We start from the raw sequence: 44,592 nt of genomic DNA, 5'->3' as shown, positions 1-44,592 counted from the left end.
AAGGTAGCTTTTTATGCCAATTAGAAAGTTGTTCCATTTTAATGCTTTAATGAACTTAAACTTTCTAATGTGGTTAATAAGAACCTCGGCAATCTCATTGAATAATGATGAGTGGAGGTTCTTTTTTCATGCCGCTCAAGCTCTTTCGAAAATAGTGCCATATAAGCGGTCGCGGCGATTGTTAAATGCAGTTACAAAGTGTATAATAAAAGATCAGAACATATGTTTCTAATTCGGGAGGAATTATGAAAGGCTCTACTCATCTTGCTATCGGCGCGGCCATTGGCGTGTTTGCCGGACTGTACCATTCGATGGATTTTAAAGAAGGGGCTATGTGTGTGGCGGCGGCCGCCTTCTCCTCCTTAAGTGCCGACCTGGACGGCAACAGTATTCTGAGCGGCAAATTGGATAAAATGTCCAAGCTGCTCCGAGAAAGCATTCTGGGCCTGGGGATTTTATCCGTAGGGGCTGTTCTTTACTTCTATTTTTACCGCCATCTCTTCTATATGGAGTGGACTATGGTGGCCACCGCCCTGTTTCTTCTCGGCCTGATTACGCGTCAAGGAGTTATCCGCAATTTTCTGCTGAGTCTTATCGGGATCGGTCTGATTTATTGGGGATGGCAGAATGAAATGATCTGGTTGGCCGGACTCGGCCTGTTCATTGCCTGGGCCCCTTGGTTAAAGCACAGAGGGATGACCCATACCTTATGGGCTGTATTTCTATGGTGGGCAATCGGGTTGGGATTGGAGCGTCAAGTCGGTATTGAGGGGATCGCCGCTTTGTCCGCCATCAGCTATTTTTCTCACCTGCTGGCAGATACTTTTACACCGAGCGGGGTTAAGTGGCTGTACCCTTTATACAAGAAACCGATCCGCCTTCTCAGGTAAGAAAGAGAAAACCTGCCGTATGATTATCCCGGCAGGTTTGGCAGGCTGGGGCGGCAGCCCCCCTCATCTCTATGAAACTTTTTGAGAGCCGCTTCTAATTCTTATCCCCGTCCTCGGGATCTTCCCTGTTGGCCCGTTTCATATATTCATCATACCGGTCATCCACTTCTTTACCCATGGTCCGGAACCGCTTCGTCTCCTCAACGATGGGATCCAACTGGACGGTCTGCCGGATTTCATATTTGGATGGTAGGCGTCCGACCGCTTCATCATCCGGATCACCCTTATTGAATTCTCCCTCCAGCAGAGTCTCCGTAACGATTTTCTCCAGTTTATCCTTATCCTTCATGTCGTCCCTCCTATTTAAACACGGTGAGTAACCAGAATGATTCCTATTATATCCTAATTAGAAACAGGCCAATCCCGATCCACTGCCTGTGACCTTCCCTCTTCTGCCTGCTCCTATTTCGTGCCTAAATGGTGACATACCCAAGTAAACCCGCTATAAGCCGAAGACCAGCCCTGTTCGGCCGGGGAGACCGATGTTTCATAGCGGCCCTCTTCCAACACCCGAAGCACGGCTTCCCGCCAACGATACTCCCCTTGTTCGTAAGCGAAGCTTTCTCCGTCATCATCGAACAAGCGGAACTTGCCCGAGGTCGTGCCATAATGATGCAGCTCGATAGCTACCTGCTCCCCTTGTCGCGGGACATGCGGCAGCTCCGGCATCATCGGAATGATCGAGCCGTCCCGCACATAGACAGGAATAGTGTCCAGTCCGGGGGAGGCCTCGATATAACGTCCCCCTTCATGACGGATTCCGGTATCGAAATCGTACCATACCCCTACCGGCAAATAAACCTGGCGGCTCCGTTCACCGGCGAACAGAGGAGCTACCAGCATGGAATCACCGAGCATATATTGGTCGTCCAGCTCGCTTTCCGCTGAAGCCCCATACGCGAAATCCGTCGAGTCCAGCTTGCTCTCCCCCCGCGCATTTCGGGCCGCGAACGCTTCTTCCAGGGCCATCGGCCGGATAGGAGGAACCCCTTCTTCGTAATAGCGGGCGAAGGCCGAGTATAGATATGGAATCAACCGCATTCTCAAGCGGATATACTTGGTGACGACAGGCTCAGCTTCGGGGAAGGACCACGGCTTCGTCCCGTCCGCCCAAGCGTTCAACATGGCCAGCGGCGACAAGCAGACTACCTGCATCCGCCGGACCCAGTCTTCCGCATTCTCCGCTTTCCGCACCTCGGGAGTCCACAGCAAGCCGCTGAAGCCGGAATTGCATAATGCCCGTACGAAAGAGCGGTGATCATACAAGTCGGAATACAGAACATAAGGCATGGAGGAGGCGCATCCATTGGACGCTCTGACGAGACCGTAGGTTCTTCGGCCGGCGGCGCGGAACAGGTCCGCTGTCATCTTCTGCAGCGCCAAGCCGTAGATCTGGCGCATTTGCTCGCCATCATACCCGGACGGAAACTCGGCATGCTCGGGAAATATCCATGAATTACGCGTCAGTTCGCTCCCATCGCATTCGTCCAGCTTATATCCGGACACTCCCTTGTCCACATGCTCCCGGCGGTGCTGATCGCTGTAAATTTGCCGCGCTTCCGGCAATGTATAGTCCGGCACCAATCCATGCCATACCGTATGGGAGCCGGATAGTGCCTTAAGCGGCTCGTAGATTCCTGCATCCGGAGATACGTAAGGATGCTCCCACAGATTGACGCGGAAACCGTTCTTCTTCATCTCGTCTACAAAGCCGGCCGGATCCGGGAATCTCCCTTCATGCCACTCGTACGTTACCGGATAGCTTCTGCTGTGCCAACCCGGCTCCAGCCCGATGACATCGCACGGCACCCCCCGCTCGCGAAATTCCATGGCTTCCTTCAGCACCTCATCCGCCGAATAGCTCTTCGGCACCCGGTGCCAGAAGCCCAGCCCCCATCTTGGAGGCAGGACTCCCCCGCCATGATACAGGTTATAGCGGCGAACCGCATCCAATATGGTCGGGCCGGCAAATACATACAACTCAGCCCCCTGATCCGGGATAACCATCTCGACTTGGTCCGAAACCGGAGTCGCCTTCCAGTCCGGGTCGCTGTTGCGGTCCTTCGCTTCCCCGTACAGACAGTCCGAACGCACTGCGGACCCGCAGTAAATGGTTGCGATGCGCGAGGTATCTACATATATTCCGTATCCAAGACTGGAGACGTACCATGGAACCGGCGCATGAGTCTCGCCGGTATCCTGCTTCGGATCGCTGTTCACACGCAAATATCTCGTCCGCCCGCGATGATTCATCCGCATGAACTGAAGACCCAGCCCATACAGCCGCTCATCCCTTTGCAGCGGAAGAGTAATGACGGTTCGAAGCTGGTCCGTCCTAAGCTCAATCTCACTCAGTTGGAAAGGCAGGCTGCCGCTTCCCATTCGCTCCAGCGCCTCCGTCTTATGTAACGGCTGGACGATCGAAGACGGCGTCCGCCCGGAAGGATTCCCGACGCGAAGTCTCCATACGCCGGCCGCCACCTCCTCCCAGCCTTTGTCAGCGGAAATCCAACGATTTTCCATATACAAAGCTCCTCTCCCATGTTCGTTTAACGGCTGGCACTTATCGGACCAAGGTCGCCTCCTCTAACACCCGGTTTCCCGGAACTCCGCAGGGGGCAGGACTTGCTGACGTCCCGATTCGCAAACGGGTTCGCCCAAGCAATAGAGCTGTCCTGTCCCATAATCCGTTCAAGCCGTTCCCGGAGGTTTGATTCCGTTGCCATGCAGGGGCATATTCATAATCATTCTGGTCCCTCGTCCCGGCTCACTCTCTATCGTCAGCCCATACTCCTCTCCGAACACCATTTGGATACGCCGGTGAACATTAACCATTCCAATCCCGCCTTTATCCTTCCGCGAGCCATCCTCCTCATCCGCAAGCCGATTGGTCTGCAGCTTGGACTGCAGCAGCTGCAAATGATCAAGTGCGATCCCGACCCCATTGTCCTCCACGATGACGCGGAACCGGTCTCCCTTCTCCTCCGCATCGATCCGTATCCAGTGATGATCCTCCACTCCATCCGGAAAGGCATGCTGAAACACATTTTCCACCAAAGGCTGCAGGGTCAGACGCACCATTTTCTTCAGCAAAAATCTTGGAGGAACGGACACATCAATTTCGAATTCGCGATCTATTCGGTGTTTTAGAATAATCATATAGTTAAGGACGTGGTTCAATTCATTCGCAACGGTAATCTCCTCCAGATTGGTCTGAATCGAATACCGGAGCATGTATGCCATCGCTTTCACAATATCCGATATTTCCTCTGAATCCTGCACTGCGGCGTAACATACAATCGTCTCCAGAGTGTTATACAGAAAGTGGGGATTAATCTGAAGCTGCAGCGACTGGAATTCCGCCTTCTGTCTCTCCATCTGGGTTTCGTGATTTTTCAGCTCCGCCTCATAAACCTGCTCCACCAACTCGGACAACCGGTTGACCATAAGATTGTAACGGACCATAAGCTCCGTGATTTCATCCTTCTGCTCGGGCAGCGGAATCATCATCCAGTTTCCTTTTTCCGTTTGCCTCATTCCTTTTTTGAGTACCTGGATGGGGCGGGTAATGGAGCGGCTGAACCGGTACGCCAGCAGAGAAGCGAATGCAAACGTGAACAATCCTACAATGATCGTCGTCATCCTTATGCTTGAGACGGGCTTCATAATTTCATCCATTGGCATGGATACGACCAGATTCCAGCCGGAATAATCCGACTTGCGGCTCATGAACATCCGCTCGCGGCCTTCTTCGTTCACCATAAACATCTGCTCATCCGCGTGTAAAATGTTGTCCCTGAACGTTCCTTCCACATCCGTACGAATCCGGGAAGGATCCGGATGATAGACGATTTTTCCCTTCTTATCCACGATAAAAAAATACCCGTCCTTGCCCAAATCGACTCCGTTCCACAAAGCGGACAGCTCCATGGATTTGATTTCAATGGCGAGAATCCCCTTGTATTCAGTAGAGGAATAGCCTTTGATCTGCCGGGCCAGCCTCACCACCTGCTTGTCATACGTTGGAAAAATGCTGCTGTTCATAATCGATAAGCTGCCGTCCGGCTTCGTGTATTCCAGCAAAAACCTGAGCTGCTCCTCAATTTCGGCGGAAGAGAAGGTTTCATCCGGCATACCGTTGTAATCATAGATCGCATTGCCGTCAAAGCTGATAATATAGATGGATAATATCTCCGGATTTCGGATAAGGATCGGCTGCAGCCCGACCTCCTTGATCAGCTTGCGATAATGATAATAATCGTAATCTTCCGGCGGATTGGGCAGGTCTATAAATTTCTTCACATCCCGATTGTTCAGAAGCGCAATAATGGAACGCTCATACGATTTCAGGTACAGGTCGGTATGATTAATGGCATTGTTAATAATTTGCGACATATGGCGCCTGATTTGGTCATCCAGCTCTTTCGAAGATTTACTGTAGGTGGATATGCCGACGGAAACGAGAGTCGCTACTATGATGACGAGAAAATACAAGAGTAGTTTCCGGTACAGACTGCCCTTGATCATTTAATCCCCAGCTTGGCCCGGTATTCCGACGGAGACTGACCGGTCACTTTTTTAAACATCTTCGTAAAATGGGGATAGTCCTCGTATCCGACCTCCGCCGCGACATCCACAATGCGAAAATGCGGAACCGCGAGCAGCTGCTGCGCTTTCTCCATCCTTCTCTTGATCCGGTATTGGACGAAGGTTTCGTTCGTCATCTTTTTGAACAGGGAGCTGAAGTAATTGGGCGTAAATCCGGCTTTCTCCGCAACCTCCTCGAGGGAGATTTCCTCGGACAGATGAAGCTCGATATAGGCCTTCGCCTCCTCCAGAGGATCCTTGAACCGGCCGTTTCTTTTCAGGCTCAGCTCATCCATGATCCGCTCCAACTGCCGTTCGAAAAAATCGAATGCTTCCTCCCGGGTCCGCGCTCCCATATATTCCGAGGAGATCCGGGGAAAAGAGGAGTCTCTAGCCTGCAGCCTTCTCTCAAGCATGCTTATACAATCTTTAAGCAATTCGCTGCATTGAAGCGCATTCATTCCTGTGGAGAAGCAGTCCTCTTTCCACTGCTGAACCAGCTTCCTCAACTTCTCCTGGTCCAGGGACCAGATGCATTGATCCGCCTGATCCATCCATTCCACATACCTGGATATGGGAATGTAGCCCTTGACCGGCTTGTTCAGCAATTTGTCCAATATGGCATGAACATCAGGTTTTGTAACCGGCTTCAATAAATAGTGCTTTACCCCGTAAGTCAAGCACTGCTGAGCATAAGCAAAATCCCCGTAACCGGAAATGACTACGGTTTGAATATGATCGTACTGCTCATGAATATGCCTGCATAGTTCCAGCCCGTCCATCTTGGGCATCCGGATGTCCGTGAAGATGATTTCCGGCTTATACTCCTGGACAACCTCCAGCGCGTGCACACCATTATTGGCGGTATATATGCTGGCAAGAGACGAATGATACTGCTCGGCCATCCGGACCAAACCTTTGCGGATGACCGGCTCGTCATCAACGATAAGTAAATTCACAGCCTCGTCCCCCTTCTCCCCATATATGGATGGAAAAAAGTATCCGCCCGAACGAACGTCGCAGCAGATACCGAATGATTGACTATCACATGTACTGAAGTCACGTCTATTATAGCCCCGGGGCTTGGCTGTTGTAAAACTATTCTCCCCGGGGATCGATGGAAGATCACTTCGTGCGGTCGATGACCCCATCGTTGTTTTTATATCTTTCCGTCGCTTCCTTAATGATTTCATCTCCGCCCTTGGCCTTATATTCCTCGATGACTTTAGGCCAGTCGGAGATTGGCTCCTTCCCGTAGATCATCTTGATCATATGATCCAGTATGAGCTTCGGTCCGACATCTCCGCCCGGAGCCAGATCCGGATATTTCGTGAAGCTGCTCAGACTAGGGTTGAATGTAATTCCCGGACGACCTTCGTGGGCGAGAATGTTATCGAAAGCGTCCAGCATATCTTTGCCGTCCTCGGTTAATTCCGCCAATTTCTTTCTATAAGTGCCGTCGTGAACCATCCAGAGATTCCCGCTGCGGAAGCCTTCCTCGTCCACTTCCTCTTTGGTTACCGGGAATTTGTAATTAACCTTGCCATTTTCTATCGTGTAAGTATCGCCTTCGATTCCGAAAGAGAAGAACATTTCCGCTTCTTCCGTCGTCATCCAGTCGAAGAACTTAATGATGTCGATCGCTGTTTCTTCACTCACCTTGCTATTAATATAATAGGTTTGTGAAATAGCAGCAACGTGCTGAAGACCTCCCTTGCCGTCCGTGCCTGTCGGCGAAGCGACAATATCCACTCTGCTGTTGGGATCGGCTTCCTTGATTTTCGTTCTAAACCCGGCCAGCCCTTCCGCATTGGCAGCCCACATTCCCGCCTTGCCCGCACTGATGTTTTTGGTGTAATCGGCTTGTGTCACCGTTGCGAAATCTTTGGGAATCAGGCCTTCATCATACATGGCCTTATAAGCTTCCAATGCTTTGGTCATATTCTCTACGTCAAAAAATTTCGGTACGACCTGGCCGTCTTGCAGTTCAAATTGGAAAGGCAGCACGTCGTAAGCTCCCAGGAAAGTATCGGCATACTTGAAATTTTCTCGGAACTGGTACGGGTATTCCACTCCCAATTCTTTGAATGCCCGCAGAACATCGAGAAATTCGTCCGCCGTCTTCGGCATTGGCAAACCGGTTTTTTCCAGAAGATCGGTGCGAAGGAAGGTTGCACGCCGGGAAGGATTGGAGATCCACAGCGGAATTCCGTATATTTTTCCTTCAAAGCTGGTCTCTTCCCAAGCTTCTTTAGGAACCTGGGCCATCAGATTCGGGGCATGCTCTTTCAGCAAATCGTCCAGAGGTCTGAACACTCCGGCTTCCACCGATCCGGCCATAGATGAAGTCGTTGGGCCGCCTCTCAGATTTCCGACGACGTCCGGAATGTCGTTACCGGCGAACATCAAGCTCATTTTCTGATCGAATTCCTTATGCGACACAGGAATAATGTTAAGATCGGTGTTGGTCAGCTCTTCCAGCTTCAATACCCATTTGTCCTTATTAATGTCGGGAGAAGACTCCAAATATGGGTTCCCGGACGTAGAGAAGGAAATCGAGAACTTCGTCGGCTCCTTCTTGGCATCGCCGGGCTTTTCCTCCCCTGCCCCCGTATTGGGAGATGGTGAAGCTTCCTTGCCTCCGCCGGCACAGCCGGAGAGAGTCGTTACAGCCAGAACCCCGGCTAATGCCAGACCCCATGCCTTTTTCATGTTTACCCCTTCTTTCTATAATTGTATTGATAACGTTTCCAGTCTTGTTACCAATGATAACGTTTGCTCTTCTTCCCTTGTATTGGGAATTTTATTATGCCTTGTGTTCTTTTACGATTTAATGGAACCGATAAGCATTCCTTTAATGAAATACTTCTGCAAGAAAGGATAGACCATCATAATGGGCAGCGTAGAAATCGCAATGACCGCCATTTTCATCCCTTCTGGAGACATATTGGCCAGATTTTCAAAGGAGGAATCCATTTCCCCGAATGTATCGGTAATGACGATCTCCCGCAGACGAACTTGAAGCGGGTACAGGGCCCTGTTGTTAATATAGTACATGGCACTGGAATACGAATTCCAGTGGGATACGGCATAGAAGAGTCCCATCGTAGCCATAGCCGGCTTGGACAGCGGAAGCACGATGCTCCACAGAATTCTCATCTCGCCGGCACCATCGATCCTTCCGGAGTCAATCAATTCACCCGGCAGGTTATTAAAGAATGACCGCATGATGAACAGATTGTAAGCACTTATGGCTCCCGGAATGATCAGCGCCCATAAAGTATCGAGCATCCCCAGGGAACGGATCAGCAAGTAGTTTGGAATCAGCGGTGCGCTGAAAATAAACGTTAGCAGCACCATCATGAGCACGTACCTGCGTCCCAAATATTCCGATCTGGATAACGGATAAGCCAGTGAGGCCGTTGCCGCCAGATTGAACAAGGTTCCGAACACCGTCACGACAACACTCACCATAAACGCTCTCCAAACCGACATATCTTTAAGAACAATCTGGTAGTTGACGAATGTGAAATCTACAGGAAGTATCGTCACCTTTCCCGAGTTAATAGCCAGTTCACCGCTTAAGGATTGAGCCAGCACATGCAAAATTGGAAGCAGCATGCTTAAGGCGATCAGCGTGATTATAAAGTAATTGAAAACCTGAAAAATTCGTTCTCCCTTGCTCATTCTTTTCATTTCTCTACACCTGCCTTAATAAAGTGAGTCTCCGGTTGCCTTCTTGCTTAAGGTGTTGCCAATCATGATCAGCAGAAGTCCGACTACGGATTTGAATAAACCGATGGCCGTCGTATAGCTGTACTGCTTCTCCAGCAGACCGGCCCTATAGATGTAGGTGTCGAGAATCTCTCCCTTGTCCGCATTCAAGGAATTCAAGAAGACATAAACCCTCTCGAATCCGAAATCAAGGAAATTGCCGATGTGGAGCAGGAAAAGAATCATGATCGTAGGAAGAATCGATGGAATCGTAATCGAAATCGTTTGGCGCCAGCGATTGGCCCCGTCTATGACGGCAGACTCATACAGTTCCGGATTAATGCCGGCCAGAGCGGCCAAGTAAATGATCGTTCCCCATCCGCTGTCTTTCCAAATGCCGGAGCCGATCAGAATACTGCGGATGTAGGATTCTTCTCCAAGGAAATATATCGGCTCCACCCCGAACCGGCCGAGGATTTCGTTAACGACTCCGGTCGTCGGCGACAGAATTCCGATGGCGATTCCGCCAATTATGACCCAGGACAGGAAGTGCGGCATGTAAACGATCGTTTGCAGAATTCTTTTGTAGACAATAATGCGCATCTCGTTGAGCAGCAGCGCCAGGAGGATTGGAATCGGGAAGGCGATGAACAGATCATACAAACCAATCAATAAAGTATTTTTGAAAATAGTTAGAAATTCGTCGTAGGCGAACATTCGTTTAAAATGTGCCAACCCGACCCATTCGCTTCCCCAAAACCCTTTGAACAGATTATAATTCTGAAAAGCCATGGCGCTCCCGAATAAGGGGATGTATTTAAAAATAATAAAATAAATAATCCCCGGAATTGAAAGCAAGTAAAGCGCTTTATATTTTCGCACCATTCCCCAAAGCTCTCGTTTGTTGGCAAATCGGTATTGGACCCGATCGGAAGGCTGGATTTTGCTAGCCATCTGCACCTCTCCCCCCATTAAACTGAAGTTCTCATATGGCTGATCTTACTCTGAAAGCGGCATCAGAGACAATGGAGTTATCCTCCCTGAGTTGTGTTTTTTTACGATTGGCGGCAGATGGAATCAATTACAGCGATTTTGCGATTGCATGCAACCGTCCGGACTCAGCTTATTTGGGCCGGAAGCTTCGATTGGACATAATAAAGGGGCTGTCCCGAAAGCCATCGAAGATGGCCAATGGGCAGCCCCGTTTGGAAATTTGTTGTGACAGTAGCGGAAGTCAGCGACCTTATTTCATTGATTTTGGCCGTATTGTAATCCTAATGGAACTCAGTACCGTTATTTACTTATTTCGATGGCAATACTTCGCGAATTCCAGCCAATAACGGCGTACAGTTCCGTTAACTTTAAAGAATGGCGATATTTCGTTGAATAACGCCTCTCAGTTCCGTAGGCTTTCATTCTCCTCCCGGCGGAAATACTCGACAAAGGACAGCCCGTAGACCGTACCATAAGCCAACAGCATTGTCCATATCGCCAGGCTGGCCGTCATCCATATAAGCACCGATTTTCGAGGGGAACCGAACGACAGCGCGAGAATGGCCGCAATGTCCGTTCCCACTATCGCAGGGGCGAGCAGAGCAAGTCCGGGCCAGAAGCTTCGATTGGACGGCATGCCGTAGCGATCCCAGACCTTATTGCCCCGCGACCGCTTGCGCGAATTCACCTGCATGCGCTAGTTAATGAAGTTGACATGCACCAGCAGCCGTTTCAGCATGGCAGCCGCTTCTGCTCTTGTAGCATTATCCTGTGGTTGGAAGAAGCCCGGAGATTTTCCTTGAATCAAACCGATTCCAGCTAATTGTTCCACGGCCGATTGAGCCCAGGCCCCAATCTGCACCGCATCCCTAAAATCGGGCGCATTGCTTACGGACGTCTCCAGTTCCGGGCCGCCGACAAATTTTAATGCGCGGCTCATCAAGACGGCCATCTCCTCCCGTGTGACAGTCTGGTCCGGACGGAAGCTTCCGTCTTCGTATCCTTCAACCAGTTGGTGCTGTGCCGCTGCTGCAACCGTCCGGGCAAACCAATCTCCGGCGGCCACATCGGTAAAGCGCAAATCTTGTCCATCCTCTGCACCGGACAACCCTAGCGCCCTAATCAATAAGGCGGTAAATTGGGCACGTGTTATACGTGCATCCGGAGCGAACTCCCTTTCAGTCATTCCATCCACAATTTGCTTGTTTGCCAGAAGAGCTACCTCATTCCAAGCCCAGTGCCCTTCCATATCTGCGAACATCCTGTCTTGACTGATTACCGTATAGAAGCTGTTGCCGGTTCTTTGGAATTCCGCTTTCCACCCATCGTCTGTTTTCTTGAAGACAGACGGAACAAAATACAGGCCGGAATCCAGCGGATCATATAAAATGACCGTGGAGCGATGGAAGTCCGGCTGCTCGCTGGACATCGTTATGGAACGATGAACATATTCTCCGAAATGGTCAAGCTCCAGACTTCTTCCCTCTGCAGCTGCCCTAATGCCGAATTGCACGACATCCGCCTTCTGCTCGATCCCTCGACTTAGCAAATGCTGTTTTAACGATGCGGTAGTCTTCTCGGCAGCCAAGCTCAATTGAATTTCAAAAGCTACTTCATCAGACTCGGCTTGAAGCTGTTTGGCTATAGCAGGATCATCCAGCAGTTTAACCGGAAGCAAATAAGCCGCGAATCCTGAATCGATTCTCAGTACGGCAGAACGATTCCATTCGGCCAGCAGCCGGACGATTTCACCGGTCAGTTCGACCGTCAATTGCTTTCCGCTTGCCTCAGCTTGAATATCCAGATATGGGGCCGAATCAGGCTTCGTATCCAGGAATCTCTTCAACCGGTCCACATGCAACCGGACCGTTACTTGTTCTCCCGAAACGCTTTCCGAGAGGACATCCTGCCATTTATAAGTTAGAGGCAGGAAACCGCCTACCGGTCCCGGTCTCGGAGTCGGATCCGTTGGGTCTGTCGGGTCCGTCGGGTCTGTCGGGTCCGTCGGGTCTGTCGGGTCTGTCGGGTCCGTCGGGTCTGTCGGGTCTGTCGGGTCCGTCGGGTCTGTCTTGTCCGTCGGGTCTGTCGGGTCTGTCGGGTCTGTCGGGTCCTTTACATAGACTGTCCTCGTTACCGTATCCGCCCAGTAGCCTTTACTGTTCTGTACATTATAGTTCAAGGAATACCGTCCCGGTTTATCCGTATAAACCGTACCCGTAACGCTAACCTGTTCGGTCAAATCCCCGTCCGTGGAACTTACCGCCTTGTATCCGGGTTCAACATACGGTTGATGCAATTCAAGATACATCGGATTCGGGCCGAGCAGTCTAATGGAAGGCACATCGCCGGCAATAACAATCTCGTTGACATTATTCCAGGCATCCTTGTTGTTGCCATGACCTACCACTCTCAAATACCGCGCATAAGTGTCCGGTATCGGGTATCCTTCCAGAAGCTCCGTTAATCCGCTGCTCTCGCCGCTGTACACCTTGGTCCACTGATTTCCGTCAGTCGATAACTCAATATCAAATTTATATTTCAAGTACTGGAATTGAGCCATCAGAACATAGGAAATCAATCTCTCCTGGCCGAGATCAAATTCGATCCACTGCTCCCCTTTGCCGGCCCAGCGGGTTCCCAGCTCCTTGTCAATGGCGTTTTCCGGCGGATAATCTTTATGCGAGTCACTTGCCCGTGCTGTCATAATTGGATAGACCGTCAAATTAGGGGGAATATCCCCATACACTTCCAGCGACTTGAACTGGACCGTATATTGGACGAAAGCATTTTCCTCTTCGCTCCGCGCGGTAATGACCGCTTTACCATTGGGCGATCCCGCTTGAGTCACTTCAACGGTGCTGCCGGGCTGGCCTTTCGCCGCAACCTGCGGTACCTCTTGCGTACCTACCGGCAATTCATAAGTATAATCGAATTTGTCCGGGGAGAAACCCGGCAGCGCTTCGCCGTTTACCAAAATTTCCTTCAGCAGTGGCAGGTCGCCGAAATCGGAATCCGGTACATCCAGGTCGCCGCCCCCTACCGGAGTGCGCTTGATGTTTTCCAAAGCTTCCGTCCCCAGTCTCTCCTTCAATTGCTGCTTATACAGGCTTCCCGGAGTGACATGCATACCTTCATGCTCCCAAAATCCATTGTTTCTCGGGCGCGGATCATAGGAACTCGGAACAAGAGGAGACACGTTAATGCCGTCATTGTTCGGAATATGACCGATTGCATAATTCTGCGCAGTCGGAGGCTGTTGGGAGACCAATCCTCCTTCGGTATTCCAGGTTACATAGTTGGCTCCAGACCAGCCGTGTCCGCTGCCAAGCCATGCACGGTCACGTATATTGATCCGTGCGCTTATGTTATCGAATAGACCGCCTACGGACCATCTGTGATGCGGTTCGCTCGTATTGTAATCCTTCGTGGATTGACTGTCGAGGAACACATTCGGACCCTGAACACGGCTGTCAAAGACAAAAGCATGTCTCGAGGTTTCCGCATAGGTGCGCTGAACCAGGTTCAACTGGCCTTGTATATAAAAGCTGTATCTCCGGCCGCCTGTAATGATACTGACCATATCGTACTGTTCGCTGTCCTGCACAGTTATCCATTTGGCATGGCGGCCTATTTGAACAAGCGCATAGGACAGGTGGTATCCCGTAACCTCCCTCACCCAGCCGTTCTTGACGCTGTTAAACACCACGAAGCGTTCCGCATGCTGTTCATCCGCATAATACGGATCCGTCTTTCCGTTATCATTCGTAGTATCCTTGATGCTGGGGTCAAACTCGCTGACGACGCGAATATTTTCTACTCCGACATGCTCGATACGAGCCTCGTCATTATATTTGAGCATCAGTCCGCCGCCCCATCTGCGTTCGATCGAATTTGCCAAAGGGGCATCTACAGTAATCTGATTGCCGTCGATGGCTGTAATAACCCGGTCAAAATCGAGATTGAACGGCGTCCACTGATTCGTGCCGCTGCCTCCGGGCCTCATATATATATGATCCATTCCGATTTCGTGAATCCAACGGCTGTTGCCTACCCGGCGTACCATCACCGTATCGCCTACTTGATAGCCGGAAGCATCCTTCACGTGGAAGGTCCGCGAACCGGAAGGCACGAATAAATCCGTAATTTCCACGCTGCTTCCGTTATCTACCACCGGAGCCGTGTTGGGGCCGATGACGACCAAATTTCTTGCAGCCTTACCCGTTCCGAGAATAATCGTTCCGTCCTCGCCTTTGCCTTCCCCACGGAGCACGACACCGCCTGTGTGAATATTAAGTGTCCCGGCAACACGGAATGTGCCCTGCTTCAATAAAACTGCGCCGCGGAATCCGTCCGGACCGACCGGCATTAACGAGACCTGGTCGATAGCCTCCTGGATCCTGGCCGTATCGTCTCCTTCTCCCGGTTCCAAAGCTATTCTCGCTTGAACATCAGGCAGCCGGACTCCTCCGCCCATATAGCCGCTATTGGAAAAATCAAGGATTTGATTGCCTTTATAATCCGGCACATATACCATCTTTCCTTGGTCATTAAGAAAAGCAACGCTGCTCTGACCGGCCGGTACGGCATCAGCTTCCAATACAGTGAAGTAGAAAGCATCATAGTAGATTTCCCCGCCTGCTTCTATCTTCAGCTTCACCGTATACTGTCCCGGAACATCGGCCGTACCGGGAATGGTTAGCGCCTTCTCCTCCCCTTTGGCAAATGCAACTGGATTACTCGGGCCGACGATCGTGCTTCCGTTAACTTGAACCTCCATGCTGATCGAGGCATCTACGTTCGCTCTAACCGGAATTTCCGGGTACACATCCCCAGGTACGATAACGGCCGGCTGGCCGATTTCGATTTTCATGCGGGGATGGGTCAGGTCCGTCACGGCGATTAGAGCTTCCGCATGAAATTCCTCCGGATCTTTGACCACAATCCACAAATCTTCGTTTATCAGTCCCCCCCCTTGCACCGGCACTTCTACAAATACCTGGCTTGCACCCGCTTGAAGAGCGGTAACGACGCCGTTCTGGTCGATAGTGGCACTCTGCACAGCAGAGGTATAAAATTTCTTTGGAATATGCTCCAAATCAACCTCTTCCCCTGTATTCAGCCTCGCTTTTGCTTTAAGAGTCAGTACTTCATCTTTCGTCATCTCAATCTGATCGTTAAGCTTATATCTTTGACCTTGCTCATTCACAAAATAAACGCTCTGCAAATTGTCCGGTTCCGGATTGATTTGCCCATCGAAGTTATAAACCTCGAACTCCGCCACTTGAACGTTGTTATCGCTCGCCAAGGAAAGATCGAGTTTGACGTATCGTCCCGTCACCTCTTCGAACATTATATTTTCCAGGCTTCCGATACTCCCGTTTTTGACGAAGGCATCCTTCCATTCCACACCGTCATCCGAATATTGAATCTTATATTCTGCGAACCGGCCCGCTTTAAATTGAATGACCGTTTTGTTGAAAGTTTCCTGCCGCCCCAAATCCACATAGAGCCATACATTCATATCCTGCCGGTCTGCCGCAAGTGGCTGCCAGTAAGTTGTCGGATTGCCGTCCACGGCTTTCTCCGCTTCCCGGTCGCTTGTCTTGCTGCTTGAATAGGCCGGCTTCCCCATGGCCAAATTGACGTTCATTTCGGTTTCCGCTGCTCTTGCTGTCGACATCCCGCCACCGCCGGCCGGCAGCCATGGCGTCAGCATAAGCAAAACCGCCAGACACAGACTTAATCGATTTGTCCAAGACACGATTCATCCTCACCTTTCGCTTTAATTTTGATAGCGTTTACAATTTGAACACTACCAAAACCTTCCGCCCAATCCAATGGACTAACTTATGATTCCTATATGCTAATTTATGGTTTGGAGGTAAAGGTGGCTTATCTGAGGATTCCCCCCTAGATGAACCCGGTTTGTAAGGTTGTCTTTAAAATGAGGATTAGTTCAACTCATGAGGTGAGAGTAGGAAAGCCCGTTTGGGTTATATGCGTATGCTATAATTGCATTACCTCTATCTTTTCGAAAGGATGCCGACAATGAGTAATTCATTAACCGACCTGAAACGAGTTCCGCATACTATATTGGAGCATAGATTGGAAACGGCCAGGAAGCTGGAAGAGAACGAAACCGAAGCCTATGAGCTTCTCAAGGATAAAGAGACCGGCGAACACTACCTGATGTATCACTATATTCATTTGAATGTATCGGAAGGCGGTCACAAGGAAACTTATTATCACTTCATGCCCATAGGTCATGACGACGCATTGGCTATCGTTCTCGGAGAACAGGGGTATCATTATCCCGAGCAGTGGAATCGCCCCTACCTTCGCAACAGCTCTAACGACGATTCTTATGTCTGGTTTGACCCTTCCACTTCAGAATCTTATGAGTATTACGAGCGGTTGGGCCAGTTGCTTAATGACAAGCTGACCCGGTTCAAAAAGAATGGAAAGCCGGACCCCGATGCTATCCGCAGCTTGCTGCAAGACCTGGATAAACTATAGCCGATATCAGCTTCGCACATCCCTTCGAGAGAAGACAATCCAGGAAAGTGCAATAAATAACAGGTAATAAAGAGTCAACATGAGAATGGAAAAGCTCGGCGTTAATCCTTCCATAGGTGCGCTGCCCTCCAGATAAGGAAGCAGATTGGTATGGGTGAACAGCAAGTATTTCACCCAGCTATAGCCGCTGAAGAAGAGAACGAGCGCATTCCCTGTAAACATGAGTACAATGGCACAAGCGACAGCCAGCGTTCCGTTCTTGAACAGTGTAGAGATCGTAAAGGCGAAAGTGACAATCATCAGCAGATGGACGGATTTAAGCCCGTAGATTTGAAGAAGATGCAGCAGAATGGAGCCTTCCTTGACTTCGCCGTTCGCTACGTACAGATAAGGGGAAAAGGCTTCATAGAATCCGAATTTAAACCCTCCAACCAATACGGAGACGACAAATAGTAGAATCAGCAGGAAAACCGCGAACATAAGGACGGATAAATATTTCGCAAGAAGAATGCGTGATCTGGACACGGGGCGAATCAGCAACAGCTTCATCGTCCCCCAGGAATATTCTCTGGCCACACTATCCGAAGCGATAATGACCGTAAATAAAGTAATGAATGAAATGAATAACGTGTAATCCCGAACGGTTCCCCATAGAGTCGAATCATCGGGTGGAAGATTATAGTTCAGCCTATACTCGTTAATGGCTATTTCGTTCCTTAACTTTTGCTTGTCAAAATCGGAGAGAGAGGGATCTTCCAGCATTGTAGTCAAGCTGCTGTTCGCTTCATTAAGCTGCTTCCACCATTCATCATTCTTATCGGCCGAGGGAAGGAACGAGACGGCAATGGCCACTCCAACAAGCAGCCCTATGAAAATCCAGGTGCGAATTCTTTTGTATATTTTCATATTTTCATTTTGAATGAGCGGCCATAGATTCATTTCCGGTTCCCCTCCCCTATTTTCTCCCGAAGCGTATTCCCCGTGCTTGTGATTTCGAGGAATTTATCTTCCAAATTTTTTGCCAAAATTCGGATCTCATACACTTTGACACCGGCAACGACCAAGCATTCATTCAAGGACGGAATCTGCCCGATCTCCGAAGTTACCCGAATTCCAGCCGGATCATCCTCGACCTTCATATCGGCATAGCCAGCCTTTATCGTATTTTTCGCCAAATCGGGACGGTCGATATTAAACATAACCGTGACCTGCTCTGTAGTTCCGACAGCGACGCTATGAACAATGGTTGGGACATCCCTAATCGCTCCGTCCTGTATAATGGCCACCCGGTCGCACATCAATTCCATTTCCGACAGCAGATGGCTGGAGACGACAACCGCCACGTTTTCTTCATGAGCGAGCTTTTTCAAATAATCTCTCAGTTCGCGGATCCCTGCCGGATCCAGCCCGTTGGTCGGCTCATCCAGCAGCAGCAAGGAGGGACGGTGCAGCAAAGCTTGCGCGATCCCCAGTCTCTGCCTCATGCCTAACGAATAAGTTTTAACCTTATCGCGAATGCGGGATTCCAGCCCGACGAGCTTGCTTAAGTACCCGATTCTGTATTTATCCGCTCCCGGAGCCATTCTCGAATAATGAAGCAGATTATCATATCCTGACAAAAATTTATACATTTCCGGGTTTTCGACAATTGCGCCCACATATCTTAACGCCTTCACCTTTTCCCGGGAAATATCGTGACCTGCAATTGCAATCCTGCCGGATGTTGTCGATATTAACCCGACAATCATGCGGACAAGCGTTGTTTTGCCTGCCCCGTTCGGTCCGAGCAAGCCGACCACTTCTCCGGGATAAACTTGCAGATTCAGATTCCGGATAATCTGACGGCTCCCTAACTTTTTGGACACATTATGAATATCGAGAATAGGTTGACGTTCGTTGTTGGGCATCGGCCTCTGATCAGCGTCCATCTTCATATCCATTCGCTCCTGTCCAGACTATTGATAAGATTTACAGACATCATACTTCATCCATCTTTATCAGGCCTTAACAGAATCTTTAGATGAGCTAACCTTTGTCTTAAATCGGCATGCAACCAAAAAACCGCACCTTTACGGTACGGTTCACAAAAATTTATCCGCTCTTTTGTTCATTAAGAGGAAGACGGATGGAGAAGATCGTCTTCTCTGTGCTGCTGGAAGTCAGGAACAGCATCCCTCCATGCTTCTGGACGATTTTATAGGCGATAGCCAGCCCTAGGCCATTGCCTCCCGCCGTAGATCTCGCATCATCCCCACGGACGAACGGATCGAACAAAGTCGCTTTCAGCTTGTCCGAAATCCCTCTGCCGTTATCGGCTATTTCCAAGACAACGGATCCTTCCTCCTGCCACAAAGCAATTCGCAGTTTCGTTCCCGGAGGATTGTACTTAGCCGCATTGGTCAGCAGATTCGCTACGACCCGACTCATATGGTGCTGATCAAAAGCCAGCATGATGCTCTCATGGGGCAGGTCCACCTGGATATCCAGCCTTTTTTCATCCAATTGCTCATAATGCTCCGCGACCATCTCCCGCATAAAGTCGGCAAAATCTTTGCGCTGCAGCGATAAATGGAAATCCGGTGCATCCAATTTCAACAGTTCGAACATGGAGTCGATCAGAGCGGTCATTCTTACGGATTTGTTATAGATAATCTTTAAATAGCGCTTCTTCTTCTCCTCATCAATTTCAATGGGCTCTGACAGAGTTTTGGCATACCCTTGTATAGTAGTCATCGGAGTTTTCAGATCGTGGGACAAATCTATCAGCATACGCTGCTTGCTTTCTTCCAGTCTTTTTTTCTCCCGCTCGCTATTTTCAAGTCTTTCCGAAAGGACATTGAAGGCATCCCGGATTTGCCCGATTTCCGACTCCGGCACTGCTTTCAGGTCTATTCTCGTAGCGTAATTTCCTCCAACCATTCGGGTCAGACCCTTGGCGATAGTCTGCAGAGGCCGGCTTATCCGTTTCGCGGTCCAAAATGTATAAATAAATACGATCAACATTAAAAGCACGGGAATAGCGAGAATAGAGAATAGCAGATGAAGCGCTACTTTGTTAAGGGCTTGATCGGAGTTTTTCATTAAATCAATTGCCCCATTAATCGCCTCCTTGGGAACCTTCACCAGCAAGGAATAGACAGCCCCGTCCTCTGTTTCAAAAGAAGCCGCTGACGCATAGACATCTTTGTCTCGCGAATAACTGAGAAGGCGGTAAAGCTCGGAAACGGTATATCTCTCGACGGAATCCTTCTTCTCTCCGATGACATGAATCACTTCGTTGGATTCGTTAATAATTTCTGCCCAGCCTCCAAGCTCTTCCGCCTCACCGAGCTGGATATTATGATAATCGCTCCGGACGATATCTTCCGCTTTAATCATGGGAATAGTATTGGATTCGATGCTCTGATAGATTAAATAACCGACATACACAAAGCTGGTAATGACGACAAGTGACGTAATAAGAATAATCATGAGGTAATTCCACATCAATGTAGGGTATATTTTCCTGGCCTTCATTACGGCACCTGCTTCTCCCATTTATAGCCGATACCGCGGACTGTCTTGATATACACCGGATGGCGCGGATCTTCCTCAAGCTTCTCCCGTATTTTGCTGATATGGACCATGATCGTATTGTCATCGCCATAATACATCTCTTCCCATACGGACTCGAATATTTTGCGCTTTGTAAACACCTTGCCGGGGTTCTCCATTAGCAGCAAAACCATCTTGTATTCCATGGAGGTAAGAGGTACCTCTACTCCGTTTCGGCTGACGACACAGCTTTCTTTATCCAGTATCAAATCTCCCGATCGGAGAAGCCTGACATCCTCAGATTCCCCGGTTGCCATGCCGAATTTATAGTATCTGCGAAGCTGGGCGCCGACCCTGGCCGTCACCTCCAGAGGATTGAAAGGCTTGGCGATATAGTCATCCGCTCCAAGACCCAATCCCAATATTTTATCGTTATCCTCCCCTTTGGCCGATAGCAAGATAATGGGGATGTACTTTGTTTTCCTGATTTCTCTCAAAGCCTGCAATCCATTCATATTCGGCATCATAATATCCAGCAGAATCAAATCGACGGAATGCTCGCTAAGCTGCTTCAGAACCTCCTGGCCGTCAGCCGCCTCCAGCACCTTGAACCGTTCCTTCTCCATATATAAAGAGAGCAGTTCCCTGATTTCCTCTTCATCATCGGCTACCAATATCGTATGAGACAACCCTTAACCCTCCTAAACTGTTCACGGCTTGTTCCCTCCACTCGGGCAAGCCAACCTACCTCTTCCCATTGTACCGGATTCCTCGTGTAACAATCTTAAAATTACCATAATTTTGGAAAACCTTTTTTGACCATGGCTTAGCTTCTCGGCACCGTTATCTGTATGTATGTTTGCTGACACACCGGCCAACCGGAATATTGGTTAATTGGCTGCGGCCTCCTGAAATATAATGTTGAAGAAGGAAAAGGGCCAGGTTCAGTAGAATCCTTTAACAAAGTCGGGTTCATGCGAAGCGGAAGAGTTCCCGCGTATGACTTCAGCCGCAGGAGAACAAAATACTCGGCTGGATTCTGAAGAGGATGATCAGCAGACAAGGAGGAATGCGAAATGTTCGCCAACCGCCCCGTCAAGGAAGAGGATTTGGATACCATATGCCGGTTTCCTAGCAATGAGAAGGAATTGTTCTTTATGTTTCCGGCAAGCGATTACCCTTTAACGAAGGAGCAGCTGCGAATTGCGATTGCGAAACGCTATGAATCGACCGTCATTTTGCTGGACAACAGGGTGGCGGGATTTGCCAACTTTTATTTACTGCAGCCCGGAGAAGTCTGTCACATCGGTAACGTCATTATAGATCCTTCTCTTCGTGGTCGAGGCGCCGGAGCCTACCTGCTCCGCACCATGATCGGCATCGCCCGCGATAAGTACCGGATTCCCAGAATCGTCCTTGTCTGCCATCACAACAACCTCCCGGCACTTCTGTTGTATACCAAGCTCGGTTTTAAACCTGTCAGCATCAGCAAAATAGAAAATAAGCACGGACGTCCGGTCGCCGCTATATCATTGGAATATACGATGGAACTGCCGCCGTCCATCGACGGAAGCAGCGGCCATCAGGAATAAAAATTCATGTCATGCTCTGTCGGCGGTCTCCCTCATAGGAGACCGCTCCCCGGCTTTGGGATGGTTCTCGCAATATTGAAGGATATACTGAACAAACCGGCGCAGCTCTTCAGCGCGGGCCTTCTTGGATTCGTAATACGAGACGGATGAACGAATTTTGTTGATCCTGAGCGCCTCCCGAATAAGCTTGTGCCAATGCGCAGGCAGAACCGACAGGGCATATTGGCCTGCCGCTGCTCGGGTGGCCGCCGAACGGCCATCCAAACCATAAACAATTTTAGCCAGATTCAGCACGGTGTACTCGACTGTCCTCTCATCTTCTTCCGGCAAATGCATCAACACCGCGGCGGCCTGCTTACCCCAATATGCGTTCCATTTCATCTTTTCTTTCCCTCCTGTCTCATTTAGTTCCCCTTGGGCTTTATACTTTTTATTGTACCTTGTAAAATAAGAAGAAAAAGAGCAAGTTTTTTTTCATAATTTCACATTTTATTCTGACTGCGGGAAGCTACAGCTCATTGGAAACAGGAGGGACGGAAATGATCATGACCCGGCATTATTTAAAATGGAGGCAAATGTACGCCCATATTAGCGAAGGGGAACCGATTGAGGTTAAGCTGGATGAGCTGGCCGACGCTTTGGAATGCACCCACCGCAATGTCATTCTTATTCTTAAGCGGATGAGCGAAGCCGGTTGGCTGGACTGGAGGCCCGAGCGCGGCAGGGGGAAACGGTCAACCTTGACCTTCTTGAAGCCTGTGGAAGAAATGGCGCTGCACGCAGCGAAACAACTGGTGGAGAAGAAAGATTTGAAAGGGGCTTTGGAGCAAATCCATTCTCCACTGCTTCCCTCCAGCCTGAAGGAAACCTTCCATGACTGGCTGTACAGCTACTTTGGTTATTCGAAAGAAAACGGCGCCGGTTTCCCTGTCGATACCCTCCGCTTCCCAATGAGCCAGCCGATCTATTCGCTGGACCCTATTTATATTCGTTATGCCAGCGAGCTGCATCTGGTCAGCCAGCTGTTCGACAGCTTGGTACGACGCCATCCGCTGACCGGCGAAATCGAGCCACATTTAGCCCACGCCTGGGAGACCGATGCTGCCCGAACGCAATGGACCTTCTATCTGCGCAAAGGGATTCTGTTCCACCACGGCCGGGAAATGAGGGCCCAGGATGCTGCCTATTCCCTTAACCGGCTTCGCAAGCTGGAAGAAAAATCACTCTACCGCTGGATTTACAGCGATATTGAGGAAGCTTCCGCTTCCGATGCCACGACATTAATCGTTCGGTTAAAGCGGAAGAACGAATTATTTCTTCCGTTTCTATGCACCAGCAGAGCCTCTATCGTCCCTGAAGACATAGGCGAGCAATCCGCTACGGCATTCGAAAGGATGCCTGTCGGGACAGGGCCGTTCAAACTGACGCAGAACGATCATAATATGTGCGTACTCGAAGCTTTTCCTTTCTACTTTCAAGGAAGGGCTCATCTGGACCGGGTCGAAATATGGAAGCTGCCCGATTTACATGATCCGCATCAGAATAAGCTGGACAGCTTTCAAATCATACACAACTTCCGTCTGCCCGATAAGGCGGCAGGCGGGTGGAACCAGGTCAAGCATCAGGGAACCACCTGCAAATTCATTACCTGGAATATGCTGAAAGAAGGCCCTCTCCAGAGAAAGCTTCTGCGCAAGGCCATCTTCTCTTCCGTGAACCGGAAACGTATACTGGATTCACTCGCCGGCGATGTAATCTATCCGGCGGACGGCTTTCTGCATAAGGCCGAAGGCGAATATAAGGAAGTGAACGGTGAAGAGGCTTCGGAACAATTGCGGGCAGCGGGATATAACGGGGAGATGCTGAGCCTCTGCACTATTCCCCAGTACGAGAACGATGCCAGGCTGTTTCAGAAAGTCTGCCGGGAGTCCGGGATTCGGGTGGAGCTGACTCTTCTTCCTTTGGAGCAGTTTCAAGGGGAGGATCGGCTCCGCCATGATCTGATCCTGTTCTCGATCATGCTGGATAGAGATACGGAGCTGCGATTGATTGATTTATATCAAAGTATCCTTCAGCATTCGGCAGGAGCTGTCGCGGACCTGCTGGCTAACAAAATCCGGGAATTGACCCTGGAACCGGACGCAAGCCGCCGATCCGCTCTGCTGCTTGAGCTGGAAGAGCGGCTCAAGACCGATGATATTCTTCTCTTCCTCTATCAGAAGCATCTCAAAACCGTCTATCATCCTTCGGTGAAAGGAATTTCTCTGGACTCTCTGGAGTGGGTTCAGTTCAAGGATATTTGGTTCAAGCCTTAAAGGACTGTTTGCATGGAAAATGTCAGAAGCGGCCGAAAGATCGGCCGCTTTGCTGATTTGTATTTACTTCTTCCCTTGTCCGTAGGTATCTTTCGTAACCGAGGACGGTTGTTTGCTTGCATTAGGCTTCGGGCTGGGTGTTGGTGTTGCATTAGGCTTTGCGCCAGGGCTTGCACCCGGCTTGCTTGTGCTGCCCGGCTTGGGTGTCCCGGAAGGAGTTACCCCTGGCGAGGAAGACGGGTGGGCGGAAGCCTTGATGCCCAGTTCTTCCTTCAACGCGTTTCTCGCCTGGTCGATATCTTCATCCTTCACGATAATATAAGGGCTGACCCAATCCCCTTCCAGGTGAACATATTTAATATTCCCTCTATCGATGTTGTAGTATTTCTCAAGGAAGTCCCGAATTTGTGAGCTTGGAATATCGGATTTCATCTCTTCTCCGACAGCCTCGATCAGTTGGCCTACCTTCGTTAAACCGGAGAACGATTTTAGTTTTCCGAACATTTTATCCAACACTTGCTGCTGCCGCATATTTCTTGCAAAGTCTGTCGATTCCGCCGTTCTAACGGAACAGCTATTGCTTGACTTCCGATAACGGACAAAGTCCAAGGTCTGCTTGCCGTTCAGCAACTGCGTGCCCTTCTTCAGATTAATGTTCGTTCCGTCATACGAATCTTTATAGCACATATCCATATCTACATCGATGGTGAGTCCGCCCAGCTCATCAATGGCTTTAACGAAACCGTTAAAGTCAATGGTCAGCATGTAGTCGATCGGCACTTCCAAATACTCGCCGAACAGCTCCTTCGTCTTGGCGAAAGCCGTCTCCTTATCCTGCAAATAAAAATGAGGATAATAATAGTTCGCTTTCCGGTGAGGGAGACCATCCGGCGTGAGCTGAACATCCCGCGGAATAGAGACGACCGTGGCGGACTTCCGTTCCGGATTGAGGGAAACCACCATGATGACATCCGTATTCATGCTTCCGGTTTCCTTGCGATGGTCAATCCCCATCAGCATTACCGTCAACGGCTTGACCTTAGCCGATTCCTCCGGGGGAACATGCTCTTCTACCCCGACGTCATCAATTACATCGTTTGCTTTTTGATAAATATAATTCGCATAAACTCCTGCAGCCACAATCAAAGATATAAGGGCGAGTCCAAGGCCAATTATTATTTTCGCGTAGAGCGGAAGCGACCGTTTCTTGGACCTCGGAGCTAAATTTAAATCTGACATGGATTAACCCCGTTTCACGTTTTTCTTGCTGTATTGCTGAGCAAACAACCTGCTATACATGGTACATCGGCCAAATCACAAATCTGTTACAAAAAGATTAAATTTCCGACATTTTCTACCAAATTCATCCATTTCCAACCTATCCGGCAGGCACACAAATTACAGTTTACAAGAAAAACGTGAAAAAGAAAATACGATTTTATCGCCGTCCGTCCTATTTCATCTGCGCCACATTCCGCAGGACCAACGCCATGATCCACGGAGATTATTCCTTCCTTGTTCGCCGGACTTGCGGATGCACGCTCACTTACGATTATTAGACGATGGATTCCGGCAGAAAGTTTCGCTCTTTATGAACGGCTTTCATTGCGGAATACCCACAGCTTGGTGCCGGTGAAATTGACTATCATCGTAATGGCGGTCACACCTACCTTGGCGGCCAGAGGGTGGACTCCGAACCGTTCGCCCAACAAGTACAGCAAGACGAGGGACAGAGCGAAGGAAACCCCGTTGACCGCCGCAAAACGGGCAAATTGGGCTGCGGTCGTCCGGCTGCCGTTAGCGAAGGTCCATTTTTTATTGCATAAATAGCTGTTCGTCACTCCGCCGGCATAAGCGATGCACTGTGCAGCCAAATAGTGCATTCCGACATAGATGAGCAAGGTGAACAAAGCAAAATCAACGAGCGTGTTCAGAACCCCGACCAGATTGAATTTAATGAATTGGACAAGGCTCTGCCGATTTCCTTTAGCGATCATCCTCCGTACTCCCCTTCTTCGTGCCGAATCCTTTGGTTTCCTTAACAATATAGAGAGGCCGGTTCTTGGACTCATCATAGATCCGGCCGATATACTCGCCGATGACGCCAAGCATCAGCAGGACAATCCCGTTGAAGAACAGGTTGATTGCGATAATCGAAGCCCACCCCGGTTCCGTCGAATTCGTAAACAGCTTCTGATACAGAACGATCAGCAAATACAGGAAGCTGGAAAGCGACAGGACAAAACCGATATATGTGGCCAGCTTAAGAGGCTTATAAGAGAACGAGGTGATGGCGTCCAGGGCGAACCGGATCATTTTCTTAAGCGGATATTTGGTTTCCCCGGCGGCTCTCTCTTCCCGGACATATTCTACTGAAGTTTGATTAAAGCCCACCCAGCTGACCATCCCGCGGATGAACCGGTTCTTCTCCTTCAGGCCCGACAAGGCGTCGCAAACTTTGCGGTCGATCAAGCGGAAATCGCCCGTATCTACCGGAATATCAACACTGGTCAGGCTGCGGAGAAGGCGGTAGAACATCAATGCCGTCGTTTTCTTAAAGACCGTCTCTCCCTTGCGCTTCAATCGCTTGCCGTAGATGACATCGTAGCCTTCCTTCCATTTGCGGATCATGTCCGGAATGACTTCCGGAGGATCCTGAAGGTCGGCGTCGATGACGATCACCGCTTTGCCTTGGGCATAATCCATTCCGGCGCTTATGGCAACCTGATGACCGAAATTGCGCGAGAAATCGATCAGCCTCACGTTCGGGTCCGTCTGACACAGCTCCTTCACGATCTCCGCAGACCGGTCCCGGCTCCCGTCATTGACAAACACGAACTCATAGGGCTCTCCCGTCCCGTCCATCACTCCCTTAAGACGGCGGTAGGTACGGAGTATGACCTCTTCCTCGTTATACATGGGTACTACAACTGAATAGTTTGGTTCGTATGACAATGAGCTACCTCCTTGACACATGCGGCTCACAGCTTCTAACTATAAAAATACCAAGATGGAAACCACTTTAACAGGCCTGCATATTCTTTGCTGATGATCATGCCGGACAAGATGGGATAGAACATGGCGAAGAGAACGAGACATAAGCCCAAATAGGCATAGATCGGTATTTTCATCTGCGGCCGCGCTTCTATTCCCTTTTTAAAAATAAAGGTCAGGCACAGAATCAGAAAAGGCACCATCGCGAAGAAGTGATAGATAAACGTCAGTCTGGGAACGAGCATCCAAGGGATGTACTGTGAGAGAAATGCGGTCACCGCGACCAGCATCCCCCGGTGCCGGTTCTTGAACAGCCACACAATGACCGCCAGAACCGCCAGCGTGCCCAGCCACCAAATCGCCGGATTCCCCATGGACACAATGCTCGAAACTTGTCCTTCCGGGAGCAGAGATTGGCCGGAGTAATACCAGATCGGACGAGCCATGAACGGCCATTCCCACCAGGGGGAAGAGAACGAATGCTCCGCAACCAGCTGGCTGTGGTAATCGAACATATCCTTCTGATATTGTATCAATTTGGCCAGGCTTACTTCTTCACCCGCGGTCATCATGATCGGGACAAAAGACAAGCTGTAAATAATGAGCGGAAGGATGACAAAGAACAAAGAGCACCATAACACACTGGCCAGCGCCATCCTTGGAAAAGCAAGAACCTCCGCTGCCGAGGCACCGCTTCCCGCGGAGTCCGCCGATTCCGCAGCATTCAAGTTACTGACCTCAGCCTTATTTCGCCGCACGGCGGAATATTCGCGGTATCTCTCATACAGAGTGAGAAAAAACAGGAAAGCGAGTCCCACTCCTCCATAAATCACTATCCACTTGCTCGCCGCCCCGATGCCGAAGAACAGCCCGGACCAGAACAAGGGGACCAGCGTCTTCCTCAGGCCGTCCCGATACATATTCATTTGATAGTAACGGTACATAAAATAGTACATGAGCATGATGAAAAACACGCCGTAAACGTCAATGGTCGCTATCCGGGTTTGGGCGAAATGCATAAAATCGCAGGCAAACAGGAAAGAAGCGATAAAGGCATAACGAGTGGCCCCAAACATGCGGAAGGCGAACACATAGATGATTGGAATCATCGCGATTCCGAATAAAGTACCCACTATCCGCCAGCCGAAAGGATTCATTCCGAACACGGCCACCCCGGCGGCGATCAGCTCTTTGCCCAATGGCGGATGTGTGTTCTCGTAAGGTTTGATGCTCTCCAAATGCTCATAGGCCGCCCTTGCATGATAGATTTCGTCAAAGTAGGTGCCGTGCAGGAAGGTCGGATGATAGACCGCCGCATTCGGCTCGTCGAATAAGTGCCGGGCAGCCTCCTCCACCGCTCCGCCCTCAGTCCGGATCGAGCGGACGGGAAGCGGCTCCGCCGCATCCTTGACGAAGAAGGCCAGCTCCTTAAGCTCGAAGCCTGAACGTTCAGCCGTAATCCTGGCATAACGTGCCTTCACATCTACCGGGACGCTGGTCCAGGTAAACACTTTGACATAGTTCATGTCTACCGTTTTGGGCTCGCCCCAATCCCCGTTCTCCGCAGCAAATTCAAGCCGGAACCGGCCATCCCCGATTCCGCCGAAGGCGTTCGTCCGGTCAATCAGCCGTTCATCGCCAAAATCCACGATGACGGCCTCGCCGTCCCTGGAAGGCTTCCACGATTGTTCGGGCGCCCGGAAGGAGCCAAGCTGGAATAATGCAACTGCGGCATAGATTACGGTGAGAAACGATATCAGAATCCAGTCTTTCCTTTTCCAGCGGTTTCTAACGCTCCCATGCTGCTCCTGCGAAGCTTCCTCCGCCCTCCTCACCCAAACCGCCTCCTCATCAGGATCATACACCGGCCGCACTTTTCCATTAACGAACCGGTCCCAGGCGGTCTTGATCAACAATGCCAACAGCAGAACATTAGCCAGAGACGTCAGCAGCAGCAGCCCGTCAAACCGTCCGACGGCGTACATATGCTCCAACCCGTGCGCAAGCACATAGCTTACGTTAACGTAGGAAGTGATGCTGAAGCCGACGAACAAGTGCAGCACCCTCCGATCCCCGGATTGGATGAAGCTGAGCAGAGCCAGAAGGAGTGCGGGAAAAAGATACCTTTCGTGCATCTTAACGCCTAGGACAAATACGACCGAAATCAGAACAAGAGCCATTAAACAATAATCGGGCTCCGTACCTTTCTTGCGTTTGAAGAACAAAAAGGCAGTAAAGATGGTGACCGCGACAATAAACAGCCACCCCCAAGTCTGGTAGGACAGGAACAGAAGCTTCTGTTCCTGAGAAACCCAGTTGCCTCCTGTCAGCGCAAACAGATTGAAGGCATTGAGAGTTGCGTAAGGGTAAGACTGCAGAGTTTCCAGATAGAGCTTAAATACCCACAACAGCGGTTTATGTAACGCAAATGGCAGGACGCCTGCAATAAAGACTGCGGCCCCGGCCACAAATCCCGTTCCCAATTGCCTCCAGCTGCGTTCCCGGGCGAATCCCAGCAGCAATACGGGAGTGAATATGAGCGCCTGCGGCTTGATAAGAACGGCAAGCGCGAACCAGACGCTGGCTGCGGTCATCTTCCTTCCTTGTACCTGAAGCACAGCCAGCACCAGAAAGAAAGTGAAGAAAGAGTCCACCTGTCCCCAGGCTGCCGAATTCACCAAAACTGCGGGATTGAACGCGTAAAGTGCAGCCAATCCGACCGCCGCGGGACGGGACAGCCGGGCGGAGGCCATCCGGTAAACGAGAAGCGATGCGGCCAGGTCGGCCAGAATGGCGGGAAGCTTCATCCAGACGGCAAGCGCAGTCGAAGATGCGGAGAGCCCCAGCCATTCCTGGCCTTTACCCAATAAGTACAAGATATAAATATAGCCCGGCGGATAGTCCGCGAAAGTCGTTTGATCATAAAATCCGGTCAGCCCCGCTTCTACCGCATCTCTTGCCCAATATGCGAATGTAGCCATATCTCCGGGGTGCCCGTGCACCTTGACAGCAATCCACAAGCGCAGCAGCAAAGCGGAGGAGAGCAGCAGAGCCACCCATTCCGCCGCGCCGCCAGAGCTCTGTCCGGACAGCCTCCATTCTTGACGGATTCGCCAGTGATAAAGAACGGCAAATCCGAGGAAGAACAGGAGCGCGTAGACAAGCGGCGAGAATAAGGAGACCTTCGCGTTCCCGGCATCCGGGCCGCCATCGGTATCCAATTGTGTCTCGGCGGGAGCGAAGGACACCGGTTCGGCCCCGGCGGGCAGCCCTTCAACTTCCTCGAAAGCCACATCATCGAAGTAGACACGCCCCGTATTCAGGCTGCCATAGCCGCCGAGGCGCAAGGCGACCTCCAGCTTCTGCTGCTCCGGCCCCGTCCTCCCGTATAGTTCTACATACTCCCATTGACCTTGCGTATCCCGGAAATCGGCTGACGTTTCGATCGTTCCGAGAACAGACAGATTGGCCCCCTTCATTCCTTCGGGGATCTGCTCCGCTTTAATCCAGCCGGACAGCCGATAGAGTGTATCCGGCTTGACCGATACGCTCTGCACCCATTTGGCATCGTTGGGCACCGTGCTTTCTATGAGAAGGAAGAACGATCCGCTGCGGGCGCCCTCCCCATGCTCAACAGCGAATCGCGTTGCCTCCTTCCCGGAGATCCAGCTATCGGCCGCCCACGCCTCACTTTTATTTTCAAATCCGGCATTCTGCAGCAAATTGACGGAAGCTGAGCAGGTCCCGGTCCACGACACTGCAGCCAACCAAATAATTAAGGCAAAAATCCATCCTTTTCTATTCAAAAGTATTCACCTGCTTCACTGATTCATCCGTTGACTCTCCTATTTCGTCTATTATGCCAAAATCCGGCTTTGCGCGATAGCCTAAAAATAATTAAAGCACTTCTCCCCATCACAACGTGACATGATGTCTGAATTTTCAATTTTTATGGCAAATAGCATATTTTTCTAAAAAATATCGGGAAATTTGAAACTTTTTCTAGTTTTGAATCGTCATATTTAATGTAGGAGTCTGGCCACTATTCTTCTTCCACCCGGCATTCTTGCTCTCGATCATTTCCCGGATTGGATAAACATCTGCAGAAACGTATACAAAGTCCTCGAGGTTACTGCCGCTTTCGCGCCATCGATAGGCCGATTCATATTCTTGAATCTCCCTTCCCGGATGGAAAAAAAGGAGAGGATTGTCGAATGATGGGATTCGTAACCAAATTGTTACCCATTATTTGCCGTGTCTGATTTAGTATTACTGGGAACTCATAGAGTGATTAATAGAATTAAGAGTGCCAGAAGCAGGGGTGTTAGATATCATCTAGCCCTATCTCCAGACAAGGTGTCCCTAAGCGGCGCCATTTTTAATGACAATGACAAAAAGGAGGTTAAGAATGGGGGGAGTAGTAGAATCCGGCGAGTCTTTGCTCACCGTCCGGTCGGTCCAGCGAACTTTCCAGACTGCAGGGCGTAAAATCCATGTTCTCAAAGGAATCGATATGACGCTGGAGCCGGGACGGCTGTTTATGTTAAGAGGGCGTTCCGGTTCAGGCAAGACAACGCTGCTCAACCTGATCGGCGGCCTTGACCAGCCTGATGAGGGAGAAATCATATTCCGGGGACATCCCTTTCACCGTTTGAAGGATGACCAGAGAACGGAGATCCGGAGGAGAGACATCGGATTTATTTTTCAGACCTATGCTCTTCTACCGCTTCTCTCCGCTTGGGAGAATGTAGAACTTTCGCTCCGCATGTCGAAAACCATTCCCAAATCCCAATGGAAGGAAAGAGTGGAATACTGTCTGGATCTGGTAGGACTGAGCAAACGAATGAAGCATCGTCCTTTCGAAATGTCCGGGGGAGAGCAGCAGCGGGTGGCGATAGCCAAGGCCATTGCCCATCGTCCCAGCCTTATCCTGGCGGACGAACCGACGGCGGAGCTGGATTCCCAGATGGGAGCGCAGGTCATGTCGGTTTTTCGCAGAATTATTGATTTAGAGGAAGTAACAATTTGTATGACAACACACGATCCTACGATTTTGGAGGTAGCCGACCATGTTTTCGAAATGGTGGATGGCAAGTTCATTCAGCCCCAACAAGTCTAAGTGGCGAATTCTAGCGATTTCCTTGCTATGTTTATCCGTAATTCTCTTCTCCGGCTGCTCCCTTCTCCCCAAGGAGGAAGAAGAAGAGGAGCTTCCGGTCATTAATCCGCCGAAGCTCTCCACCAAGCCCGAGTATGAAGTGAAGACCGGCTCCTTGCAGAAGACGGTCAAGGGATCCGGAAAGCTTATGTCGCTTAAAGAAGAAGAGCTGTTCTTCTCTGAAGAGAACAAGCGCATCAAGGAAATTTATGTTCAGACCGGAGATTATGTGGAAGCCGGCCAGCTCATTGCCGAGTTGGACGTTTCCGATCTGGAAAGCCAACTGAGACAGAAAAGACTGCAGCACAAGAAAGAGGAGCTCGCCTTGATCGAGGTGCTTCGCGACAGCGGGGACAAAACCTCGGATCAGATCGAACAGGCGAAGCTGGACTTCCAAATCAAGAAGGAAGAAATGGCTGAGCTGGAGGAAAGTATCTCCAAGTCGAAGCTCTATGCCCCCTTCTCCGGAAGTATCGTTGGAGTTTATATGAAGAAAGGAGATTCTCCAAAAGCATTCGATACTGTAGCGGTTCTCGCCGATTTGTCCACGCTGACCGTTGCAGCAACTCTCAATGCGGATGATCTCAAGAATGTAGCCATTGGGATGGAAGCTATTGTCGACATCAATGCCGCCGGACAGCACAAGGGTAAAATTCTGCAGCTCCCCAGTCCGAAAGCGGATCCCAATAACAATCAGTCCGGCAGATGGGGAGGCAACGAAAATCAGAAGGATACCATCGACAACTACATGCTCGTTCAATTGGATCAAATGCCGGAGAACGTTTCGCGCGGGACCCGTCTAAGTGTCACCGTCATTTACGAGCGGATTGAAGATGCCATCCTGATTCCTCCATCCGCATTAAGATCGGTGGGCGGCCGCAACTATGTCCAGGTTGTTGATGAGAACGGCAATAAACGGGAAGTTGATGTCGAAGTCGGCCTGCAGAACTCTACGGAAGTGCAAATTCTCAAGGGATTGACTCCCGGCCAGAAAGTAGTAGGTAAATAGAGCTTATGGCTATGCTTCGTTTTCTTATTCGAAAAATGTGGAACACCCGATGGCTGACACTAAGTTCCCTGGTCGGATTAATAGTGGCGGTCTCCTTTACGACAAGCATTCCGATGTATGCGGACGGAGCTTTGAAGCGGGTAGTCGCCAAATCACTGCAGGAATTGGAAGGCGGCATGCCTCCCGGCTCCTTGCTGATGCGTTACCAGGCGGTGGGCTCTGACCGGCCGGAACTGGCAGACGTTAATGAGGTAGATCGATACATACGGGAGCAGGTTCCGCAGGATCTGGGCTTTCCTTATTCCGTCTTTGTAAGGAGCCAATCCATCCGCGGCGCTTCCATTACACCGGTCGATTCATCCCGAATCGAATCGACCCAGCGCAGGCAGATGACCCTGTCCTCCTATTCAGACTTGGAGGAGCAGATCGAAATTACATCCGGTTCCCTGTATTCCAAGGAAATCAAGGACGGGGCCGTTGAAGTCATCATGCTGGATGAAGCGTTATACCGCAATGATTTACGGGTAGGCGAGGTATATAACTACCCGATTTCCGGCGGTTTCGGCATTCCGCCCGTCAAAATCAAGATCGTAGGGGTATTCAAGCCGAAGCAGGAAACCAGTCCCTATTGGTTTCAGCAAATGGAATCGCTTCTGAATACTATGCTGGTAGACGAGGGAGTTTTTCAGAAGGAATTGCTGGAAAACAAGAAAATCCCGCTTAGTATGTCCAACTGGTACTATGCCTTCGATCTGAAGGATATTCAGACAAGTCAAATTGCGAGTTTGGAAAGAAAGCTGGAGCGGCTCGACATTAACCTGTATCAGCAGTTGAAGGATACGAAAGTGGATATTTCCTTCCTGGATTTGCTTGGAGAATTCCGCAAGCAGGGAATGCAGCTTCAGTTCCTGTTGTTTACTCTGGCGGCACCGATGATCGCGATGGTGTTTTACTACATCATAATGAATTCCCGCCAAGCCTTGGAAAGACAGCGCAATGACATTGCAGTTCTACGTTCCCGCGGGGGAAGCACCAGGCAGATCATTAATATTTTCTTCCTGGAAGGTGTTCTGCTTGGCGGCACCGCTCTTATTATCGGTACCTTGATAGGCTGGTTTATGGCGAAGAGCATCGGAGCTAGCAGCGGATTCCTGACCTTCGTTGACCGTAAATCCATACCGGTAGGCTTCTCCATCGAGATGTGGCTCTATGGCGCAGGTGCCGTACTGATCGCCATCGCGGCCAGCCTGATTCCGGCCATCACCTTCGCCAGATCGTCCATCGTGACACACAAACAGAAGTTGGCCAGAACGAAGAGGCCTTTCTGGCAGCGCTGGTTTCTGGATGTCGCTCTGCTTGGCCTTGTCGGATACGGATGGTACTTGTTTCAACAGAGACAGTTCTTCAGTATGCAAACCGGACTGTCCGCCGATCAAATGCAGGTTCAGCCGCTGCTGTTCTTCATACCGGCCATCTCGATCTTTTCGCTTGGCTTGATTGTACTAAGAATATTTCCATGGCTGCTCAAGTTGCTGGGCTGGATTTGCAAACCGTTCCTGTCCGTATCGTCTTATTTGACGCTGAATCAGCTCTCACGCTCGGCAATGACGTACTATCCGTTGATGCTGCTGCTCATGCTGACGCTCGGTCTTGGAATCTATAACTCCTCGGCTGCGCGAACCATCGATTTGAACTCGACGGAACGGACTCTTTATCAATTTGGAACGGATGTCGTAATCCAAACCGTCTGGGACACCGTCTCGGACGATCTGCCCCGTGACCGCAGACCCGACAATGGTCAAGGCGACAACGGAGGCAATACGGGCGGAGGGAATACTGGCGGGGGGAACTCGGGAGGCGGAAATCCCATCGGTCCCGGAGGTCCCGGAGGGCCTGGAGGCCCGGGGGGCCCAGGCAACGTCCCACCATCCCAATTGCGATATTTAGAGCCCCCATTCGAAATTTTCCGCCAGATGGAGGGCGTTGAACATGCAGCCCGTGTTCTTCAGACCAAAGGGAGCGTCCTCGTCTCCGGAAGATCGGCCGGCCAAGGTACTCTAATCGGGATTGACAATGATCAATACTATCATGTCGCCTGGTTCCGGGATGACTTGTTCCCATACAAGCCGCATCAGTATCTTAACCAGTTGGGAATTTACGAGCAATCGGTTCTCATTCCAAGCAATTTCGCGGAGAGGTATCAGTTGAAGGAAGGCGACGTCCTGACCATTTCCATTCAGCAGCAGCCCGTGGAATTTGTTGTCGTCGGTATTCTGCCATACTGGCCAGGACAATATCCCGAGCAATCTCCCTTCTTCGTCGCCAATCTGGAGTACATTTACGATCAGGTCCCTCTTCTGCCTTATGAAGTATGGCTGAAGATGGAGGAAGGAGCCAAGGTCGCTCCGATTCTGGAAGAATTGGCCCGGCAGAATATCGAGGTTGCCAGCGTGAAGGATGTCCGCAGCGAATTGATTTCGCAGAACAAGCATCCGTCCCGCGGAGGAGTATTCGGCATTCTCAGTCTTGGCTTCCTTGTATCGGTACTGGTTTCTCTAATCGGTTATCTGCTGTTCTGGTTCTTTAACCTGTCCGGCCGGGTCGTACAATTCGGCGTACTGAGGGCGATGGGGCTCAAGCGAAAACAATTGACCTTCATGCTTCTTATGGAGCAGGTTTTCACCGCAGGGCTGGCTATTGCAGTCGGAATCGGTATCGGCAAGCTGACCAGTTATCTGTTCTTGCCGTTCCTGCAAACTGCCGACGACGTCAAACAGCAGGTACCGCCATTCCGCGTTATCTTCGATGCGAAGGATACCAATCAGTTGTACATCGTCGTTGCCTTCATGATGCTGACAGGAGCAGCGCTCTTGTTCGCTCATATCCGCAGACTTCGTGTTCATCAAGCTGTAAAAATGGGAGAGGAGCGATAAGACGATGATTCATTGCGAAGGACTTGTCAAGATATTCAAAACCGATGATATCGAGGTTGTCGCTCTTCAAGGCTTAAACATAGAAGTCAAGCAGGGCGAAATGATGGCGATCATCGGAAACAGCGGAAGCGGCAAGTCTACCTTCCTGAACATATTGGGCGGCCTGGACCGGCCGTCCGCCGGTCAGGTTCGTGTAGGAGAATGGGACTTACTTAAAATAACCGACAAGCAATTGGTCGAATACAAGCGCAAAACAGTCGGCTTTGTATGGCAGAATAATGCGCGCAACCTGCTCCCTTACCTCACGGCTCTGGAGAATGTGGAGACTCCCATGATGCTGGGAGGCAAGGTAGACCGGGCCTATGCCCTGCAGCTGCTGGAGTGGGTCGGGCTGAAGGAACGGGTCAATAACAGGCTGACGCAGTTATCCGGAGGAGAGCAGCAGCGGGTCGCCATTGCGATCTCGCTGGCCAACCGCCCCTCCCTGCTGCTGGCCGACGAACCTACAGGCTCCGTGGACTCCATGACATCGGACTTAATCATGGATACATTCCGCCGTTTAAATCGCGAATTGGGAGTGACGATTGTCATCGTTACCCATGACCTGTCTCTGGCCAGCAAGGTGGACCGGGTTGTCGCTATCCGTGACGGATTAACGAGTACCGAATTTATCAAGCGCAATCCGAATCTGGATCATTCCGCACAGGGCCACCATCTTAACGAGGTTCATGAGGAGTTTGTTGTATTGGACCGCGTCGGAAGACTGCAGGTTCCGAAGACTTTCCTGGAAGCATTAAATATAGGAAACAAAGCTTCCATGGAATTTGATGGAGAGAAAATTATTATCAAGCCACCTAAATCATTGGAGGGGGACCAAACATGAACAAAAGAAAATTATGGGCTTCGGCACTGTCGCTGTCTTTGCTGACTCCAGCATTAGCGGCCTGTTCCTTCACAGGAGACGCGAAACAGGAGACTCCGCAGACGCTTCGCATCGCCACCACTACCGGATGGTTTGACGAGGAATATTTCCGCAGGGAGTATACGGAACTGTTCGAATTGGAGTATAAGAATATCGAAGTAGAAATTGTTCAATTGGGAGAAAATTACCGTTACTCCCGGGGTCCGAGGGAAGAGGAAGAAGATCCGATGGTCAAATTGAAAGAGGCGATGCAAGGGCCTAACCCGCCCGATGTAGTCTTGTTCAGTTATGATCAGATGCCTGAACTGGTTAATGAGAACCTGCTTTCTCCGCTTGAACCGATGATCAAGGAAAATAAATTCAATACAGAGGATATCGTCCCGGCAGTCCTTGATGGAATCAAACAGGTCGGAAACGGACAAATTTATGCCCTTTCTCCTACTTTCTATTCTTCCGCACTCGTTTATAATAAAGCTATGTTCGATGAAGCGGGAGTAGGGTATCCGACCGACGGCATGAGCTGGAACGATCTTTTCGATCTTGCCAAGCGGGTCAGCAAGGACGACGGAAGCCAATACGGCTTTAATTTCTATTCGTACGGCGGCAGCGATCTTTTCAGTACTGTGCAGAATTATGCCAATGTTTTACGTTTGCGCACCTTTGACAAAGAAGGGGAGAAAATGACTGTCGACTCCGATAGTTGGGAAGAAGTATGGAAAACGATTATTCAGCTCGGCAAAGATAAAGTTATCCCTTTCATGGACCCGAACAATCCGGAGGATTTCAGCCGATTCAATAATGACAACCCTTTTGGCTATAACGATTTCCTATCGGGCCGGCTCGCGATGACAATCATCTCGCTCTATGAAATCAAGGAACTGATCAATGCGAACAAAGAAGCGGACAACATCGAAGGCTACACTCCGATTCAATGGGATATTGTATCGGTTCCTACGGCACCGGACGGAAGCAGTTATAACTTCGGATTTAGCGAACTGATGGCGATTAATGCGAAAGCCCCCAATCCCAAAGCGGCATGGAAATATATCGAGTTCATGAACGGGGAAGATTGGGCCAGACTGAAATCCCGCAGCTCGAACAATCTGATTTCCAACAAGAAATATACGAAACGCAGCGACGGTGAGGAATATAACGTAGAAGCTTTCTACAATGTTAAGCCCGCACCTCCGGAAACTATGGAAGATTATCAAATCTATCGCAAGCTGCCTAATATTTATGATGTTGTATGGCTGGGACAAAAATATTTCAATGAAGCCATGGAAGGCAAGACCGGAATTCGCGACGCATTAAAAGCTTGGCAGGAAGAAGGCGATGCCTTGCTGCTGCAAATGAAGGAGAATCCGGATGCCTCCTCATTCGATAGAGGCGGCAGCGAAGTGATTGCCGTTCCGGCAGGCTGATTGCAAGTCATCGAAGTCCGTCTTGATCAAGAGTGAAGAGTTGGGAAGCGGCCTTTGCCGTACCGGCAAGGCCCTCCCTTTCTAATTTATACAACAAAGAGAGGAGCACCGGACATGAAACAACGTTGGAAATATCCATTTGCCGTAATGACATTAGCTGCGGTCTTGACTACAGGAACTGCTATGCCGTCTCATGTTATGGCGGATGGAGCGAAAGATACCGCGGCCATAGAAGAAGTGGTGGCTGGAGAACTACCCTCCATCGGATCGATATCGATTGGAGGAAACAACACGATCGAACTGAAGCAGGCTTCCCTGTCCAACGCAGCGGAGAGCGGCAGAATTGTCACCTTTACATTAACGGTCAACAACCAGGGAAATAATGAGATTCAATTTATTGATTACTGGGTGCGCCTTAAGAGCAGTTCCGGCACCTCCTTCCCGGTAACCCTGTTCGCAGCGGACAAAGACAAGAACCGAATTCCGGCCAAAAGCAGCATGGATTTCCGGTTTTATGCCAAAGTAAACGATAAGACGAATCTCGAGGATTTATCCTTCAACTTTATCCAATGGGATTTCTCCCGCAGCGATTTCGAAAAACCAATCGGATCGGTCGCCATACCGAAAGATTACTCCCTGCTGACTGCCGTAGGCTCCAAGCGCATGGCCACGATCGGGAACGAACCGATGAAGAACGGCATCAAGCGCGTATCCGTCAGTAAGAATGATACCCATTTCCTCCCCACCATCTATTTCGAGATGGAGAATACCGGGAAACGCGGGGCTAAGCTTCCCGAGCTGCAATTCAACCTGCGGACAGCCGAGGGACTCCTGTATCCTCTGAACGTCTCCGGAATTGACAAGGAAACGGTAATTAACCCGCTCGTCAAGAAAGAAGTCACTTTAACAGGCTCAATTCCAATCGATGTCAATGAGAGCGGTTGGCAGCTACAGATAGCGGAAACCGTCGATCTCGGCAACAATCAGACCGTTCAGGTTCCGATTGCGGAATTTATTCTGCCGGACTCCACCAAGGAGGAAGTATCGGTCGGTCGGGATTATGAATTTTCCAACGAAGACGGTACCTATGGAATTCGTCTGGAGGAGCTCAAACGCCTGCCCTGGGAAGATGAAGACCTGCTCACCGCACAAGTTACTTTGAAGAACAACGGCACCCAATCGCTGTCGATCCCTAACCTTACCGGGTACTTTAAGCTGGACGATGCCGTAACGGTAGACGCTACGATCATTCGCGGGGATAAGGTCATTGGTTTACAGCCAGGCCAGGAAATTACCGTTCAATACCTTGGGAAAATCCCGTACACCTATGATTTTTCCGATGTTAAACTATATGTTCAAGAGAAGAAGGAAACTTCCCAACAGCCGGCACCTGGCGTTCCGGGTGGAGACAATAGCGGCGGAGGCAAGGTCGAGGACCTCATCCAGTTTGTCCATAATTCGGATATGATGGTAGTGCCGGCCGTCGGCAGCGGACAGAAGCAAAAGATCGACGATGTCGGGCGCAAGGCGCAATATTCGGTGAGGGAAGTACATACGTTCACTGGAAAGACCGGAAATATTGTTGTCGCCCTGGTGGAGGTCGAGAACCTGGAGAAACGGTTTAACGAAGTCTCCAAACTGGTCGCCCACTTCGTAAATCCTGACGGAGAAGTATACCCTCTCAATATTTCCGAATTGAAATCGAAAGTCAGCCCGGGTGGCAAAGCTCTGCTGCACCTGTCCGGAGTGCTTCCACAGGGAGCGGAGACGAACGATATGCAACTATTCATTGGCCAAGCCGTCAAAGAAGGCAAGCTGGCCGGGAAAGAGGATGTTCCCGACGCCTATATTCAACCGTTAGCCTTCGCTCTGCCTCTTGAGAAATCAGAGCCGTCCGATGACTTGAGAAATATCGAATTCTTCCCGTACACCTTGTCCATGAAAAACATCGGCACCACGATGAATTTCTTGAGTGGCGACCTGAAGTTCTCGTTCGATTACGAGTTTGGCAAGGATATACTGGTTGTCAGCAACACCGAAAATCACAAGCTGGTGATCGAAATCGAGGATAGCGACGGCAAATTCCAGCACGCCCAGGAGTTCAGCCTGGAAAGCTCCGCGGAATCCGGGGGCGGCGGACAGCCTGGAGGCGGAGGCAATACCCTGCAGTTGGGCTCCCATACAGCCGTTGTCAACATCAATGATCCGGAGCTGGTGTTCAAGCTGGAGTCTTTAGACAAGTACAAATTAAACGTGTACTATCAATTCCAGCCGGGTCAGCGGAAATTGATTACCAGCAAAGAACTGAAATGGTTCTATACTGCTGATTAATAGAAATCATTCTCCTTTATGCTATGAAACGGGCGTTCTCTCCAAGGCAGGATTAATGCTTCCTCTAAGAGAACATCTTTATCGCCCAAATGAAATGCAACACCCCAAGCCGCGCAGAGAAACTCTGCGCGGCTTTTGCATGCATGATGTCCCGTGAAAATAAAGTTTTAGACTCAGAGGCGCGATTTAACGCGTTTTATGAGATTAAAAATCGCCAGACTTCCAAAAATAAGTATTAGACTGACAATAAAAATGAAACAGCGGCGGACCAAGACTTGAAAAATAAAGTCTTAGACTGCCGCTGTCTTTGTTCAACTAACGTATCCCGTTAGTTCAGCAACAACAAGGATATGTTGTTCATTCCTTGGGTGTAAAAAATTATAATTTATTACTCACAGTAATTATTATTCGGCTGCCATAGCATCAGCTTTAGTTACATGTACAGTACCATGTGGATGGTGTGGAGGTGCATATATCGAATAAAGTTTTAGCGGGATATTGCCTGTATTAGTTACATTGTGCCATGTTCCAGCGGGTACCACAATGGCAAAGTCATCAGAGACTTTTCTTACAAAGCTTAAATTATTTTTACTCTTGCCCATTTGAACAATCCCTTGACCTTGTTCAATACGAAGGAATTGGTCAACGTTAGGGTGAATTTCCAACCCGATATCTTCGCCAACGTTAATACTCATCAATGTAACTTGCAAATGATTTCCTGTCCATAAAGCGGTACGATACGTACTGTTTTGCTTCGAAGCCTGATTGATATTAACTACAAACGGTTCAGGTCCATAATCTTTCAACTGAAAAACCAATCGATTATCATGCCATGTATCAGGAGGCATAGTCCTGTAAACATTCTGTCCTCCATAGTTATACATTGGTACATTTACATGATATGGATATGGATATGGATACATATAAGGAACATTGTACATTTTTTTCATTCCCTTCACGCATTTTTCAAATTATCTTATGAAATATACTTAGGGAATGTACCTAGATTCAGCATTATATAGAAAGCTATCGGAAGGGTGCTGTTGAAGGGTTCTGCCCGTTAGCTTTGCTCGCGATCAGACTACAACTTTATTTTCACGGTCTAACACTTTATTTTTCAGTCTAACACTTTATTTTCAATGAACACATGAAAGTAATTGGAATGGCTATGAAAAGCCCAAAAAAATATATGGTCTTTACTTTGCTACCAATTTAATGTATTATCCAATTAAAGTGATAAAGTTTATTTTATATTTCAAGGAGGATTCAATAACCATGAGCTTAGGCAGCATTTTTCCCTCAACCCGTAAACAAGTCGAGCAGCTGGAGCCTTATTCTCCCGGCAAGCCTATTTGGGAGGTTCAACGAGAATGGGGATTGGAACGGGTTGTTAAGCTGGCTTCGAACGAGAATCCGTTAGGTCCTTCTCCGAAAGCGGTCGAAGCGATTATGCAGCAGCTTGCCGAGCTGCACCGCTATCCCGATTCCTCGGGAGGAGAACTGAAACGGGCTATCGCTTTGCATTATCAACTGCAGGAGCAGCAGGTCATGATCGGAAATGGTGCCGATGAGCTCATTACTCTTCTCTCCGAAGCCTATTTGGAGGATGGAGACGAGGTCCTGGTCCCCTCTCCTTCTTTTACCGAGTATGCCTTCGGCGGAAAGCTGATGGGGGCGAAAATTGTAGAGGTTCCACTGGATCCCCGGTTTAACTATAACCTGGATCGCATGGCTTCCGCCGTCACGGATCGGACCAAGATTATCTACTTATGCTCCCCCCATAATCCGACCGGAAGCTATATTCCTCGCTCCACACTGGACTCTTTCATTCAGAAACTGCCCAGCCATGTGATTCTGGTGCTGGATGGCGCGTACTCCCACTACGCGACGGCCGGGGATTATTCCAATGGGTTGGACTGGGTCCGCCGGAATAAATCCGTCGTTGTTCTGCAAACCTTCTCGAAAATATATGGTCTGGCCGGCTTGAGAATCGGCTTCGCGCTCTCCGTCGAACCGATCATCGCGGCCATGCATAGAGTGAAGGAGCCTTTCAACGTGAACACGCTCGCTCAGAAAGCTGCGGTCGCCGCTCTTACAGATGAAGAGCACGTTCAAAGATCTCTCGCCGTTAACGAAGAAGGCCGCCGTTATTTATATGCCGCCTTCGAAGCCAAAGGTCTTCCATACACCCCCAGCATGAGTAACTTCATATTAGTGGAGTTAGGGGAAATCGCATACCGTGTTTATCAACATTTACTTAAGCAAGGCATCATTGTCCGGTATGGGGGTACTTGGGGATTAACGGGGCATCTGCGGGTTTCGGTCGGTTCCGAATTGGAGAACAGGCTTTTTGTAGAAGCGTTAGACAAAGTGCTGTCTCAACTGGGATAGCCGGATGGAGGGCCGACCTCCTCTCCTCTCCTCTCCTCTCCTCTCCCCAGCCCGGCGGTATGAGAAAAGCTCCTGGCGGGTACCCCACAGTGACGCTTAGCCTTCGAAGCGTATTCCGGGTACTATGCAGGGGAGCCCCGGTTCGCAGCTTCGCGCATTCGGGGCTCTTATCAATATCTATACTAAAGCACGGCTCAACAAACGAACAAAGTCGGTATCCTTGTACAACATCCTTACTCCATCCAATCGGATGCTCGTCTCTCCGTCGACATATCTCCTATCGGCCAAATCGGTGCTGTTCATCTCCAGCAGAAGCTCATATGGCCCGGGAATGACTAACGGACGACACGCGTCGCGTCCTGCTATGGCCTGCTTGACGGCCTCTCGTATCTCAGAGTATACCTTCCGAGGAGGCTTAAGCAGAGCGGCATGGCGGCCAAGCGCCGTCTTGGTTTCGTAAGTATGCACCGTACCTAGAGCCTGCTTGGCTTCGCGGCAAGTGGCATCATCACCTGTTACGAGCAAGACGGGAACGTCATGAAGACCGAACAGCATGGCGTCCAGCACAATTTCTCCAACCGGATTTCCGTTAAGCTCGGTATACTGGTAAGATGCAGAGCTCATCGTATGATCGCGGACCGCCCGTCGGGTTCCGGCCATACCGTGGTAACCGATCAGCAAAGCCCCGTCAAAGGATGAATCCAGTCCGGGAAATCTTTCGGCTATCGGTGTTCCTCCCATACAATAAAGTGCATCGGGATGCAGCAATTCCGGGATAAAGTTAAATCCTGTAGCATGGGCATCCTTAACGACGATATGCTTGGCCCCTGCTTCCAACAAACCCTCCACAACGGCATTTACTTCTTGTGTCAGCAGATGGCGCGCTTCGTTGTAAAGCGGCTCTCCCCTCATCAACTGCTCCCTGAGCACAATTCCGGTAATGCCCTCCATATCCACACTTGCATAAATCTTCATTCCTGTCCCTCCCCTGGGCTTAACGAATAACGAATGAATTCTTCCTGTACATTATAGCTTACATTTCGAGGTGAGAAATAGAAAATTACGAATAGTTTTTGAGCTTTTGAAGCACTCTATTTTTTACGGAATGGAGGTGGTTGGAAAATATGGCACGTATTGCTGTAGAAAATAGTCTAACATGACCTATGCAGTTCAAGTAAGTAATTGGTAATCAGTCATAACGTCAATTGTTAGAAAATATTTCGCTAAATATC

The 44,592-nt window shown here is 49.9% G+C and carries 31 protein-coding genes; 11 read left to right on the top strand and 20 right to left on the bottom strand.

Annotated features, from left to right (window positions below):
- Window positions 1-245: 245 nt before the first annotated feature.
- Window positions 246-890, top strand: coding sequence for a metal-dependent hydrolase (locus FS806_RS17190; RefSeq protein ID WP_144939092.1), 645 nt, complete (start codon window positions 246-248; stop codon window positions 888-890).
- A 94-nt stretch (window positions 891-984) separates the two neighbouring features.
- Here the strand turns inward: FS806_RS17190 and FS806_RS17185 are convergent, their stop codons facing one another.
- The 9 genes from FS806_RS17185 to FS806_RS17145 form a co-directional block, all read right to left on the bottom strand.
- Window positions 985-1,239: a hypothetical protein gene (locus tag FS806_RS17185; protein WP_144939090.1), complete on the bottom strand. Its 255-nt coding sequence runs from the start codon at window positions 1,237-1,239 to the stop codon at window positions 985-987.
- Between the two features lie 113 nt (window positions 1,240-1,352).
- Entirely contained in the window at window positions 1,353-3,473 is a 2,121-nt protein-coding gene (locus FS806_RS17180) for a TIM-barrel domain-containing protein (RefSeq protein ID WP_144939088.1), read from the bottom strand.
- Between the two features lie 168 nt (window positions 3,474-3,641).
- Entirely contained in the window at window positions 3,642-5,477 is a 1,836-nt protein-coding gene (locus FS806_RS17175; protein ID WP_144939086.1) for a cache domain-containing sensor histidine kinase, read from the bottom strand.
- Complete coding sequence (locus tag FS806_RS17170) at window positions 5,474-6,496, bottom strand: response regulator transcription factor (protein WP_144939084.1); 1,023 nt, start codon at window positions 6,494-6,496, stop codon at window positions 5,474-5,476. Before FS806_RS17170 ends, FS806_RS17175 begins: the two co-directional genes overlap by 4 nt.
- A gap of 166 nt (window positions 6,497-6,662) precedes the next feature.
- Entirely contained in the window at window positions 6,663-8,249 is a 1,587-nt protein-coding gene (locus tag FS806_RS17165) for an extracellular solute-binding protein (RefSeq protein ID WP_144939082.1), read from the bottom strand.
- 111 nt (window positions 8,250-8,360) lie between these two features.
- Complete coding sequence (locus FS806_RS17160; protein ID WP_144939080.1) at window positions 8,361-9,233, bottom strand: carbohydrate ABC transporter permease; 873 nt, start codon at window positions 9,231-9,233, stop codon at window positions 8,361-8,363.
- Window positions 9,234-9,248: 15 nt separating this feature from the next.
- A complete protein-coding gene (locus FS806_RS17155; protein WP_144939078.1) occupies window positions 9,249-10,205 on the bottom strand; it encodes an ABC transporter permease in 957 nt (318 codons plus the stop codon).
- Window positions 10,206-10,647: 442 nt separating this feature from the next.
- On the bottom strand, window positions 10,648-10,938 hold the full coding sequence (locus tag FS806_RS17150) for a hypothetical protein (RefSeq protein WP_222126700.1): 291 nt from the start codon (window positions 10,936-10,938) through the stop codon (window positions 10,648-10,650).
- 3 nt (window positions 10,939-10,941) lie between these two features.
- The gene (locus FS806_RS17145; RefSeq protein WP_144939073.1) at window positions 10,942-16,005 is read right to left on the bottom strand and encodes an S-layer homology domain-containing protein; all 5,064 of its coding nucleotides are present in this window, start codon (window positions 16,003-16,005) and stop codon (window positions 10,942-10,944) included.
- 287 nt (window positions 16,006-16,292) lie between these two features.
- Here FS806_RS17145 and FS806_RS17140 point away from each other — a divergent pair, with 287 nt between their 5' ends.
- Entirely contained in the window at window positions 16,293-16,760 is a 468-nt protein-coding gene (locus FS806_RS17140) for a hypothetical protein (RefSeq protein WP_144939071.1), read from the top strand.
- 6 nt (window positions 16,761-16,766) lie between these two features.
- Here the strand turns inward: FS806_RS17140 and FS806_RS17135 are convergent, their stop codons facing one another.
- The 4 genes from FS806_RS17135 to FS806_RS17120 all read right to left on the bottom strand — a co-directional run bounded on the left by FS806_RS17135 (window position 16,767) and on the right by FS806_RS17120 (window position 20,983).
- On the bottom strand, window positions 16,767-17,699 hold the full coding sequence (locus tag FS806_RS17135) for an ABC transporter permease (protein WP_144939069.1): 933 nt from the start codon (window positions 17,697-17,699) through the stop codon (window positions 16,767-16,769).
- On the bottom strand, window positions 17,696-18,694 hold the full coding sequence (locus FS806_RS17130) for an ABC transporter ATP-binding protein (RefSeq protein ID WP_225312775.1): 999 nt from the start codon (window positions 18,692-18,694) through the stop codon (window positions 17,696-17,698). Before FS806_RS17130 ends, FS806_RS17135 begins: the two co-directional genes overlap by 4 nt.
- Before the next feature lie 157 nt (window positions 18,695-18,851).
- On the bottom strand, window positions 18,852-20,297 hold the full coding sequence (locus FS806_RS17125) for a HAMP domain-containing sensor histidine kinase (protein WP_144939068.1): 1,446 nt from the start codon (window positions 20,295-20,297) through the stop codon (window positions 18,852-18,854).
- On the bottom strand, window positions 20,276-20,983 hold the full coding sequence (locus FS806_RS17120) for a response regulator transcription factor (RefSeq protein ID WP_144939066.1): 708 nt from the start codon (window positions 20,981-20,983) through the stop codon (window positions 20,276-20,278). The genes FS806_RS17125 and FS806_RS17120 overlap by 22 nt, the downstream gene beginning before the upstream one ends.
- A gap of 387 nt (window positions 20,984-21,370) precedes the next feature.
- On the opposite strand from FS806_RS17120, the gene FS806_RS17115 reads away from it, so the two are divergent.
- Complete coding sequence (locus FS806_RS17115; protein WP_144939065.1) at window positions 21,371-21,886, top strand: GNAT family N-acetyltransferase; 516 nt, start codon at window positions 21,371-21,373, stop codon at window positions 21,884-21,886.
- A 9-nt stretch (window positions 21,887-21,895) separates the two neighbouring features.
- Here FS806_RS17115 and FS806_RS17110 read toward each other — a convergent pair whose 3' ends face one another.
- Window positions 21,896-22,267 (bottom strand): aminoglycoside adenylyltransferase domain-containing protein, encoded by a 372-nt coding sequence (locus tag FS806_RS17110; protein ID WP_144939063.1) that lies wholly within the window; start codon window positions 22,265-22,267, stop codon window positions 21,896-21,898.
- A 158-nt stretch (window positions 22,268-22,425) separates the two neighbouring features.
- Between FS806_RS17110 and FS806_RS17105 the strand changes: the two genes are divergently transcribed.
- On the top strand, window positions 22,426-24,201 hold the full coding sequence (locus FS806_RS17105; RefSeq protein WP_144939061.1) for an ABC transporter substrate-binding protein: 1,776 nt from the start codon (window positions 22,426-22,428) through the stop codon (window positions 24,199-24,201).
- Between the two features lie 63 nt (window positions 24,202-24,264).
- On the opposite strand, the gene FS806_RS17100 is transcribed toward FS806_RS17105, so the two are convergent.
- The 4 genes from FS806_RS17100 to FS806_RS17085 all read right to left on the bottom strand — a co-directional run bounded on the left by FS806_RS17100 (window position 24,265) and on the right by FS806_RS17085 (window position 31,001).
- Window positions 24,265-25,440, bottom strand: a complete 1,176-nt coding sequence (locus tag FS806_RS17100; RefSeq protein WP_144939059.1) for an LCP family protein — start codon at window positions 25,438-25,440, stop codon at window positions 24,265-24,267.
- Window positions 25,441-25,790: 350 nt separating this feature from the next.
- Window positions 25,791-26,198: a GtrA family protein gene (locus FS806_RS17095; RefSeq protein ID WP_144939057.1), complete on the bottom strand. Its 408-nt coding sequence runs from the start codon at window positions 26,196-26,198 to the stop codon at window positions 25,791-25,793.
- A complete protein-coding gene (locus tag FS806_RS17090; RefSeq protein WP_225312774.1) occupies window positions 26,188-27,156 on the bottom strand; it encodes a glycosyltransferase family 2 protein in 969 nt (322 codons plus the stop codon). Before FS806_RS17090 ends, FS806_RS17095 begins: the two co-directional genes overlap by 11 nt.
- 35 nt (window positions 27,157-27,191) lie before the next feature.
- The gene (locus tag FS806_RS17085) at window positions 27,192-31,001 is read right to left on the bottom strand and encodes a glycosyltransferase family 39 protein (RefSeq protein WP_144939053.1); all 3,810 of its coding nucleotides are present in this window, start codon (window positions 30,999-31,001) and stop codon (window positions 27,192-27,194) included.
- Window positions 31,002-31,603: 602 nt separating this feature from the next.
- Between FS806_RS17085 and FS806_RS17080 the strand changes: the two genes are divergently transcribed.
- The 6 genes from FS806_RS17080 to FS806_RS17055 all read left to right on the top strand — a co-directional run bounded on the left by FS806_RS17080 (window position 31,604) and on the right by FS806_RS17055 (window position 40,969).
- A complete protein-coding gene (locus tag FS806_RS17080) occupies window positions 31,604-32,314 on the top strand; it encodes an ABC transporter ATP-binding protein (protein ID WP_225312773.1) in 711 nt (236 codons plus the stop codon).
- On the top strand, window positions 32,265-33,362 hold the full coding sequence (locus tag FS806_RS17075) for an efflux RND transporter periplasmic adaptor subunit (protein WP_144939049.1): 1,098 nt from the start codon (window positions 32,265-32,267) through the stop codon (window positions 33,360-33,362). The genes FS806_RS17080 and FS806_RS17075 overlap by 50 nt, the downstream gene beginning before the upstream one ends.
- Before the next feature lie 5 nt (window positions 33,363-33,367).
- The gene (locus FS806_RS17070; RefSeq protein WP_144939047.1) at window positions 33,368-36,295 is read left to right on the top strand and encodes an ABC transporter permease; all 2,928 of its coding nucleotides are present in this window, start codon (window positions 33,368-33,370) and stop codon (window positions 36,293-36,295) included.
- Between the two features lie 4 nt (window positions 36,296-36,299).
- A complete protein-coding gene (locus FS806_RS17065) occupies window positions 36,300-37,178 on the top strand; it encodes an ABC transporter ATP-binding protein (protein ID WP_144939045.1) in 879 nt (292 codons plus the stop codon).
- Complete coding sequence (locus FS806_RS17060) at window positions 37,175-38,638, top strand: ABC transporter substrate-binding protein (RefSeq protein ID WP_144939043.1); 1,464 nt, start codon at window positions 37,175-37,177, stop codon at window positions 38,636-38,638. Before FS806_RS17065 ends, FS806_RS17060 begins: the two co-directional genes overlap by 4 nt.
- Window positions 38,639-38,752: 114 nt before the next feature.
- Window positions 38,753-40,969, top strand: coding sequence for a hypothetical protein (locus FS806_RS17055; protein WP_144939041.1), 2,217 nt, complete (start codon window positions 38,753-38,755; stop codon window positions 40,967-40,969).
- Between the two features lie 404 nt (window positions 40,970-41,373).
- Here FS806_RS17055 and FS806_RS17050 read toward each other — a convergent pair whose 3' ends face one another.
- Complete coding sequence (locus tag FS806_RS17050) at window positions 41,374-41,910, bottom strand: cupin domain-containing protein (protein WP_007780203.1); 537 nt, start codon at window positions 41,908-41,910, stop codon at window positions 41,374-41,376.
- Window positions 41,911-42,244: 334 nt separating this feature from the next.
- Between FS806_RS17050 and hisC the strand changes: the two genes are divergently transcribed.
- Entirely contained in the window at window positions 42,245-43,360 is a 1,116-nt protein-coding gene (hisC, locus tag FS806_RS17045) for a histidinol-phosphate transaminase (protein WP_144939039.1), read from the top strand.
- A gap of 177 nt (window positions 43,361-43,537) precedes the next feature.
- On the opposite strand, the gene FS806_RS17040 is transcribed toward hisC, so the two are convergent.
- Window positions 43,538-44,335: a M55 family metallopeptidase gene (locus FS806_RS17040; RefSeq protein ID WP_144939037.1), complete on the bottom strand. Its 798-nt coding sequence runs from the start codon at window positions 44,333-44,335 to the stop codon at window positions 43,538-43,540.
- Window positions 44,336-44,592: the final 257 nt, after the last annotated feature.

This window comes from Paenibacillus sp. 32O-W, assembly GCF_007679495.1.
GTDB lineage: Bacteria > Bacillota > Bacilli > Paenibacillales > NBRC-103111 > Paenibacillus_L > Paenibacillus_L residui.
Note: the sequence above shows the minus strand (reverse complement) of the source record. Positions and strands in the feature narration are given on the sequence as shown.

Excerpts from the sequence above, each read along its gene's own strand:
- FS806_RS17190 (WP_144939092.1), top strand. The coding sequence starts at position 246 with ATGAAAGGCTCTACTCATCTTGCTATCGGCGCGGCCATTGGCGTGTTT.
- FS806_RS17185 (WP_144939090.1), bottom strand. The coding sequence starts at position 1,239 with ATGAAGGATAAGGATAAACTGGAGAAAATCGTTACGGAGACTCTGCTG.
- FS806_RS17180 (WP_144939088.1), bottom strand. The coding sequence starts at position 3,473 with ATGGAAAATCGTTGGATTTCCGCTGACAAAGGCTGGGAGGAGGTGGCG.
- FS806_RS17175 (WP_144939086.1), bottom strand. The coding sequence starts at position 5,477 with ATGATCAAGGGCAGTCTGTACCGGAAACTACTCTTGTATTTTCTCGTC.
- FS806_RS17165 (WP_144939082.1), bottom strand. The coding sequence starts at position 8,249 with ATGAAAAAGGCATGGGGTCTGGCATTAGCCGGGGTTCTGGCTGTAACG.
- FS806_RS17160 (WP_144939080.1), bottom strand. The coding sequence starts at position 9,233 with ATGAAAAGAATGAGCAAGGGAGAACGAATTTTTCAGGTTTTCAATTAC.
- FS806_RS17155 (WP_144939078.1), bottom strand. The coding sequence starts at position 10,205 with ATGGCTAGCAAAATCCAGCCTTCCGATCGGGTCCAATACCGATTTGCC.
- FS806_RS17150 (WP_222126700.1), bottom strand. The coding sequence starts at position 10,938 with ATGCAGGTGAATTCGCGCAAGCGGTCGCGGGGCAATAAGGTCTGGGAT.
- FS806_RS17140 (WP_144939071.1), top strand. The coding sequence starts at position 16,293 with ATGAGTAATTCATTAACCGACCTGAAACGAGTTCCGCATACTATATTG.
- FS806_RS17135 (WP_144939069.1), bottom strand. The coding sequence starts at position 17,699 with ATGAATCTATGGCCGCTCATTCAAAATGAAAATATGAAAATATACAAA.
- FS806_RS17130 (WP_225312775.1), bottom strand. The coding sequence starts at position 18,694 with ATGAAGATGGACGCTGATCAGAGGCCGATGCCCAACAACGAACGTCAA.
- FS806_RS17125 (WP_144939068.1), bottom strand. The coding sequence starts at position 20,297 with ATGGGAGAAGCAGGTGCCGTAATGAAGGCCAGGAAAATATACCCTACA.
- FS806_RS17115 (WP_144939065.1), top strand. The coding sequence starts at position 21,371 with ATGTTCGCCAACCGCCCCGTCAAGGAAGAGGATTTGGATACCATATGC.
- FS806_RS17110 (WP_144939063.1), bottom strand. The coding sequence starts at position 22,267 with ATGAAATGGAACGCATATTGGGGTAAGCAGGCCGCCGCGGTGTTGATG.
- FS806_RS17105 (WP_144939061.1), top strand. The coding sequence starts at position 22,426 with ATGATCATGACCCGGCATTATTTAAAATGGAGGCAAATGTACGCCCAT.
- FS806_RS17100 (WP_144939059.1), bottom strand. The coding sequence starts at position 25,440 with ATGTCAGATTTAAATTTAGCTCCGAGGTCCAAGAAACGGTCGCTTCCG.
- FS806_RS17095 (WP_144939057.1), bottom strand. The coding sequence starts at position 26,198 with ATGATCGCTAAAGGAAATCGGCAGAGCCTTGTCCAATTCATTAAATTC.
- FS806_RS17080 (WP_225312773.1), top strand. The coding sequence starts at position 31,604 with ATGGGGGGAGTAGTAGAATCCGGCGAGTCTTTGCTCACCGTCCGGTCG.
- FS806_RS17075 (WP_144939049.1), top strand. The coding sequence starts at position 32,265 with ATGTTTTCGAAATGGTGGATGGCAAGTTCATTCAGCCCCAACAAGTCT.
- FS806_RS17070 (WP_144939047.1), top strand. The coding sequence starts at position 33,368 with ATGGCTATGCTTCGTTTTCTTATTCGAAAAATGTGGAACACCCGATGG.
- FS806_RS17065 (WP_144939045.1), top strand. The coding sequence starts at position 36,300 with ATGATTCATTGCGAAGGACTTGTCAAGATATTCAAAACCGATGATATC.
- FS806_RS17060 (WP_144939043.1), top strand. The coding sequence starts at position 37,175 with ATGAACAAAAGAAAATTATGGGCTTCGGCACTGTCGCTGTCTTTGCTG.
- FS806_RS17055 (WP_144939041.1), top strand. The coding sequence starts at position 38,753 with ATGAAACAACGTTGGAAATATCCATTTGCCGTAATGACATTAGCTGCG.
- FS806_RS17050 (WP_007780203.1), bottom strand. The coding sequence starts at position 41,910 with ATGTACAATGTTCCTTATATGTATCCATATCCATATCCATATCATGTA.
- hisC (WP_144939039.1), top strand. The coding sequence starts at position 42,245 with ATGAGCTTAGGCAGCATTTTTCCCTCAACCCGTAAACAAGTCGAGCAG.
- FS806_RS17040 (WP_144939037.1), bottom strand. The coding sequence starts at position 44,335 with ATGAAGATTTATGCAAGTGTGGATATGGAGGGCATTACCGGAATTGTG.